Annotated in this window: 59 protein-coding genes and 3 pseudogenes (1 of these 62 running past the window's edge); 34 read left to right on the top strand and 28 right to left on the bottom strand. The window is 61.3% G+C overall.

The features are described from left to right. The first annotated feature begins 126 nt into the window (after positions 1–126). Complete coding sequence (locus tag RWJ89_RS29020) at positions 127–747, top strand: glutathione S-transferase family protein (RefSeq protein WP_131666779.1); 621 nt, start codon at positions 127–129, stop codon at positions 745–747. Here RWJ89_RS29020 and RWJ89_RS29025 read toward each other — a convergent pair. The 3 genes from RWJ89_RS29025 to RWJ89_RS29035 form a co-directional block, all read right to left on the bottom strand. Next, a complete protein-coding gene (locus RWJ89_RS29025; protein ID WP_316031851.1) occupies positions 732–1,097 on the bottom strand; it encodes an MmcQ/YjbR family DNA-binding protein in 366 nt (121 codons plus the stop codon). The two genes, RWJ89_RS29020 and RWJ89_RS29025, sit on opposite strands and share 16 nt — an antisense overlap. 114 nt (positions 1,098–1,211) lie before the next feature. Further along, positions 1,212–1,439, bottom strand: a complete 228-nt coding sequence (locus tag RWJ89_RS29030; protein WP_231285188.1) for a hypothetical protein — start codon at positions 1,437–1,439, stop codon at positions 1,212–1,214. Between the two features lie 149 nt (positions 1,440–1,588). Further along, entirely contained in the window at positions 1,589–1,789 is a 201-nt protein-coding gene (locus RWJ89_RS29035; protein ID WP_077976276.1) for a hypothetical protein, read from the bottom strand. A gap of 172 nt (positions 1,790–1,961) precedes the next feature. Between RWJ89_RS29035 and RWJ89_RS29040 the strand changes: the two genes are divergently transcribed. Then, complete coding sequence (locus RWJ89_RS29040; protein WP_151519998.1) at positions 1,962–2,858, top strand: LysR substrate-binding domain-containing protein; 897 nt, start codon at positions 1,962–1,964, stop codon at positions 2,856–2,858. Between the two features lie 3 nt (positions 2,859–2,861). Here RWJ89_RS29040 and RWJ89_RS29045 read toward each other — a convergent pair. Continuing rightward, positions 2,862–3,528: pseudogene (locus tag RWJ89_RS29045) on the bottom strand (glutathione S-transferase family protein). A gap of 289 nt (positions 3,529–3,817) precedes the next feature. On the opposite strand from RWJ89_RS29045, the gene RWJ89_RS29050 reads away from it, so the two are divergent. Beyond that, positions 3,818–4,057, top strand: coding sequence for a hypothetical protein (locus RWJ89_RS29050; RefSeq protein ID WP_065279281.1), 240 nt, complete (start codon positions 3,818–3,820; stop codon positions 4,055–4,057). A 17-nt stretch (positions 4,058–4,074) separates the two neighbouring features. Beyond that, positions 4,075–4,539, top strand: a complete 465-nt coding sequence (locus RWJ89_RS29055; protein ID WP_168285197.1) for a YbhB/YbcL family Raf kinase inhibitor-like protein — start codon at positions 4,075–4,077, stop codon at positions 4,537–4,539. Positions 4,540–4,575: 36 nt separating this feature from the next. Here the strand turns inward: RWJ89_RS29055 and RWJ89_RS29060 are convergent, their stop codons facing one another. Then, entirely contained in the window at positions 4,576–5,943 is a 1,368-nt protein-coding gene (locus RWJ89_RS29060) for a TIGR03808 family TAT-translocated repetitive protein (RefSeq protein WP_316031882.1), read from the bottom strand. A gap of 255 nt (positions 5,944–6,198) precedes the next feature. Here RWJ89_RS29060 and RWJ89_RS29065 point away from each other — a divergent pair, with 255 nt between their 5' ends. Then, on the top strand, positions 6,199–8,496 hold the full coding sequence (locus RWJ89_RS29065) for a sensor domain-containing protein (protein WP_131666785.1): 2,298 nt from the start codon (positions 6,199–6,201) through the stop codon (positions 8,494–8,496). Positions 8,497–8,531: 35 nt separating this feature from the next. Here the strand turns inward: RWJ89_RS29065 and RWJ89_RS29070 are convergent, their stop codons facing one another. Continuing rightward, complete coding sequence (locus tag RWJ89_RS29070; RefSeq protein WP_131666786.1) at positions 8,532–9,254, bottom strand: helix-turn-helix transcriptional regulator; 723 nt, start codon at positions 9,252–9,254, stop codon at positions 8,532–8,534. Positions 9,255–9,718: 464 nt separating this feature from the next. On the opposite strand from RWJ89_RS29070, the gene RWJ89_RS29075 reads away from it, so the two are divergent. From RWJ89_RS29075 to RWJ89_RS29085, 3 genes are read left to right on the top strand one after another with little or no spacing between them, the layout of a single operon-like run. Beyond that, on the top strand, positions 9,719–11,512 hold the full coding sequence (locus tag RWJ89_RS29075; protein WP_168285196.1) for a methyl-accepting chemotaxis protein: 1,794 nt from the start codon (positions 9,719–9,721) through the stop codon (positions 11,510–11,512). A 50-nt stretch (positions 11,513–11,562) separates the two neighbouring features. Further along, positions 11,563–11,697 (top strand): hypothetical protein, encoded by a 135-nt coding sequence (locus RWJ89_RS29080; RefSeq protein WP_276508043.1) that lies wholly within the window; start codon positions 11,563–11,565, stop codon positions 11,695–11,697. A gap of 44 nt (positions 11,698–11,741) precedes the next feature. After that, on the top strand, positions 11,742–12,722 hold the full coding sequence (locus RWJ89_RS29085; RefSeq protein ID WP_316031852.1) for a GGDEF domain-containing protein: 981 nt from the start codon (positions 11,742–11,744) through the stop codon (positions 12,720–12,722). Positions 12,723–12,831: 109 nt separating this feature from the next. On the opposite strand, the gene RWJ89_RS29090 is transcribed toward RWJ89_RS29085, so the two are convergent. Beyond that, complete coding sequence (locus RWJ89_RS29090) at positions 12,832–13,803, bottom strand: glycerophosphodiester phosphodiesterase family protein (protein WP_131666789.1); 972 nt, start codon at positions 13,801–13,803, stop codon at positions 12,832–12,834. A gap of 111 nt (positions 13,804–13,914) precedes the next feature. On the opposite strand from RWJ89_RS29090, the gene RWJ89_RS29095 reads away from it, so the two are divergent. The 10 genes from RWJ89_RS29095 (at position 13,915) to RWJ89_RS29140 (ending at position 22,297) form a co-directional block, all read left to right on the top strand. Continuing rightward, the gene (locus RWJ89_RS29095) at positions 13,915–14,721 is read left to right on the top strand and encodes an alpha/beta fold hydrolase (RefSeq protein ID WP_131666803.1); all 807 of its coding nucleotides are present in this window, start codon (positions 13,915–13,917) and stop codon (positions 14,719–14,721) included. 87 nt (positions 14,722–14,808) lie between these two features. Next, positions 14,809–15,819 (top strand): ligase-associated DNA damage response exonuclease, encoded by a 1,011-nt coding sequence (locus RWJ89_RS29100; RefSeq protein WP_316031853.1) that lies wholly within the window; start codon positions 14,809–14,811, stop codon positions 15,817–15,819. A 226-nt stretch (positions 15,820–16,045) separates the two neighbouring features. Beyond that, entirely contained in the window at positions 16,046–17,671 is a 1,626-nt protein-coding gene (locus RWJ89_RS29105) for a cisplatin damage response ATP-dependent DNA ligase (protein WP_221947513.1), read from the top strand. Between the two features lie 113 nt (positions 17,672–17,784). Beyond that, entirely contained in the window at positions 17,785–18,705 is a 921-nt protein-coding gene (locus RWJ89_RS29110) for an alpha/beta hydrolase family protein (RefSeq protein ID WP_222010751.1), read from the top strand. A 105-nt stretch (positions 18,706–18,810) separates the two neighbouring features. Further along, positions 18,811–19,617 carry a L,D-transpeptidase gene (locus RWJ89_RS29115; RefSeq protein ID WP_131666794.1) on the top strand — a complete coding sequence of 269 codons (807 nt, stop codon included), beginning with the start codon at positions 18,811–18,813 and terminating at the stop codon, positions 19,615–19,617. 177 nt (positions 19,618–19,794) lie between these two features. Beyond that, a complete protein-coding gene (locus tag RWJ89_RS29120) occupies positions 19,795–20,529 on the top strand; it encodes a L,D-transpeptidase family protein (protein ID WP_020049095.1) in 735 nt (244 codons plus the stop codon). Positions 20,530–20,877: 348 nt separating this feature from the next. Continuing rightward, positions 20,878–21,087 (top strand): cold-shock protein, encoded by a 210-nt coding sequence (locus tag RWJ89_RS29125; RefSeq protein WP_003546468.1) that lies wholly within the window; start codon positions 20,878–20,880, stop codon positions 21,085–21,087. A 164-nt stretch (positions 21,088–21,251) separates the two neighbouring features. Further along, entirely contained in the window at positions 21,252–21,536 is a 285-nt protein-coding gene (locus RWJ89_RS29130; RefSeq protein WP_131666795.1) for a cold-shock protein, read from the top strand. Positions 21,537–21,612: 76 nt separating this feature from the next. Next, positions 21,613–21,852 (top strand): 30S ribosomal protein S21, encoded by a 240-nt coding sequence (gene rpsU, locus RWJ89_RS29135; RefSeq protein WP_003546477.1) that lies wholly within the window; start codon positions 21,613–21,615, stop codon positions 21,850–21,852. Between the two features lie 220 nt (positions 21,853–22,072). Next, on the top strand, positions 22,073–22,297 hold the full coding sequence (locus RWJ89_RS29140) for a hypothetical protein (protein ID WP_003546479.1): 225 nt from the start codon (positions 22,073–22,075) through the stop codon (positions 22,295–22,297). A 55-nt stretch (positions 22,298–22,352) separates the two neighbouring features. Here the strand turns inward: RWJ89_RS29140 and RWJ89_RS29145 are convergent, their stop codons facing one another. Further along, positions 22,353–22,841, bottom strand: a complete 489-nt coding sequence (locus RWJ89_RS29145) for a MarR family winged helix-turn-helix transcriptional regulator (RefSeq protein ID WP_168255382.1) — start codon at positions 22,839–22,841, stop codon at positions 22,353–22,355. A 124-nt stretch (positions 22,842–22,965) separates the two neighbouring features. Between RWJ89_RS29145 and RWJ89_RS29150 the strand changes: the two genes are divergently transcribed. Then, the gene (locus RWJ89_RS29150; protein WP_131666796.1) at positions 22,966–23,388 is read left to right on the top strand and encodes an organic hydroperoxide resistance protein; all 423 of its coding nucleotides are present in this window, start codon (positions 22,966–22,968) and stop codon (positions 23,386–23,388) included. A gap of 93 nt (positions 23,389–23,481) precedes the next feature. On the opposite strand, the gene RWJ89_RS29155 is transcribed toward RWJ89_RS29150, so the two are convergent. Beyond that, positions 23,482–23,928: a MarR family winged helix-turn-helix transcriptional regulator gene (locus tag RWJ89_RS29155; protein ID WP_131666797.1), complete on the bottom strand. Its 447-nt coding sequence runs from the start codon at positions 23,926–23,928 to the stop codon at positions 23,482–23,484. Positions 23,929–24,016: 88 nt separating this feature from the next. Here RWJ89_RS29155 and RWJ89_RS29160 point away from each other — a divergent pair, with 88 nt between their 5' ends. From RWJ89_RS29160 to RWJ89_RS29170, 3 genes are all read left to right on the top strand, one after another. Beyond that, complete coding sequence (locus RWJ89_RS29160; protein ID WP_131666798.1) at positions 24,017–24,745, top strand: DUF899 domain-containing protein; 729 nt, start codon at positions 24,017–24,019, stop codon at positions 24,743–24,745. A 108-nt stretch (positions 24,746–24,853) separates the two neighbouring features. Continuing rightward, the gene (locus tag RWJ89_RS29165) at positions 24,854–25,321 is read left to right on the top strand and encodes a DUF1579 domain-containing protein (RefSeq protein WP_131666799.1); all 468 of its coding nucleotides are present in this window, start codon (positions 24,854–24,856) and stop codon (positions 25,319–25,321) included. A 70-nt stretch (positions 25,322–25,391) separates the two neighbouring features. Next, a complete protein-coding gene (locus RWJ89_RS29170) occupies positions 25,392–26,171 on the top strand; it encodes a VOC family protein (protein WP_077975940.1) in 780 nt (259 codons plus the stop codon). A 238-nt stretch (positions 26,172–26,409) separates the two neighbouring features. Here the strand turns inward: RWJ89_RS29170 and RWJ89_RS29175 are convergent, their stop codons facing one another. The 5 genes from RWJ89_RS29175 to RWJ89_RS29195 form a co-directional block, all read right to left on the bottom strand. Next, positions 26,410–27,930: an ABC-F family ATP-binding cassette domain-containing protein gene (locus RWJ89_RS29175; protein WP_132610415.1), complete on the bottom strand. Its 1,521-nt coding sequence runs from the start codon at positions 27,928–27,930 to the stop codon at positions 26,410–26,412. Positions 27,931–28,627: 697 nt separating this feature from the next. Next, positions 28,628–30,223, bottom strand: a complete 1,596-nt coding sequence (locus RWJ89_RS29180; protein WP_316031854.1) for an ABC-F family ATP-binding cassette domain-containing protein — start codon at positions 30,221–30,223, stop codon at positions 28,628–28,630. Positions 30,224–30,482: 259 nt separating this feature from the next. Beyond that, positions 30,483–30,812 carry a helix-turn-helix domain-containing protein gene (locus RWJ89_RS29185; protein WP_020049108.1) on the bottom strand — a complete coding sequence of 110 codons (330 nt, stop codon included), beginning with the start codon at positions 30,810–30,812 and terminating at the stop codon, positions 30,483–30,485. Continuing rightward, the gene (locus RWJ89_RS29190) at positions 30,802–31,161 is read right to left on the bottom strand and encodes a type II toxin-antitoxin system RelE/ParE family toxin (RefSeq protein ID WP_316031855.1); all 360 of its coding nucleotides are present in this window, start codon (positions 31,159–31,161) and stop codon (positions 30,802–30,804) included. The genes RWJ89_RS29185 and RWJ89_RS29190 overlap by 11 nt, the downstream gene beginning before the upstream one ends. Before the next feature lie 218 nt (positions 31,162–31,379). Beyond that, positions 31,380–32,942 (bottom strand): helicase HerA-like C-terminal domain-containing protein, encoded by a 1,563-nt coding sequence (locus RWJ89_RS29195; protein WP_316031856.1) that lies wholly within the window; start codon positions 32,940–32,942, stop codon positions 31,380–31,382. Positions 32,943–33,166: 224 nt separating this feature from the next. Between RWJ89_RS29195 and RWJ89_RS29200 the strand changes: the two genes are divergently transcribed. Next, positions 33,167–33,556, top strand: a complete 390-nt coding sequence (locus tag RWJ89_RS29200; RefSeq protein WP_020049111.1) for a hypothetical protein — start codon at positions 33,167–33,169, stop codon at positions 33,554–33,556. Between the two features lie 152 nt (positions 33,557–33,708). On the opposite strand, the pseudogene RWJ89_RS29205 reads toward RWJ89_RS29200, so the two are convergent. Then, positions 33,709–34,015, bottom strand: a pseudogene (locus RWJ89_RS29205) (type II toxin-antitoxin system RelE/ParE family toxin). Between the two features lie 3 nt (positions 34,016–34,018). Beyond that, positions 34,019–34,282 carry a type II toxin-antitoxin system ParD family antitoxin gene (locus RWJ89_RS29210; protein ID WP_020049113.1) on the bottom strand — a complete coding sequence of 88 codons (264 nt, stop codon included), beginning with the start codon at positions 34,280–34,282 and terminating at the stop codon, positions 34,019–34,021. A 195-nt stretch (positions 34,283–34,477) separates the two neighbouring features. Between RWJ89_RS29210 and RWJ89_RS29215 the strand changes: the two are divergent. Beyond that, positions 34,478–34,932, top strand: a pseudogene (locus RWJ89_RS29215) (NUDIX hydrolase). Positions 34,933–35,008: 76 nt separating this feature from the next. After that, positions 35,009–35,350 (top strand): hypothetical protein, encoded by a 342-nt coding sequence (locus RWJ89_RS29220; RefSeq protein WP_221947521.1) that lies wholly within the window; start codon positions 35,009–35,011, stop codon positions 35,348–35,350. Between the two features lie 32 nt (positions 35,351–35,382). Here RWJ89_RS29220 and zwf read toward each other — a convergent pair whose 3' ends face one another. From zwf to RWJ89_RS29235, 3 genes are all read right to left on the bottom strand, one after another. After that, a complete protein-coding gene (gene zwf, locus RWJ89_RS29225; RefSeq protein ID WP_316031857.1) occupies positions 35,383–36,891 on the bottom strand; it encodes a glucose-6-phosphate dehydrogenase in 1,509 nt (502 codons plus the stop codon). Positions 36,892–37,026: 135 nt separating this feature from the next. Further along, a complete protein-coding gene (gene tam, locus RWJ89_RS29230; RefSeq protein ID WP_131665870.1) occupies positions 37,027–37,797 on the bottom strand; it encodes a trans-aconitate 2-methyltransferase in 771 nt (256 codons plus the stop codon). Between the two features lie 87 nt (positions 37,798–37,884). Continuing rightward, the gene (locus RWJ89_RS29235; protein WP_131641495.1) at positions 37,885–39,165 is read right to left on the bottom strand and encodes a hemolysin family protein; all 1,281 of its coding nucleotides are present in this window, start codon (positions 39,163–39,165) and stop codon (positions 37,885–37,887) included. Between the two features lie 802 nt (positions 39,166–39,967). Here RWJ89_RS29235 and RWJ89_RS29240 point away from each other — a divergent pair. Beyond that, complete coding sequence (locus RWJ89_RS29240) at positions 39,968–40,477, top strand: AAA family ATPase (protein ID WP_168287817.1); 510 nt, start codon at positions 39,968–39,970, stop codon at positions 40,475–40,477. Between the two features lie 58 nt (positions 40,478–40,535). On the opposite strand, the gene RWJ89_RS29245 is transcribed toward RWJ89_RS29240, so the two are convergent. Together RWJ89_RS29245 and RWJ89_RS29250 are read right to left on the bottom strand one after the other, a co-directional pair. Then, a complete protein-coding gene (locus RWJ89_RS29245; protein WP_316031858.1) occupies positions 40,536–41,003 on the bottom strand; it encodes a cupin domain-containing protein in 468 nt (155 codons plus the stop codon). Positions 41,004–41,128: 125 nt separating this feature from the next. Continuing rightward, positions 41,129–41,413 (bottom strand): hypothetical protein, encoded by a 285-nt coding sequence (locus RWJ89_RS29250; protein ID WP_165503808.1) that lies wholly within the window; start codon positions 41,411–41,413, stop codon positions 41,129–41,131. A 15-nt stretch (positions 41,414–41,428) separates the two neighbouring features. On the opposite strand from RWJ89_RS29250, the gene RWJ89_RS29255 reads away from it, so the two are divergent. Then, positions 41,429–42,247, top strand: coding sequence for a sugar phosphate isomerase/epimerase family protein (locus RWJ89_RS29255; protein ID WP_316031859.1), 819 nt, complete (start codon positions 41,429–41,431; stop codon positions 42,245–42,247). 63 nt (positions 42,248–42,310) lie between these two features. On the opposite strand, the gene RWJ89_RS29260 is transcribed toward RWJ89_RS29255, so the two are convergent. Further along, the gene (locus RWJ89_RS29260; RefSeq protein WP_130661225.1) at positions 42,311–43,354 is read right to left on the bottom strand and encodes a zinc-dependent alcohol dehydrogenase family protein; all 1,044 of its coding nucleotides are present in this window, start codon (positions 43,352–43,354) and stop codon (positions 42,311–42,313) included. A gap of 94 nt (positions 43,355–43,448) precedes the next feature. On the opposite strand from RWJ89_RS29260, the gene RWJ89_RS29265 reads away from it, so the two are divergent. From RWJ89_RS29265 to nadE, 3 genes are all read left to right on the top strand, one after another. Beyond that, positions 43,449–43,781 (top strand): hypothetical protein, encoded by a 333-nt coding sequence (locus RWJ89_RS29265; RefSeq protein WP_316031860.1) that lies wholly within the window; start codon positions 43,449–43,451, stop codon positions 43,779–43,781. Then, entirely contained in the window at positions 43,703–44,590 is an 888-nt protein-coding gene (locus tag RWJ89_RS29270) for a branched-chain amino acid aminotransferase (protein ID WP_168285051.1), read from the top strand. Before RWJ89_RS29265 ends, RWJ89_RS29270 begins: the two co-directional genes overlap by 79 nt. Before the next feature lie 226 nt (positions 44,591–44,816). Beyond that, positions 44,817–45,650, top strand: coding sequence for an ammonia-dependent NAD(+) synthetase (gene nadE / locus RWJ89_RS29275; protein ID WP_168287816.1), 834 nt, complete (start codon positions 44,817–44,819; stop codon positions 45,648–45,650). A 42-nt stretch (positions 45,651–45,692) separates the two neighbouring features. Here nadE and gstA read toward each other — a convergent pair whose 3' ends face one another. Continuing rightward, entirely contained in the window at positions 45,693–46,376 is a 684-nt protein-coding gene (gene gstA / locus RWJ89_RS29280; RefSeq protein ID WP_221959983.1) for a glutathione transferase GstA, read from the bottom strand. 115 nt (positions 46,377–46,491) lie between these two features. Between gstA and RWJ89_RS29285 the strand changes: the two genes are divergently transcribed. Next, positions 46,492–47,112 carry a TetR/AcrR family transcriptional regulator gene (locus RWJ89_RS29285; protein WP_077975976.1) on the top strand — a complete coding sequence of 207 codons (621 nt, stop codon included), beginning with the start codon at positions 46,492–46,494 and terminating at the stop codon, positions 47,110–47,112. Here RWJ89_RS29285 and RWJ89_RS29290 read toward each other — a convergent pair. Beyond that, the gene (locus RWJ89_RS29290; RefSeq protein WP_316031861.1) at positions 47,109–48,347 is read right to left on the bottom strand and encodes a multidrug efflux MFS transporter; all 1,239 of its coding nucleotides are present in this window, start codon (positions 48,345–48,347) and stop codon (positions 47,109–47,111) included. The two genes, RWJ89_RS29285 and RWJ89_RS29290, sit on opposite strands and share 4 nt — an antisense overlap. 399 nt (positions 48,348–48,746) lie before the next feature. Here RWJ89_RS29290 and RWJ89_RS29295 point away from each other — a divergent pair, with 399 nt between their 5' ends. After that, a complete protein-coding gene (locus RWJ89_RS29295; protein ID WP_077975978.1) occupies positions 48,747–49,091 on the top strand; it encodes a nuclear transport factor 2 family protein in 345 nt (114 codons plus the stop codon). 29 nt (positions 49,092–49,120) lie between these two features. Here RWJ89_RS29295 and RWJ89_RS29300 read toward each other — a convergent pair whose 3' ends face one another. The 3 genes from RWJ89_RS29300 to RWJ89_RS29310 form a co-directional block, all read right to left on the bottom strand. Further along, positions 49,121–49,852, bottom strand: a complete 732-nt coding sequence (locus tag RWJ89_RS29300; RefSeq protein ID WP_077975979.1) for a sulfite exporter TauE/SafE family protein — start codon at positions 49,850–49,852, stop codon at positions 49,121–49,123. Positions 49,853–49,913: 61 nt separating this feature from the next. Continuing rightward, complete coding sequence (locus RWJ89_RS29305; protein ID WP_168285056.1) at positions 49,914–50,567, bottom strand: class I SAM-dependent methyltransferase; 654 nt, start codon at positions 50,565–50,567, stop codon at positions 49,914–49,916. Between the two features lie 230 nt (positions 50,568–50,797). Beyond that, positions 50,798–51,124, bottom strand: a complete 327-nt coding sequence (locus tag RWJ89_RS29310) for a hypothetical protein (RefSeq protein WP_077975981.1) — start codon at positions 51,122–51,124, stop codon at positions 50,798–50,800. Between the two features lie 224 nt (positions 51,125–51,348). On the opposite strand from RWJ89_RS29310, the gene RWJ89_RS29315 reads away from it, so the two are divergent. Both RWJ89_RS29315 and RWJ89_RS29320 read left to right on the top strand, forming a co-directional pair. Further along, entirely contained in the window at positions 51,349–51,951 is a 603-nt protein-coding gene (locus RWJ89_RS29315; RefSeq protein WP_008528928.1) for a superoxide dismutase, read from the top strand. Between the two features lie 139 nt (positions 51,952–52,090). Continuing rightward, a complete protein-coding gene (locus RWJ89_RS29320; RefSeq protein WP_168285057.1) occupies positions 52,091–52,936 on the top strand; it encodes a metallophosphoesterase in 846 nt (281 codons plus the stop codon). Here RWJ89_RS29320 and RWJ89_RS29325 read toward each other — a convergent pair. Further along, positions 52,933–53,684, bottom strand: the 3' portion of a protein-coding gene (locus RWJ89_RS29325; protein WP_168285058.1) for an AraC family transcriptional regulator. It continues 157 nt past the right edge of the window; 752 of the gene's 909 nt are visible here — the last part of the coding sequence; its start codon lies off the right edge, out of view; its stop codon occupies positions 52,933–52,935. The two genes, RWJ89_RS29320 and RWJ89_RS29325, sit on opposite strands and share 4 nt — an antisense overlap.

Raw genomic sequence — 53,684 nt, forward strand, 5'->3', positions numbered from 1 at the left:
ACCATTCATTGCCCTTCGCTCGCGCTCAACGCACCTCACTTGTCCTGGGAGAAGCAAAACCCAATCTCCCCAGTTCCGACGCGTCCACCGCTACGCTATAACCCTTGCCGAAAGGGAGTCGAAACCATGCTGACATTGTACTACGCGCCGGGAACCTGCGCGCTCGCAAGCCTTATTGCCCTGGAAGAATCCGGCTTGGCCTTCGAAGTCAAGAAGATCAGCCTCCGCGATGGCGAGCAGCGCTCGCCGGACTATTTGAAGATCAACCCGAAGGGCCGGGTGCCGGCACTGGTCACCGATTATGGCGTGCTGACGGAAACGCCGGCGATCCTGGCCTTTATCGCCCAGAGCGCGCCGGCCGCCAAGCTGGCGCCGCTTGACGATGCCTTCGAATTTGCCAGGCTCCAGTCCTTCAACAGCTATATCTGCTCGACCGTGCATGTGAACCATGCCCATCGTCCGCGCGGCTCGCGCTGGGCCGACGAGCCGGCGGCAATCGAGGCGATGAAGGCGAAGGTGCCTGAGAATATGGCCGATTGTTTCACGCTGATCGAGCAGACGATGTTTGAAGGTCCGTGGGTGATGGGCGAAGCCTATTCGCTCGCCGATCCCTATCTCTTCGTCATGACCGACTGGCTGCCGTCCGACGGCGTCGATCCCGCCCGGTTCGAAAAGGCGAGCGACCATCACGCCCGCATGCTGCAGCGCCCCGCCGTGCAGCGGGCGCTGGCCTACGATCGGGCCTGATCCTTAAATCCGGCGGCAAGCTTCTTCGGCGCCCGGAACAGCCAGGCGCCGATCAGCCGCAGCCGCAATTCTTCGTCGCCGATCACGGCGGCGCGCACCGGCAGATGCGGCCAGCCGACATAATGATCGGTTTGAAAATAAACGTCGGGCGCCATCTCCAGCAGGTGATCCTTGTCGTCGAGCGAAATCGAGATCACGATCGTCTCCGCATTCTTCACCGCCACGAAGCTCCTGCCGCCGACCTTCAGCGCCGGATTGCCGTAGGAGGTGCTCTCCTCGACATCAGGCAGCCCGGCTTCTGCCGCCAGCCGCTTCAGGCGTTCGAAGATCGCATCGACATCGCCGGCCATGGTTCCGCCCTTTCTGCCAGGGCGAAAGCTTAGAGCATGATGCCGAAAAGTGCGAGCGAAAGGCACGGGCCTATCCGCGCGGGTGTGGGTAATAATTTGGCAAACCATCGTGCCTCAATGCGCATTGAGGTCACCATCCTTTGATGCAATTCCAGAGGAGATACTCCTCTTTATCGCCTGGCTGATTTCCGTCTTGCTTATCCCCAGCGATGCCTCCAGATTGCGCACAGAGTAGGGATCGCCGCCTTGCGATTCCAGCTGAAGCCACTCGTCTTCCCGATGTTCTTCCTGTTCTTGAAGGCTGACGAGCTTCAGTAAAATCACGATGTCTTGGCTTTTCATCCTAACTGTCCTTTGTCCTGGGACTGAGGACAAAGGACAGTTTAAGGGTCGGGTCAAAGTTGGATGACCCTCAAGCCGATAGAGCCCAATGCCGAAGAGGGTGATCGGTTTCGGACGACATGATGCTCTCTTTCTTTGACTTAGTGTTTTCACGCGCATTTCGCCAACGGCGACTTGTCCTCCGCCTGAAAGCCGGCCGGCATCCCGAGCGGCAGATCGGCGATTTCGCGCATCGACATGCGCTCGACCTCGGGATGCCGCAACGGATCGTCCTTCCAAGCGGTAGCATCGGCAATTTCCGCGCTGCCCACAGGAAGAGCGGGCCTCAAGAAAAACTTCAGCAACGACATGGCATGCCTCGCTTTCTTCAGTGGCGCGGACGTGATCGCGCAGCGGTTTTCGCCTCTGCCATCCCATCCGTCCACGCAATTACGTTCGAATGGGTTGCCTATGCTTGCAATGTCGGCCTCAGCAGGCAGATTTTCAATTGAGAATAACGCTGAGGCGCTATAGAAAAACTATATGAAGAACTTGAACATGGTCCATCTCAACGGCCTGCGGGCGCTGGAAGCCGTCGGCCGTCTCGGCTCATTGCAGGCCGCTGCCGATGAACTCGGCGTCTCGGTCGGCGCCGTCAGCCAGCAGGTGATCAAGGCCGAAGCCCAACTCGGTCAGGTGATCTTCGAGCGCACCGCCAGAGGCATGGTCGCCACCGAAGCCGGCCGGCCGGTGCTTCTGGCGCTGGACGAGGGTTTTGCCCGTCTTTCGGCGGCGGTGTCGATCGCCAGCCGCAAGGACGATACGATTCTGACGATCTCGGTGGCGCCGGTTTTCGCCGCCCGCTGGCTCGTCTGCCGGCTCGATCGCTTCGCCGAGCGTCATCCCGACATCAAGCTGCGGCTGGATGCGACGACCAATCTCGTCAATCCGGCGCTTTGCGACGTCGATATCGGCATCCGCGTCGGCAACGGCAAGTGGCCTGACGTGAAGGCCGAACTGTTATTGGCACAGGAGGTCTTTCCCGTCTGCTCCCCCGAGATGGCGGCGAATTTGAAGGAACCCGCCGATATCCTCGCACTGCCTGCCATCATCGATGGCCGCGCCATGTTTACCTGGGAGGTCTGGATGCGCGAGGCCGGACTATCCGGCGCCACCCTTTCGACCCGCCACGTCTTCAACGATGCCTCGCTCTGCCTCGATGCGGCGATCGCCGGTCAGGGCGTCATGCTGGCCTGGCAGACCCTTGCCGGCTTCGCGCTCGTCGAGGGCCGGCTCGTCGCCCCCTTCGGCATTCGCGCCCGCACCGGCTTCGGTCACTATTTCGTCACCGCCGAAGGCACGCGCGAGCCGAAGAAGGTCAAGGATTTCAAGGCCTGGATCCGTGAGGAAATGGCCGGCACGCTGGCGCTTTTCAAGTAGTTTTCAAACCTCGACCGGCTCCTTGGCCCGCGTCGCCTGCATCGCCTTGTAGGCCGGGCGGGACTGGCAACGCTCGATCCAGGCTTTGATATTCGGATGCGCTTGGAAAAGCGCCTCTTCGCTCTGGGCATAGCGCAGCACCTCGGCGAGGTTGAGATCGGCGACGGTGAAGCGGTCGCCGACGATCCATTGCCGGTAGGCAAGGTGGCTTTCGAGAACCGCCAGCGGCCTGCGCAGCGACCGGCAGGCAACCGCGATCGTCTGCTGGCCGCCTTCGCTGTTTTCGAGCCGGTCATCATAAGTGAGCACGATCTTCACCGTCTGCGGTTCGACCTGGGACGCCCCCCCAGACCGTCCACATCGTCAGCAATCCGTCTTCTTCGACGGTTTGGCCGGAAAGCGGTCCGCCATGTCTACGTGCCAGGTAAAGATTGATCGCCAGCGACTCGTGCATGACGAGATCGCCGTCCCTGATGCTGGGAATCTGCGCCATGGGATTGACGGCAGCAAAGTCAGGCGAGTGCGTGTTAAGCGCCGCCTCCGGCGCCAGCGGATCTGCGAGCCGCCTTGCCTGCAGCACTGGCACCGACCGGAATTCGAGCCCCAGCTCCTCCGCCATCCAGTAGACACGCGATGCGCGCGAGCGATAGACCCCGTAGACTGTCAGCATGATTGGATATCCCCTCGGTATTTGTCCAGGAGAGCGTAAATGCCGGATCGGGTTGCGAAAAGTCCCTGCCGCTAATGGGATGATGAAAGCTTTTGATGCGAGAGCTCGGACCGACCAGGGCTCAGTTCAAATGCACTTCCCCCGCCCGAAAAGATCGAAGCACAATTCCTGCCGTTTCGAAGGAACAATGGCAACGCCAGCGGGTTCGTCTCGAAGATTGGCACGGCCAAGGTGTCCACAGCGACCAACCGCACCCCAAAACATACACCTGCAAACGAAGGAGAATGTCATGACGGGGAAGAAGACGCATGAACAGCAGCTTCGCATAATCGAAAAACGCGAGAAAACCGCCAATGCCGACGAGGCCTTCGACGCGGCGGCGGATCTGCACCGCAATGAACAGGCGAAAGAAGCCTATCGAAAAGGAAGCGATCTGAAGACCGGCACCGATTCCGGGAACGAGGATCGGAGCATTGTGCGCGGCCGCAATCAGGAAAGCGGGCATAAAAAGGGAAGCGGTCGCCCCTGAGAGGGAAGGAGAATGTCATGGCTTTGACATTGATCAGCAAAGCTTTTGCGCAAAACGAGCCGATCCCTGCGAAATATGCGCGAACGGGCGAGAACCTCTTCCCGCCACTGACCTGGGGCGGCGCTCCTGATAAAACCAGGAGCTTCGCTCTGGTGGTCGAGGATCCGGACGCCCCTCATGGCACGTTCTGCCATTGCGGGATCGCCAACATTCCGGCTGAGTGGACTGCTCTTGGCGAAAGTGCCGATACGGCGCCGGAGCACGCGCCGCGATTCTATCGGAATGATTTCGGCCACGCCCGTTACGACGGCCCGCAACCGCCCCCTGGCGATCGCCCCCATCGCTATATCTTCCGCCTCGCTGCTCTCGACGTGCCTACACTTGCGATTCCCGATGCCGCCGGCATAGGCGTGATGTGGGCAGAGGCAAAGAAACACACATTGGAGGAAGCGACCGTCACCGGCACCTATCAGGCGCGATAACCGATGGAAATTGACCGTGGATGATCGACGTGCTCCTCAGGAGACGCGATTCCGCTCGACGGTGAGCTGCGCATAGGGCGAGCCGCCGCCCGCCATCTCGCCGGAGACCTTCTTCTCCCACTGGAAGCCGAGCACTGCCCCTTCGGCGGTCTCCTGGAACACGTTGTCGGTGATGACGGCGGTCCCCGCGCCATCGGCGACCGAGACGGCGCATCCCACCGGTGCCTTGCGCACCACATTGCCTGTCACAACGACGTTACGCAGATACGGCCCCCAGCCGATCTGCAGCCCCCAGCGCGGCGCGCCCTCGATCACATTGCCTGAGATCATCGTGTCGGCCTCCGCCGCGATGCCGATGCCGAAACCGACCTCGTGCCGATAGGGGCCGCGCAGCGTCAGGTTGCGCACGACATTGCCGGTGACGCTCGCCAGCCGGCCGCCCTCGTCGAAATTGGCGATCGAGATGCCGTTTGCCGCCCCGTCGATCATGTTGGCGGAAACGACGGCGCCCTCGAAGGCGAATTCGACATAGATCGCCGTCTCGCCGGAACGCCGGCACTGATTGCTGCTGATCTGGATGTCCGAGGCCGAATTGGCGCGGATCGCTGTAAAGGCGCAATCGGAGATCTGGTTGTTCACCACCATCACGCCGTCGGCGCGGAAGATGTTGATGCCGTTGCCATTTTGCCCCGTGCCGCCGTCATTGGCGCGGATATTGGAGATGCGGTTGCCGGAGACGACAGTGCCGTCCTCTGCCTTCTTCCAGCGATGCACCAGGATGCCGCCATTGCCGCAATCCGAGACCGTGTTGCCGGTGACCGAGAGGGTGGTGGAATCCACCGCGTAAAGCCCGGATTGGGCAGCCCCCGAAATACGGCTGCGCTCGATCCGCCCGCCGCAGCGCTCCAGTTGCAGGCCGTGCTTGCGGCTGCCGCCGATCTCGCAATTGTCGATCAGCACCTCGTCGACGCCGGTAAATTGCAAAAGCCCGCCGGCATCGTCGCCAAGCCAGCGGTTGCCGCCGTCGATGACGAGATTGGAAAGCTCGATCCGCCGCACGTTCTCGGCCGCAAACAGGTGGCCTTCGCCGGTATAGACGATCCGCGAGGCGCCGGGCACGCCAGTGATACGCGTATTGTCCGGCAAAGTGAGATTGGAGACCCGGTAGGTGCCGGGCGGCAGGAAGACCGGCACGTTCTCGCGCGCCGCCTGTTCGATCATCTGCTGCAGGTTGCGGGTCTTGCGGTTGCCGTTTTCGGGAATGGCGCGATATTCCACCGCGTCGATCGCCCCGCGCAGATCGGGCTGAGCGGCCGCCGTCAGCGGCGAGGCAAGCGTGCGCGATGCCCCTCCCGCAACGGCCGAGGCGGCAAGAAAGAAAAGCATGTCGCGGCGTGAGGGCATCCTGGGATCACTTGTCATAACGCGCCCGTAGCAGGAAACGTGCCAGGCGGGCATGTATTCTTTTGGCACAGGCTGGGCAAAGGCGGATGAAATTGCCGTTATGGCCGAGGCCAACGGCAGGATCTCGCTGCTTATATTGTCGTCTTGTTCACCCTTTCATTTAAGCAAGCCGAAGGAAATGAGGACTACTTTGAAGGGAATTTCAATGATGACGAGTGCGGGATACGGCCTTCGGCCGGCGGGGAGAATGGCATCATGCACGAATTGGGTGCCAGGCGATGGGAATCAATCGATGACCTGACGGCCGAAACGCGACGCATCGTCGCCGCGACGGAGGCAATGATGGCATCGACCGCCCACCACCTCTCCGAGGGCATCGAGAACCTGCGCCTTAAGGCGATCGTCCACGAACTTCCGGATTTCCTCTACGTCAAGGACCGTGACAGCCGCTTCGTCTTCGCCAACGCCGTCACCGCCAGCAGCCTCGGCCTGCAGCGCGCCGATCTGATCACCGGCAAGCGCGACTTCGACCTGTTCGATTTCGAGACGGCGCGCCGCCATTTCGACATCGAGCAGCAGATCATGGCGACGGGCGAAGCCCGCATCGACATGGAGGAATCCTACGTCCTTCCCGGCAGCAGAAGGCCGATATGCCGGCTGACCTCGAAGATACCGCTGCGCAACGATCGCGGCGAGATCGTCGGCCTGATCGGTGTTTCCCGTGATATCACCGAACGCAAGCGCCAGGAGGATCTGCATCGCGGCCAGGCGGGCCTGCTCGAAATGATCGCCCGCAACGAGCCGTTGCCGATGATCCTCGAGGCGCTCGTGCTGATGATCGAGGCGCAACTGGATGGGATTGACGGATCGGTGCTGCTGCTCGACGGCGAGGGCACCAGGCTCTATCACGGCGCCTCTCCCAATCTGCCCGGCGGCTACAGCCGCCTGATCGATGGCGTCACGATCGGCCCCAAGGTCGGCTCCTGCGGCACCGCGGTGTGGCGCGGCCAGACGGTGATCGTAGAGGACGTGACGATCGATCCGCTCTGGGAGGATTTCCGCGCGATGATCGCGCCGTTCGGCTTCCGCTCCTGCTGGTCGACGCCGATCGCCACCTCTGAGAACAACGTGCTCGGCACGTTTGCGCTCTATTCCCGGGAAGTCCGCCGTCCCACCGAGCACGAGATGACGCTGGTGGCGCTCGCCACCCATATCGCCGGCATCGCCATCGAGCGCAAGCGCGTCGATGACCGCATCCATTTCATGGCCCATCACGACGATCTCACCGGCCTGCCGAACCGCGCCTTTCTGAAGGAACGGCTGGCGAGCATCCTCGATCAGGCCCGGCGCAACAACCGCAAGGTCACCGTCGCTTATATCGATCTCGACAATTTCAAGGATATCAATGACGGCCGCGGCCACGCTGCGGGCGATGAGGTTCTGAAAGAGATCGCCACCCGCATGGCCAACAGCGTCAGGGCGTCCGATATGGTGGTGCGTCTCGGCGGCGACGAATTCCTCGTGGTGCTCGTCCACCAGTCGAGCCACGATGCCGGCATCACGCGCCGCCTTCGCGAGCTGCAGAAGGCAATCAACCGGCCGATCCGCGGCGCGAACGGCGAGATCACCGTCACCTCGAGCATCGGCGTTGCCGCCTTCCCCTTCGATGGCGCGACCTCGGAAGAGCTTCTCGCCAATGCCGACCGCGCCATGTACCGCGCCAAGGAGCTCGGCCGCAACACGTTACAATATCACGACTGCGGCGGCACGCCTGTCGGAATGCCGCTCGGCGAGCAGGAAGAGCTGCACCAGGCGATCACCGGCGGCCAGCTGTTCCTGCAATACCAGCCGCAGGTCGATGTCGCCACCGGCCGCATCACCGGGCTCGAGGCGTTGGTGCGCTGGGACCATCCGGCAAAAGGCAGGATGCCGCCGATCAATTTCATTCCACTCGCCGAAGAGACCGGCCTCATCGTTCCCCTCGGCCTCTGGGTGCTGAACGAGGCTTGCCGCCAGGCGCGGCTTTGGCAGGACATGGGCCTGGCGCCGCTGACGATCGCCGTCAACGTCTCGGCCAAACAGTTCGCCGATCCGGATTTCGCAACCCATGTCGCCGAGGCGCTGGAGCGCCACCGCCTGCAGTCCCGCTGGCTGGAGCTTGAAGTCACCGAAAGCGTGGTGATGCAGAATGCCGAACGCGCGCTCGCCGTGATGGAAACGCTGCGGGGGCTTGGCGTGCGCCTGTCGATCGACGATTTCGGCTCCGGCTATTCCAGCCTGGCGGCGCTGAAGACCTTCCCCTTTGACCGCCTGAAAATGGATCGCTCGCTGGTCGAGGCGCTGCCCGGCGACAAGACCGCCGTCGCCATCGCCTCGGCGGTCATTTCGCTGGCGCAGACGCTGAAGCTCTCGGTTCTCGCCGAAGGCGTCGAAACCGACGCCCAGATGGATTTCCTGCGCCAGGCGCACTGCGAGGAGGCGCAAGGCTTCCGCTTCTCCAAACCGGTCTCCCCGGAGGAGATCCCGGAATTGCTGCGGGCACGCAGTCTCTGAGCCTTATTTCATCAGCCTGCCGATCGCCTCGATCTCTAAACACGAATGATATTGAGCCGCAGAGCGCTCACGACGGCCTGCGTTCTTGTCGTACATCCGAGCTTCCTGATCGCGTTGCCGATGTGATTGTTGACCGCATTTTCTGTGAGATCGAGAAGCTTGGCAATTTCATTGCCCTTCCTGCCGCCGGCGGTCAGCCTCAGGCAGTCCAGTTCGCTCGGCGTAAACTCGATGGGCTTGTGTTTCTCGTTCAATGTTAGCTGCGAGAGCCGGTCATAAATCAGTGTGGCGATGAACAGCAGCTTTGCCATTTCGGTCATGTTGAAATTCCGAGATCCCGAAATCGACATGGCGCCGCGTCCACCGGCGGCATCGTGAACAGGAAAATAGGCCCCTTTTTCCATGCCGTATCGGTTGAACAGCTCGATGACCGTGGACTTCTTGCCTCCTCCACGATTGGTATTGATCGCTTCGACATCATAGTTGAAGGGGCTGGTCGATCTCAGCATCCGCCGGATGACCGGGCTGTCGATCATGAGGTTATGGGCATCATAGTAATCCACCATTTCCGCCGGCCAATTGGTGATGATCTTGGCTGCGCCGATTTCGACGATGTCGACCGTCGGCAGCGTCATGAACAGGAAAGCATTCATTCCAAGGTCCTGTGTGAGACCCTTCATGTATTTGAATACTTCGTAATGCGTGTTGAAGGCCGCGGCGACTTCCTCAATTCGATTGAACTCGGCCTCGAATTTCATTTCTTTCTCCGATCAGCAGTCGCGTCAGGGCGCTTGGCGGCTGATGTGCCTAGCGAATCCGCTCGCGTTGGGAGTGGTTTTTACACGTATGGACGAAAGTGCGACATGCCCTCGAGGGGATAATTGCAAAGCTCGTGAGGTGGCGTTAGTGCAGCTATAACTTCTTAAAAACTGGTAAACACAATTCCGATTTGATGATGCAAGAATGCCGAAAAAAGTCCATGCAAGGATTGAAAGCCGGCCATCGAGAAATCTTCATCACTCGGATGCGCTCAAAAGATCTTCGCATAACTTTTTGATTGAATTAATATATTTCATTCATCTGAAGCAGCTTCAAGCGATCAAAATTCGGAAGCCACGCGGTTAATGGATACTTAAAGATTTTAATGGATTTTATTCTCGGATTGCTCGTCCCCCGTCCGGGTGGCGGCAGTCGCTCTCTTGGTCCTGAGTGGGGAAACAGCATGAAGGCAATAGCATTCGGCTTTGGATCTGACGCCAAGGCGATACTCGCCGCGATGAACAGGTCACAGGCCATCATCGAATTCGATCTCGCCGGCAAGATCCTGACGGCCAATACCAATTTCTGTGCCGCACTCGGATACGAATTGGCCGAGATCGTCGGCCAGCATCACCGAATGTTCGTTGAGCCGGCAGAAGCCTTGTCCGCCGATTATCGCGAGTTCTGGGCGAGGCTGAATAGGGGTGAGTTCAACCAACGCCAGTACAAGCGCATTGGCAAGGGCGGCAAGGAAATCTGGATCGAAGCCTCCTACAATCCGGTCTTCAGCGGCGGAAAGCCGTATAAAGTCGTGAAGTTCGCCACCGATATCACGAAGCAGAAGCTGCAAAGCGCCGAGGATGCCGGCAAAATAAACGCGCTTTCGCGCGCCCAGGCGATAATCGAATTCACACCGAAAGGCGAGATTCTGACCGCGAACGAGAATTTCCTGTCGGCGCTCGGCTACCAGCTTGTCGAAATCCGGGGACGCCACCATTCGATGTTTTGCGAGAGCGCTTACGCAAACAGTGACGATTATCGGCGGTTCTGGGAGCGTCTGTCAGCTGGCGATTTCGTGGCCGATGAGTTTATGCGCATCGGCAAGGGCGGGAAAAAGATCTATATCCAGGCCTCCTACAATCCGATCCTCGACATGAACGGCAAGGTCTTCAAGGTCGTCAAATTCGCGACCGACGTCACCGCGCGCGTGAACAATGTCGACGAACTTGCAAGCTCTTTGCAGGCCATGTCCGGTGGGGATCTGACCCAGGAAGTTAGAACCCTATTCACGCCCGCGCTGGAAAAACTCCGGACCGATTTCAACGCGACAGTTAGCAAGCTGCGTGGTGCGATGCAGACCGTGGCGGAAAATGCAACGGGTATCGCTGCCGGAGCCCAGCAAATTCGTTCCGCTTCGGACGACTTGTCAAAGCGAACGGAACAGCAGGCAGCCTCCGTCGAGGAAACCGCAGCCGCCCTTGAAGAGATCACCACGACTGTCGCCGATTCCAGCAACCGTGCCCAGGAAGCCGGCCAACTGGTGCGAAGGACACGGGAAAATGCGGAGCACTCCGGCGCGGTGGTCCGAAGCGCAATCGATGCGATGGGCAAGATCGAAAAATCATCCGCTGAAATCGGCAACATTATCGGTGTGATCGATGAGATCGCATTTCAGACTAATCTCTTGGCGCTCAACGCTGGTGTCGAGGCAGCACGCGCCGGCGACGCCGGCAAAGGTTTCGCCGTCGTCGCGCAGGAGGTGCGTGAGCTTGCTCAGAGATCCGCGAAAGCAGCAAAGGAAATCAAGGAATTGATCGCCGCGTCCAACGAGCATGTGAAGAGTGGCGTCGCTCTCGTGGGCGAGACCGGAAAGGCCTTGGATGAGATCGTCGCCCAGGTCCAGCAGGTCAATGGCAACGTTCTCGCAATCGTCGAAAGCTCGAAGGAGCAGGCGACCGGATTGAAGGAGATCAATACGGCTGTGAACACCATGGACCAGGGCACGCAGCAAAATGCAGCCATGGTCGAGGAATCGACGGCCGCTGCCCACAGCCTTGCCAGAGAGGCCGATGCACTTTTCCAGTTGCTGGGGCAGTTCAACATCGGAAGCGGCCTGGCATCACGTCAAATCCGCCCCGCTATAGCAACTGCCGCTTCCAAGCCTGTCGCGTCGGCGGCGCGGACGAGGGCAGCCAACGTGACTGCCGTTTTTCACGGCAATGCCGCAGTTGTCGCCAGCGAGTGGAAGGAATTCTGATGTCTGCGTGAGCGCCACTGGCTGTTCTTGTGACGGGAGCCTTCACGTCCGTGCAGCGGATCTCCATGGGCGGCGCCGGTGTCGAGCCGGCGGCAGAACTGGTCGGTGCTGCGGACGAGGCGCTTTACGCGGCAAAGAAGAATGGTTGTGACCGCGTTGAGGCCGCCGCGGCTAGGGCGGCTTGAGCTCGAAAATACCTCGGACACCCCTCGAAGGCGGAGAACAACCCATGTTTTTGGATGAAGATCACGAAGCGCTTCTTGCGGCTCAGCTTACAAAGGAAACACTGGTCGATACGCAGGCGCGAATGGGGATGATGCTTGATCTCATGCCCATGGGGCTCCTCATCCATACCAGACAGGGAATTATCTTCGGAAATCAAGAAGCGTCACGACTCCTCCAAGTGCCGCAAGACCAAGTCGTCGGCAGGCATTTTCTCGATTTCCTTCAAACTCAAATCGATGAAGCGGCACAACAGATGGACGAAGCATTTAAAGGGCGGATCTGCGAAAACTCGACGGAGGCCGACATACGGTCGGCTGAGGGAACGGTGCGCACGATCAAGTTGATAGCAGGTGCATTGCCTTGGGACGGCAACCCCGTCGTCCAGCTTCTCCTTCAGGATATCACAGATCTCAAGACCATTCAGAATGCATTGCATCGTCTCACAATCACCGACGAGCTTACTGGTGCCTTCAATCGTCGCCATGCCTTCGCGATTGCGAATAGGTTTTTCGACAGCACGCGTCCTGGGTCCCATGCCTTCGCGGTCGCTGTCCTTGATATTGACCATTTCAAGCGCGTGAATGATACCTACGGACACGCAGCTGGCGACGCTGCGCTGAGAACATTGTCGCAAACGGTACGAGAACTGATTTCGACGCTGCAGTTCGATGGGTCGACGTTCGCTCGGGTTGGTGGCGAAGAGTTCCTCCTCTTGCTTCCAGAAATGGAGAGTGATGCAGTGATCGCTGCCTGCGAACATGTTCGATGCGCCATTGAGCGGCAGCCGATCGTCACCGCATCCGGCGTCTTCTACGCGACAGTGTCAATCGGAGTTGCGATACGCCGTCCGACAGACGGTTCCTTCGACACAGTGTTTTCGAACGCTGATCGTGCCCTTTACCGAGCAAAGGAAAGCGGCCGAAATCGCGTGTGCATCGATGAAGAAACTCTGCAGTCGCGGCAAAGATTGACTGCGACAAAATGAACCGTTTCCTGTGCCAGGGGCGCTGCGAAAGGCACAGGGCTCCCGCTTTTTAAAGCCGGTCTCGCCGGAGGAGATTCCCCCTATTGCTGCGGGCGGGAGGCCTCTGAACTTATTTCTTCAGCTGGCCGATCGCCTCGATCTCGTTCGTCCATATGCCCGCCGCATAGTTCTCAGGCAGCCGCGCCAGTTGCGAGGGGTCGTCGATGCCGGTGGAAAAATCGCTGCCGCGATAGGGGCCGAGCACGAAAACCTCGGTCCCGGCATCTGCCATCCGGTTGAGAAAACGATCCGGCCAGCCCCAGAGCCACGGCGCGATATTGATCGGCACCAGCATCATCGCATGTTTGCATTCGTCCGGCAGCAGGCCGGTCCAGCCATAGCCGATATAGCCGGTGAGGCAGCCCTTCAGGCTCTTGCGCGAGGCGGTCTTGATATCGGGTGCCATCAGGCGGAGCAAGTCGATTGGCTCGTCGCCACCATAGACGATGATCTCCGCCCGCCGCTCAGTGGAAAGCCCGTTGAGCACGGCGGCGAGCTTTTCGCCCTCGGACGGATCGCGGCTCTTGACGTTGATCAGGAAGCGCCGATCCGGAAAGGTCGACAGCACCTCGGCAAGCGTCGGCATCATGCCGATGCCCCGGCCGCGAAAGGGAAAGGTCTTGCCGCCATCGGCAGTATAGCCATAGCCGATGTCGAGCTTCTTCATGTCAGCCATCGAATGCTCGCGGGTGACGCCATGCCCGTCGGTGCGGCAGTCGAGCGTCCAGTCGTGAAAGACGGCGAATTCGCCGTCGGTCGTCGGATGCACGTCGATCTCGACGATATCGGCGCCGGCCGCAAAACCTGCCTGCATCGACGGAAGTGTGTTTTCCAGATAGTCGTGTTTCGGCGCCAGCATGCGGCTTGCCGTGCAGGTGTCGTTCTTGAGATCGGTTTCGTCGAAGCGCTGGGCGATGCCGCGATGGGCGAGCAGCACCGGCTTTCCCGGCCGATGTTCGGCGAGCAGGCTGGTATTGTTGAGGTAGATGCCGGCGACTGCAACCACGATCGCCGCGGCGCAATAGAGAAGCTTCCTGCCCAAAGTTGATCCCCCTCTGGTTGTATCGACGAGCAAGTGCTAGAAAGCGATTCCGGTTGTTCTTGGGCTGTTTTCTGGCTTTTCTATGCAGCGACAACAATGAGCCTGATCGCTATGGAATTTGACGACGACGAGCTTATCCAGTTCGAAGCGCACGGCGCTGCCCCGTTGCCGCCGGCAGCAGTCGACGGTCATGTCGCGCATGACGGAGCCCGTATCTGGTATGCGAGCTATGGCTCTGGCCCACCCGTCATTCTGCTGCATGGCGGCCTCGGCCACAGCGGCAACTGGGGCTATCAGGTCCCGGCGCTCGTGCGCCGCGGCCGCCGCGTCGTGCTGATCGACAGCCGCGGCCATGGACGAAGCACCCGCGATTCCCGTCCTTATAGCTATGAGCTGATGGCTTCAGATGTGCTCGCCGTCATGGACGAACTGCATCTCGACAAGGCGGCCATCATCGGCTGGAGCGACGGCGCCTGCATCGCTCTGATCCTCGCCATGGCGGCGCCGTCGCGGCTCGAGGGCGTCTTTTTCTTCGGCTGCAACATGGATCCGAGCGGCACGCGGGAATTCGTCGCGACTCCGGTCATCAACCGATGCTTCAGCCGGCACGCCAAGGACTATGCCGCATTGTCCACCACGCCGGATGATTTCAATCCATTGGTCGAGGCGGTCAGCCTGATGATGCGGACGGAGCCCAACTACCAGGCCGCCGACTTAGGCCTGATCCGCGTGCCGGTTGCGATCGTGCTTGCAGAGCACGACGAATTCATCAAGCCAGACCATGCCGAATATCTTGCCCGCAGCATTCCGAACGCTGAGATGATCTATCTCAACGGTGTCAGCCATTTCGCGCCGCTGCAGCGGCCGTCGCAATTTAATGCCGCCGTGGAATCCTTCCTCGATGGAATAGGGCCGTGACGATCGCCGGGGTTGACCGCGGCGCATTCGCCAGTCCCTTCTTCCCGCCCTCTGGCCTCGCGCCCATTTGCCGCTATCTCTCGTTTCATGAGACCTGATGCGCTGCTTTATCCCGCCCCGGAGGGGCTCTATTGCCCGGAAGGCGGCTTTTATGTCGATCCGGTGCGGCCCGTCGAGCAGGCGCTCGTCACCCACGGCCATTCGGACCATGCCCGCCCCGGCCATGTGAACGTGCTTGCCACCCGCCAGACGCTCGACATCATGCGCTTGCGTTACGGCGACGGTTTCTGCGCCAGCGAGCAGGCGGCAGCCTTCGGCGAGGAGCTGCTGGTCAACGGCGTCAAGGTAAGTTTTCACCCGGCCGGCCATGTGCTCGGCTCCGCCCAGATCGCCATCGAGAAGAACGGCACCCGCATCGTCGTCTCCGGCGACTACAAGCGCCGCCCCGACCCGACCTGCGCCGCCTATGTGCCGGTTGCCTGCGATGTCTTCATCACCGAGGCGACCTTCGGCCTGCCGGTCTTCCATCATCCCGATCCGATGGACGAGATTGGCAAGCTTTTGGCATCGCTGCGGCAATTTCCCGAGCGGACCCATCTCGTCGGCGCCTATGCGCTCGGCAAGGCCCAGCGCGTCATCCGGCTGCTTCGCGATGCCGGTTATGCCGAACCGATCTATATCCACGGCGCCATGGAAACTCTCTGCGACTATTACATCGAGCAGGGCATCGATCTCGGCGAGCTGCTGCCGGCGACGATCGAAAGCCGCGACAAATCCGCCTTCAGGGGGGCGGTCGTCATCGGCCCGTCATCGGCCTTCGCCGACCGCTGGGCCCGGCGCTTCAACGAGCCGCTGCCGGCCTTCGCCTCCGGCTGGATGATGGTGCGCCAGCGCGCCAAACAACACGGCGTCGAACTGCCCCTCGTCATCTCCGATCATTGCGACTGGCCGGAACTGACCGAAACAATCCGAGAGCTGCACCCGGCCGAGGTCTGGGTAACGCATGGCCGCGAAGAGGCCCTAGTGCGCTGGTGCCAATTGCAGGGCATCAAGGCGAAGCCGCTGCATCTGGTGGGTTACGAGGATGAGGGGGATTGAGCGTGGAGTTTTTCGCTGAAAACCCCTCCCCAACCCCTCCCCACAAGGGGGAGGGGCTAATCCGTGGCGCCGCCTCGCAAACCAGGCCTGCTGCATGCCCTGCGCTGGAAGATGAATGCGGCAAGGGCCGCGCATTAAGTCCCTCCCCCTTGTGGGGAGGGGTTGGGGAGGGGTTTTTTCCACATGCCATTGGGGAGGGGCCTTCCTCAGAAGTCGGGAGGCACCCATGAAAGCCTTCGCCGACCTCCTCGACCGCCTGGTGCTGACCCCCAGCCGCAACGGCAAGCTGAAGCTTCTCACCGACTATTTCCGCGACACGCCGGACCCTGACCGCGGTTACGGCCTTGCCGCCATCGCCGGCACGCTGGAGGTGCGCAACGTCAAGCCCGCCATGCTGCGCGAGCTGGTGCTGGAGCGTATGGACGAGGTGCTGTTTCGCTATTCCTACGACTATGTCGGCGATCTTGCCGAAACCATTTCGCTCGTCTGGGACAATGAGAGGGATATCGACCGCTCGGCCTTTGCCCAGCCGCGTCTCGGCGAGGTCGTCACCGGCATGAATGCGCTCGGCCGCACCGAAGTGCGCAGCTACGTCCGCGATCTTCTCGACCGGCTGGATTCCTCCGGCCGTTTCGCCTTCATCAAGCTTGCCACCGGCGCCATGCGCATCGGCGTTTCCGCCCGCCTTGCCAAGCAGGCACTCGCCGATCTCGGCGACAAGGACGTCACCGAGATCGAAACCCTCTGGCATGGCCTGCAGCCGCCCTATGAGACGCTGTTCGAATGGCTGGCGGGTGGTGGCGAAAAGCCGGTGCTGGCCACACCGGCGATCTTCCATTCCGTCATGCTCGCCAATGCGGTGGAGGAGGGGGATCTGACCGGTCTCGATCCAGTAAATTATGCCGCCGAATGGAAATGGGACGGCATCCGCGTCCAGCTCTCCCGCTCCGGCGACAGGCGCAAGATCTATTCCCGCTCCGGCGACGACATATCAGGCGCCTTTCCCGATATTCTCGACGCGATCGATTTTTCCGGCGTCGTCGACGGCGAGCTGCTGGTCGGCGGCACCGCCCGCTCCAACAGCCCGACCCGCACCTTCTCCGACCTGCAACAGCGCCTGAACCGCAAGACGGTGACGGCAAAGATGCTTGGCGATTACCCCGCCTTCATCCGCGCCTATGATCTGCTCTTCGACGATGAGGAAGATGTTCGCGGTCTTGCCTATGTCGATCGCCGCGATCGGCTGACCGAGATCATCGACCGCGCCCCGCACGACCGTTTCGATCTCTCGCCGCTCGTGCCGTTCTCGTCGTGGGAAGAGCTCGATACTCTGCGCGCCGCGCCGCCCGATCCGGTCATCGAAGGCGTGATGATCAAGCGCCGCGACAGCATCTACCAGGCCGGCCGCATGAAGGGTCCCTGGTTCAAGTGGAAGCGCAATCCCTACAATGTCGATGCAGTGCTGATGTATGCCCAGCGCGGCCACGGCAAGCGCTCCAGCTACTATTCCGATTTCACTTTTGGCGTTTGGGCCGATGACGAGGACGGCGAACAGCTGGTGCCCGTCGGCAAGGCCTATTTCGGCTTCACCGATGCCGAGCTCGAGGTGCTCGACAAATTCGTGCGTGACAATACCACCGAGCGTTTCGGCCCGGTGCGGGCGGTGCGTGCCGACAAGGATTTCGGCTTCGTCGTCGAAGTGGCCTTCGAAGGCATCAATCGTTCGACCCGGCACAAATCGGGGGTCGCCATGCGCTTCCCCCGCATCGCCCGCCTTCGCCCCGACAAACCCTCCTACGAGGCCGACCGGCTGCGCACGCTGATCGCCATGATCGAGGCCAAGCCGGCGTAAAGTTGCAAGCCCTGCGCAACAATGACGCAGGGCAATATTTTCAACAGCATGTGTATTGGCGGCAACGATCTTCCGGTGCAGATTCTGCATGCCGGGAAAATGATGGGTGCGTTATGAGCTCGCGTGAACGAAATTCCCTTTTCCTCCAGCGCCGTGCAGTTCTGGCGGGTCTTGCCGGTGCACTTATCCTGCCGCGCGTGGCGGCCGCTTTCGATGTCCCGGACGAGCCGCGCCTTGCCAAGCGCGACTATGCCAAGGTCCGCCACCATTTCCGCACCAAGCTGTTGCAGAAGGGCCCGGCGCCCGACAAATACGAACCGCTGAATGCGCCAGCCGATGCCGACAAGATCTTCTACCGCTCAGGCTACGGCGAGCTGGAACTGGCGGCCTGGGTTTCGAAATACAAGCGCGAGCGGGCCGCCAGGCCGGCCGTGCTCTTCCTGCACGGCGGCAATGCCATGGGCATCGGCCATTGGCAGCTGATGAAGCCCTATATGGATGCCGGTTACGTGGTGATGATGCCGTCGTTGCGTGGCGAGAACGGCCAGATGGGCAATTTCTCCGGCTTCTACGACGAGGTCGACGACGTGCTCGCCGCCACCGAGCGCCTGGCGCATCTGCCGGGTGTCGATCCCGAGCGCCTCTTCATCGCCGGCCACAGCATCGGCGGCACGCTGACCATGCTGACGGCGATGAGCACTCACAAATTCCGCGCCGCTGCACCGATTTCAGGCAACCCCGATGCCTTCCGCTTCTTCAACCGCTATCCCCAGGACATCCGTTTCGACGATAGCAACGCGCACGAATTCGAGGTGCGTTCGGCGCTGTGTTACGCCCACAGCTTCAAATGCCCGGTCCGTGTCGTCCACGGCACCGAGGAGCCGCACTTCAACGACCGCGCCGATCTGCTGGCCCGCCGAGCCCGCGGCGCCGGCGTTCACATCGAGACCGAAACCGTCGCCGGCAATCACACCTCGGCACTGCCGGCCGAGATCGAACAGAGCATCCGCTTCTTCCGCGGGGTGGCAACCTGACTTTCGCCGCCGCCTTTCCCACGCCAACGCCAGCCTCGCTCCAGCCGCGGATGCCATCGTTCCGGCAGATATCGCTGTCTGCCGATCGTTGAGAAGGGTGGTTCCATGAATTTTCTGCGCCGGGTCTTCCCGATTGCCGGGCTTGTGATTGCGGTTGCGTCGCTGAGCGGCTGCAACATCCTCATTCCCGATGTCGCCGCCGATTCGCCCGCCCGCTTCGTCCAGGAAACCTCGCCGGTCTTCTATCAGCCGCCCGGCGTCGATCCGCGCCGGGTGCGGCCGATCCCCGATCAGCCGGTGCCGCAGACGCGCGAGCTCTACAAGACCCAGTTTCACCAGACCTATGGCCTGCCGGTCACCAATCCCGTGCATATGGCGATGTATGGCCAGCTGCGGGATGAGGATTTCACCCTGCCGGCGATCCCGGTCAGCCGCGTGCAGCCGCAGTTCCTGCGCCAGGAGGTCGATTATCAGACGACCGAGCGCCCCGGCACGGTGGTCATCGATACCAAGGCGCATTTCCTCTATTTCGTCGCGGGCAACGGCAAGGCGATGCGCTACGGCGTCGGTCTCGGTCGCGATGGTTATGCCTGGTCGGGCCGCGGCGTCATCCAGTGGAAGCAGAAATGGCCGCGCTGGACGCCGTCGGTCGAAATGGTCTCGCGCCAGCCTGAAGTTCGCCCGTTTGGGGTGGAGAATGGCGGCATGAATCCGGGGCTGATGAACCCGCTCGGCGCCCGCGCCATGTATATCTTCAAGGATGGGCAGGATACGCTCTACCGTGTCCACGGCACACCCGACTGGCAGTCGATCGGCAAGGCCACCTCGTCGGGCTGTGTGCGCATGCTGAACCAGGACGTCGTCGATCTCTACGACCGCCTTCCTGCTAAGGCCGAGATCGTTGTGATGTAGTGCTGCAACAGCGCTTCCCATATCGTCTGCTTCTGGCGGGACACGTCTGCGTGAAGCTATGGTTTATTTGGCGCAAGCCGATAGATATTCCTAATATCGTTATCGGCATGGGACGAATCACCGGTTTAACCGGCGTCTTGTCCGGCTTCCCGTATCAAAGGAAATCAGTCTCGCGTCATGAGCTTCGATAGACATCTTTCCCGCCGCAGCTTTCTTTCCTTTTCGGCGTTGACCGCAGCCTCCGCGCTCACCGGCTGCGCCTCCTCAGCCAACACCGTGACATCAGGCGATACGACGATCATTTACCGTTCGCCCATGCGCCTGTTCCAATCGATGGGAACATCGAGCGTGCCGAGCGGGGCCGAACTTGCCGTCATGTATGGCCCCATCGAAGACGGCGGCTTTCTCATTCCAGCCGTCCCCTACGAGCAGATCGATCCGCGCTATTATCGCCAGCGCGTCGTCGATCCCACCGGTCAGCCCCCCGGCACCATTGTCGTCGATACGCCGTCGCGCTTCCTCTATCTCGTCCAGGGCGATGGCATGGCGATGCGTTACGGCGTCGGCATCGGCCGCGAGGGTTTCGCCTGGCAGGGGTCGGGCGTCATCCAGTGGCGTCAGAGATGGCCGCGCTGGAAGCCGCCGAACGAGATGGTCGCCCGCCAGCCCGAACTCGTCAAATATTCGATCGAGAACGGCGGCATGGAGCCGGGTCTGAAGAACCCGCTTGGCGCCCGCGCGCTCTATATCTTCTCGAACGGAGAGGATACGCTCTACCGCCTGCACGGCAATCCCGACTGGCGCTCGATCGGCAAGGCCGTCTCGTCGGGCTGCGTGCGGCTGATGAACCAGGATATCATCGATCTCTACGACCGCGTGCCGACAAAGGCGCCCATCGTCGTCTGGCAATGATCGTCACCGAGGCGGCCGCAATCCGGCCGCCTCGGATCGATCGCTTTTCCCGGGCAAGCTGGTGCTTTCCCCCAGGCAAGTGGTTGCTTTGTCCCAGGCAAGGTGGCGCTTTGCCCCGGAAAAACAGGTGCTTCCCCCTGGGGCAAGTGCTTCATTTTGCCCCCTCGAGAGAATTATTTTCCGAAATACCATTGCTTAATTCGGTAAATATCCTACATGGTGCGTATCGAATTGCTTGCGACCTTTGTCCACGCGCTTGAGCGCTCCGTCAGATATCCTCTCAACATCGATACGGCTTGTCGGACATCTTTCCGCAGGCGAACACAAACGGTTGAAAAGGAGATCGTTATGAATTCAGGCGTCGTCAAGTGGTTCAATGGCACCAAGGGTTTTGGCTTCATTCAGCCCGATGATGGTTCTACGGACGTTTTTGTCCATATCTCAGCGGTTGAACGCGCCGGCATGCGCGAACTCGTTGAAGGTCAGAAGATCCGCTACGATCTCGTCCGCGACAAGAAGTCCGGCAAGAATTCGGCCGACAATCTTCAGGCCGCATGATTTGTCATTCGCCTACGCTGACCACGGATGTACTGGCAGCGGGCTGACCAAACTGGCAGCGGGCTGAGTGACTGGAAGAGGTCGGGTTCGAGCCCGGCCTTTTTGCTTTGCGCAGGCCTTGTGATTGACCGATTGAGCAGCCGAAGAGTTGAAGGGACGCTGAAATGGGCAGACAGAACTATAAAGTCGGCGACATGATCGTGCTGAAATCCGGCCTCACTCGAACGGCGAAAGCCAACAAGCGGTGCCGGATCTCCAGCATCCTGCCCAACGACCACGGGCATGTGCAATATCGCGTCCAGTTCGACGCGGAGAATTTCGAGCGCCGCATCACTGAGGCCGACATCGACACCGGTGAATCTCCGTCGAGGGCTTCCCCCGAGGCGGCGGCCAAGTCCGACGGCGCCGAGCCCTGGCTGAAGTTTTCGAGCATCAAAATCGGGAAGTAGTTCCGGGTTTTTTATTTGGCCCGGGTTTTTATTTTGGACAGTGCGGCCTCGCCGCCGCGACAGGAAGGATATCGTTTTGCAGGTACTCGTCAGAGATAACAATGTCGATCAGGCGCTCCGCGTGCTCAAGAAAAAGATGCAGCGGGAAGGCCTGTTCCGGGAAATGAAGGCGCGCAGCGCATTTGAGAAGCCGTCCGAGAAGCGCGCCCGCGAAAAGGCCGAGGCCATTCGCCGCCAGCGCAAGCTCGCCCGCAAGAAGCTGCAGCGCGAAGGTCTGCTGCCGGCACCGAAGAAGGTTCTCCGCCCCACCCGCTAATCCCGGGCGTGGCCCAACCGTGGCATCACGGCCCAACCGTTGCAATCACGGTTCAGCCGTGAATCATGGTTTCTGCCGTGGAGCCATGGCTTACAGCGCCGCGCGTCTTTTTGAGACGCGCAAGGAGGCTGTAACACTTTGAATTTCAGCATAATTCCTTGAACCGATTCCGATTTGAGGAACGATGCAGTAACGCCGCCATCACCTGGGAAAGGGGCCTATGACCGCCACCAAGGGAGAATTCTTCAATCCCGCCAAGCTTTCGTCTCGCGACAAGGCGGAAGCGACCGATCACACGGCGCGCGCCATTATCGCCGCCGAGGCATCGGCCCGTGACAAGAAGACGGAGAAGCTGAAGGCGCTGCGTTTGCAGCAGGAGGCCGAGGCCGAACCTAAGGCTGCGCCTGCAAAGAAGCGCCGGTCGCCGGCCAAGCCGCGGCCCTGATTCCTCGGCGCGCACGCCGGCTCTACCGGGTGCCCGTTCTACCGGGGGAATGCGTTCAGCCGCCGTCCGTGCCGGCCCGCCCGAGATTGCCCCGCAGCCGATGCAGCATGTCGCGCATCTCGGCCATTTCCTGAAGCGTGCAGCCTGCGGCTTGCCCGATCGCCGTCATGATCGTATCGATCTCTCCTTTCATTGCCTCACCTCTAGGGGTCAGCGACACGATCACCTGCCGTTCGTCGCGCAGGTCGCGGATGCGCTTGATCAGCCCGCTCTGTTCCAGCCGTTTCAACAGCGGCGACAGCGTGCCGGAATCGAGATCCAGCTGCTCACCGATCGTCTTGACCGGCAGTTCGCCGCGTTCCCACAGCACCAGCATCACCAGATATTGCGGATAGGTCAGGCCGACCCTGTCGAGGATCGGCTTGTAGGCGCGGGTGAAAGCATGCGCCGTCGCGTAGACCGCGAAGCACAACTGCTTTTCCAGCCGCTTCTCCTCTTGCGGTATCTCCATCGTCTTCGTCGTTTGCGCTCTCATATCTATTATCCCTGAAGCCTGATTGTCCTCTTTTCGAATCCGAAATGCAATTTGCAAAATTCACTTGCGTACAATTTAATTGTGCGATAATAAAAGTCCAACCCGATCGAAGGGCCAACCAAAGGAGATTGTCATGCCTATTCTCTATACGACCAAAGCCTCTGCCACCGGCGGCCGCGCGGGCCGCGCCGTTTCCGAAAACGGCGTTCTGGACGTGACGCTGACCGTTCCCAAGGAACTCGGTGGTGACGGCGCGACCGGCACCAATCCCGAACAGCTCTTCGCCGCCGGCTACTCCGCCTGCTTCCTCGGTGCATTGAAATTTGTCGCGGGCCAGCAGAAGGTCAAGATTCCCGAGGACACGACGGTCTCCGCCAACGTCGGCATAGGCCCGCGTGAAGATGGCGGCGGCTTCGGCATCGAAGTGGCGCTGACGGTCAACATCCCGGGTCTCGACCATGAAACCGCTGAAAAGCTCGCAGCCGCAGCCCACATCGTCTGCCCCTACAGCCACGCCATGCGCACCTCGACCGAGGTCCCGGTCACCGTCGCCTGATCGATTTTAAAAAACTTGGTAGCCGTATCGGCTGCCACCACCTGCCGGCCGGGCAGCGTACTTTCCGGCCGGCTTCGGCGTTTCTATCGTCATTCATGACAGCGCCTGCAGATCCTGCCGCAGCCGTTCGGCGCTGCCATCCGGCAGCTTGCCGTCTATCATCGCATGTGTGCTTTTCCAGATCGGCAGGGCCTTTGCCAGCACCGCCTTGCCCTCAGGGGTGAGGCTCAGCAGCCGGCCGCGCCTATCCCGCGGATTCTCCGTCACCGTCACCCAGCCCTTGCGCTGCAGCGGCTTCAGCGCCGCCGTCAGCGTCGTCTGATCCATGGCGAGCAGCGCAGCGACCGGCCCCATCGGCGGTGGCTCGGGCCGGTTCAGCGACATCATCAGCGAAAACTGCCCATTGGTCAGCCCGGCCGGCCTCAGCGCATCGTCGAACAGCCGGGCAAGCGCGCGTGCTGCCCGCTGCACATGCAGGCAAAGGCAGGTGTCGCGCACCATCAGCGTCGTGGAAAAAGGAATCTCGATCAAATTTGACATGCTCCATTTCTATTGATATCAATCTATTTAGTCAAGGAGAAGGAGATGAGCCGGCTTCACCGGCAAGCGCCGGAGGAGGGCGCATTCCATGCAGAATGAAGTTGTATCCCGCGAAGAGTGGCTCGAAGCCCGCCGTGCCCTGCTGGCAAAGGAGAAAGAGGCGACGCGGCTGCGCGACAGCGTCAACGCCGCCCGTCTGGCGCTGCCCTGGGTGAAGGTCGACAGGGATTATGTCTTCGAAACGCCGGAGGGCAGGAAGTCGCTCGCCGATCTCTTCGACGGCCGCAGCCAATTGCTGATCTACCATTTCATGCTTGGCCCGGATTGGGATGCCGGCTGCACCGGCTGCTCCTTCCTGTCGGATCATGTCGATGGCGCCCTGCCGCATCTGAACCATCACGACGTCACCTGGGTCGCCGTTTCGCGCGCACCGCTCGATAAGATCGCCGCCTACAAGCAGCGCATGGGCTGGCAATTTCCCTGGGTTTCTTCCTTCGGCAACGATTTCAATTTCGATTATCACGTTTCTTTCAGCCCGGAGGATCTTGCCAAAGACAAGGTCTTTTATAATTTCACGCCTATGCCGCCGGCTGATGCCAATGACGAACTGCCGGGCCTCAGCGCTTTCTACTGCAACGACAAGGGCGAGGTCTTCCATACCTATTCGAGTTATGCCCGCGGGCCGGAAGAACTGATCGGCACCCTGATGATGCTCGACCGCGCGCCGAAGGGCCGCAACGAGGACAGCACGATGAATTTCGTGCGCCGCCACGACGAATATGAGGAAGCCGCCAAGGCGCCATCCTGCTGTCACTGAGCCGGAGCATGATGCCGAAAAGTGTAAGCGGCTTTGCCGGGAAAGCCGCGAAGTGACTTTCACAGGATGCGTAAAAACTAACACCACCATCATTCAAGGGAGAAGAGGATGATGAAGACCGCTGAAGTGCTGAAGGAACATTCCTTCCTGGGAAGACTGGTCGGCGACTGGACCGTCACCACACCCGACATGAGTGGCGGCGAGCCCTGGATCGAGACCGTGCGCTCACTGCACGGCATCTGGTTCGTCGCCGAAGGGACCGGCCGTATGCCGGATGGCAAACAAGCCACCAGCATCCTGACGCTCGGCTACAATGCTTCGAAAGCTAAGTACATCGGCAGCTGGATCGGCAGCATGATGGACTATATGTGGGTCTATGAGGGCGAGGTCGACGCGTCGGGCAATGTGCTCGACCTCTATACGACAGGTCCCGACTTCAACACCGAAGGCCTTACCGATTATCGCGAGCAGATCATCTTCGTGGACGCCGATCATCGCACTTTCGTCTCTAGCACCAAACAGCCGGATGGCTCGTGGAAGCAGTTCATGGAAGCGCATTACGCCCGCAAGATCTGACAATCACGGCGCGCCCCAAACCCCAAAAACGGGGCCCAGGAAAAAGCGGCGTCGAAAAAGGGAGAGTACGATGTCCAAGACGCATGGAAAGTTCATCTGGTGCGAGTTGATGACCCCCGACACATCGGCCGCGGCGAAATTCTACAGCTCTGTCGTCGGCTGGACCACCTCGGAAATGAAGGTGGAGGGCATGCCCACCTACACGATCTTCGAGGCGAACGGCATCGGCGTCGCCGGGCTGATGGAATTTCCGGCCGAACTCGAAGGTAAGGGCATTCCACCGAACTGGACGGGTTATGTCGATGTCGACGACGTCGACCAGTCGGCCAAGGATTTTGCCGCCAATGGCGGTTCGGTCCGCCGTCCGCCGGAAGACATTCCGACCATCGGCCGCTTCGCCGTCGTCGCCGATCCGCATGGCGCGGTGCTCTGCATCATGACGCCGGCGCCGATGGAGAAACCCATGCCGGAACTGGCCTTCGATGCCCCCGGCAATATCGGCTGGCGCGAACTCTATGCCGGCAATGGCAAAGAGGCGCTGGCCTTCTATTCCAAGCTGTTCGGCTGGACGAAGGACAGCGAGATGGATATGGGACCGATGGGCGTCTACTACATCTTCGCCCATAACGGCAGGCAGACCGGCGGCATGATGACCAAGCCGGAAAACATGCCGATGACCTTCTGGTGCTATTATTTCATCGTGCCCACCCTCGACGCCGCGATCGAACGTGTCACCTCAGGCGGCGGCACGGTCGTCAACGGCCCGATGGAAGTCCCCGGCGGCAGCTGGATCATCCAGGCCACCGACCCGCAAGGCGCCTTCTTCTGCCTGGTCGCACCGAAGCGGTAGGGTTTGGGAGCGACGTTGGCGGTGGGTGGTTGGCCCCTCATCCGCCTGCCGGCACCTTCTCCCCGCTTGCGGGGCGAAGGGGATATGCCGCAACCTCTCCGTTCCCCACCCACCTCTCACAGGGCACGTCCCTCTCCCCGCGAGCGGGGTTCCGCAGCACGGGTCGAGACGAGTGGCTCTACCCGGGTAAGTTAGGGTGAGGGGGGGCAGCGGCCCCACGCCACATCCTCGCCATCCATCACCCCGCAACCGAAGCAAAAAACCCTTCCGGACTTTCCACCTCCACCAGCCGCTTCCTCTCGATCAGCCAGAACCGGTTTCCCACCGCCCGCACGAAACTGCGGTCGTGCGAGACCAGCAGGCAGCTCGCCTCATGCGCCATCAACTCGCTCTCCAGCGCCTCCTGCCCGTCGATGTCGAGATGGTTGGTCGGTTCGTCGAGCAGATAGAAGTTCGGCTCCGTCAGCCGCAGCACCAGCATGCCGAGCCTGGCCTTCTGGCCGCCGGAGAGCTGGCCGATCGGTTTTGCCTGCATATCGATCGTCATGCCGGCGCCGGCCAGCAAGCCCCGTGCCCGCTGATCGCCGACATCGAAGCGGCGGATAATCGTGCCGATCGGCGTGTCGGTATCGGCAAGATCGGCAAGCGCCTGGTCGCCATAGCCGAGAACGAGCGAAGGCGTCGCCTTGACGCTGTCCCGCGCCGTCTCCGGTCTTTCGATCGCCTCTTTCAGCATCGACACCAGCCGCGACTTGCCGGCGCCGTTGAGGCCGAGCAGCACGATGCGGTCGCCCTGGCAGATGAATTGCCGGCCGGTCTTGAACAGCAGCGTTCCATCCGGCGTCGTCACCGCCGCATCCTCCAGCGTCACCAGCACCTTGGCATGTGTGCCGCGGTTGGAAAGCCGGATGGCGCCGGCCGAGCGCTCCAGATGCGCCGGTTTTGCCGCATCCTCCAGCTTCTCCGCCCGCTGCTTGAGCTGCTTCGTCTTGACGACGAGCAGATCGCTGCCGGAATTGATACCGATATTGTTGAGCTTCGCCGCCTGCTTGCGCAGTTGCTCCGCCACCTTCATGTCGCGCTCGTAGCGCCGCGCCTCCGAGGCGTCGGCCTCGTCGAGGGCAGCGCGCGCCCGGCTATAGGGCAGGGCGAAGACCGGCGATTGCTCCGGCCGCAGGAACAGCGTCCGGTTGGTCGTCGCATCGAGGAAGGCGCGGTCGTGGCTGGACAGGATAACCGGCACGTCGCGCGGCAGCGCATTCAGCCAGCTCTCCAGCTGCGAGATCTTTTCGAGGTCGAGATGGTTGGTCGGCTCGTCGAGCAGAAGCACGTCGGGCTCGCCAACCCAGGTGCGGGCAAGCATGGCAAGCCGCTGCCATCCGCCGCTCAACTGCTTCAATGGCCGGCCGCGCATGACCTCCAGCACTTCGAGCGATTCCAGCACCACGTCGACACGCCAGCTTTCGCTTTCGGCCTGATCGGCCGGCAACGCCTGCAGCACCGCATCGTAGAATGGCGTGTCGAAAAGGGCAGGTGGCACATTCTGCGCGACATGGCCGACGGTCAGCCCGCGCGCTTTGGTGATCTCGCCCTCGCTCGGCTCCAGCGCGCCGGTGATGCAGGCAAGCAGCGTCGATTTCCCCCGCCCGTTGGCGGCGACGAGGCCGATGCGGTCGCCGGCATTGACGACGAGATTGAGCTTGGAAAACAAAGGATTGCCCAGCGTCACGCCGAGATTGCGGATATTGATGAGTGTCATGATCGTTCTCTGGTCTTGACCGGGTATCAAGCGCGGTCCGGGGCGTTCAGCCATCACGGAATTTCGCGGTTCGGGCCCGGGAAATGAGAGGAATGCGCGCTGTCATCTACGGCGCCGCATTGGCCACGAAGGGCAGACCAGGAAGAGATGTCGAGAAACGGTCTCTGGTCAGCCCTGCAAACGCATTTGCAGGGCGTTGACGGGACCACGCTGGCGATGATGTCGAAAATAATATTGCATTGCGTGATCCTCCTTTCTCAAAAGGTTGCGGGATTCCAATAACATTGCCCGCGAAAAGAGGCAAGAGAGGCGCAGGCACGCCGATTTCCGGTCACCGCGTCGGCGGCGAGCTTGGCCGGAACGCGTCCTCTAAACTCCGCTATCGCCTATATGCCGTTGTTGGTGGCTGAGTGAGGATGGTGCTCTGGTGCTCGGCGCTCACGAGAGCCTCGCCCTGAGGTGCCCTGTAAGGGAGCCTCGAAGGGCGGGGCGGGTGCGCTGGCGGTTAATGGATGCAAGGAGCAGCGCCGAGCGCGTCCTTCGAGGCTTCGGCCTTCGGCCTGCGCGCCTCAGGATGAGGGACGTTGGAGGATGCCGCGCTCTCGAAAACAACGGGGCGAGGGGACTTGCCATGCGAGAGGCGGGTGGGGGACGGAGAGGTGGGGCAGACGGATGGGCACGTTGCCCAATCCCAAAATCACCCGGCCGGATCGGCTGGCGACAGCTCCAGCCGCCGCGTGATCCCGATACTCCTGAGGAATGTCTCGTCGTGGCTGACCACCAGCAGCGCGCCGTCATAGGCGCGCAGTCCTGCCTCGACCGCGGCGATCGAGTCGATGTCGAGATGATTGGTCGGCTCGTCGAGGATCAACAGCGGCGGCGGTGCCGAGCCGAGGACGCAGGCAAGGCCCGCCCGCAGCAATTGCCCGCCGCTCAGCGTCGATACCGTCTGTAGCGCCGCATCGGCCCTGAACATGAAGCGGGCAAGGGCGGCCCGGCAGGTATTTTCATCGGCCTGCGGATTGATCCGGCGAAAATTGTCGCGGATCGAGGCTGACGGATCGAGCAGGCTCACCTTCTGATCGAGCATCGAGAAAGCGGTCATGACGCTGACCGTGCCGGCCCAGGGTTTCAGCGCGCCGGTAACGAGCGCTAGCAAGGTCGTCTTGCCCGAGCCGTTGCGGCCGGTGACGGCGATACGCTCGGGTCCCGTCACATCGAAGGAGAGATCTCGGATAACGGGATCATCAGGCCGGTAGCCCGATGTCACGCCATCCATCTTCAGCACGATCTTGCTGGCAGGCAGCCCGGTCGGGGGCAGGGCGACCGACAAGGGCTGGAGGATCTCGATCTTCTCGCGCGCTGCTGTTGCTTCTTCCAGCGCCCGGGCGCGCCGGCGGTCGGCGAGCCGGGCATTGTCGCCACCCGTCGTTTCGCTCCGTTCCTTCATGCCGCCGAGCATGATGCGCGGGATGCCGCCCTTGGCGGCGATCTTCCGCCCAGTGCTGTCCCTGTGCGCCTGACGCTCCACCGTCGCCTGCGCCTTCCTCGCCACCTCGGCCATGCGTTTTTCTGCTTCCGTGAGATCATGCTGTGCCGTCGCGAGCTCGAGCGCCTTGCGCTCACGGAAATGGCTCCAGTTGCCGCCGTAGCGCGTGGCACCGAGCGACGTCAGCTCGACGATCGCATCGACGCTTTCGAGCAGTTCCCGGTCATGGCTGACGATGATGGCGCCGGCCCGCCAGCCTGAGATCAACGCGATCACCGCCTCGCGGCTTTCGCGATCGAGATTGTTTGTGGGTTCGTCGAGCAACAGGAAACCCGGTTCGGTGAAAACAAGCGCGGCAAGCCCGGCACGGGTGCGCTGCCCGCCGGAGAGCACGGCAAGCGGCGTCTCTGGCGGTGCGGCGAGCCCGGTGCGATTGAGCGCTGCGGCGACGCGCGCCTCCAGCATCCAGTCCGCCGATGCGAGCTCGTCGGCCGTTGCTTCGCCGGCTTCGGCGCGGCGAAGAATAGCGAGCGCATCGGTCACGCCGAAGAGATCGGCGACCGTTTCCTCGGGCGCCACCTGAATGCTCTGCCGCAGCGCACCGAGGCTGCCGGTGACGGAAACGGTGCCCGAATGCGGCTGGATCTCACCGGAGACGAGTTTGAGCAGCGTCGTCTTGCCGACGCCATTGCGCCCGACAAGACCGGTACGCTCGGCCCCGATACTCAGGTCGAGATTGGAAAAAAGCGGCCGCCCGTCAGGAGCGGACCATGAAATTTGGGAGAGAGTGATGGATGCAGGCATGAATATGGATTTCCCCGTTGGCAAGGCGAACTGGCGTTGCGATCGGATTGAAATCCATTGCGGCACACATCCTGTTGAAATGGTCGATGGCTGGTAATTTAGGGAATAAAGGCATCAGGTTCAAGGCGAGGCAGCCAATCGCGCGGCAGACAGCGATCTTGCCGCCCTTCTTCTGCTTGCAGTCGGCGGATTTGTCGCTTCAGGCTGCCGAATGTTCCGCGCACGGAGCGCGGGGCTGCCGTATTCGAGTGCTCTGCAGTTACACGGTCTGCTTCACGTAGATCTCAGGATCAAAATCAACGCGCCTCGCTTTTCCGTCAGGCGTTTTCAAGACAAGCTCGACTCCGCCTCCAAGAGAATGCATGTACCGCACGATGGACGATAGGAGGACATCGTCGGCGCTTTCGATTTTGGAAACAGTGTTCTGCGTCATGGCCGCACGCGTAGCGACCTCTTGCTGTGTTGCATGCATCGCTTTGCGCACTTCCGCCAAGGCTTTGCCCAGACGACGCTCCTGACGTTTCATGTCGAGCCGAGCACGAACATCTTCTGGAAGTTCGTCGCGTAACGTCTTCCATTCAGTGCTCATTTTTCTTCTCCTTCAGCCACGCACCGAACCGCGCGTCAGCTTTGTTGATCAGTTGTTTGTAAAAGAGCGCTTTATTCATGCCTTGCTTGTCTCCTCCGCAAAGGATGATGGCACTTTGAGCGGGATCGAAGGCGAAAGCAAAACGCCAGACCTGTTTGCCAAATTTGACTCTGATTTCCTTCATATTCGCATAATCGGAACCTGAAAGCGTATCGACCTGAGGGCGCCCTAAGAACGGGCCATCATCTTCAAGGTGGTCGAACACTTCGCCAACCAGTTCTTTCAACCCCATCTCCAGTTCTTTCCATTCAGGGACGAAGTCGGGATGGAATTGAACCTTATATGTCATCGGCCGCCTAAGAAATATATATTTAAAGATATAAAATCAAGATCGAGATCAAACAAGCTGGATTGAGAGACGTGGCTCAACCCAAGCAGCTCGAATGAGGGACAGAACACCGCGTTGCTGCCTTTCACTGGTCGCTCAAGGCGTTCTCGATGATGCTTCTTACCCTTCATCTGCCTGCGGGCATCGTCCTTCGGACCCAGGGAAGAAGAGACCCAGGCTCACCGCTTCAAGCTCCCCAAGATCCCACGCACCAGCGCCCGGCCGACTTGCGTTGCCACCGTGCGCGCCACGCTCTTCATCGCCGCTTCCACCACCGTTTCGCGCTGGTAGCCGGAAGTCCTGCCGCGCGACTGGCTGCGACCCTGATTGTCGTCATTGCTGCCGCCGAAGCCAGGCAGGGTCCAGCCGGAGGTGGTGCCCGGCTGCTGCTCTGCCGCTTCTTCCTGCGCTCGCTTGGCGGCCTCGGCATCGGCCGCCTTCTTTGCCCGCGCCACCAGCATCTCGAAGGCGGATTCGCGGTCGACATCCTCGTCATAGATGCCGAGGACCGGGCTTCTGTCCATGATCTGCCGGCGCTCGGCATCCGTCACCGGGCCGACGCGGCCGGAGGGTGGGCGGATCAGTGTGCGCTCGACGATCGAAGGCGCGCCCTTGGCCTCGAGCGTTGAGACCAGTGCCTCGCCGGTGCCGAGATTGGTGATGATGGTGGCGCAATCGAAGGCCGGATTGGCGCGGAATGTATCGGCCGCCGTCCTCACCGCTTTCTGCTCGCGCGGCGAATAGGCGCGAAGCGCATGCTGCGCCCGGTTGCCGAGCTGGGCAAGTACCGTTTCCGGCACGTCGAGCGGGTTCTGCGTCACGAAATAGACGCCGACGCCCTTGGAACGGATCAGCCGTACCACCTGCTCGACACGTTCGGTCAGCACCCTCGGCGCGTCGTTGAAGAGCAGATGCGCCTCGTCGAAGAAGAAGACGAGCTTCGGCTTTTCGGGATCGCCCACTTCGGGCAATTCCTCGAAGAGCTCGGAAAGCAGCCAGAGCAGGAAAGTGGCGTAAAGCCGGGGGTTCATCATCAGCTTGTCGGCGGCCAGCACCGAGATCTGGCCGTAGCCACTATTGCTGGTGCGCATGATGTCGGTGATCTTCAGCGCCGGTTCGCCGAAGAAATGCTCCGCACCCTGCTGTTCGAGAACGAGCAGCGCCCGCTGGATCGAGCCGACCGAAGCCTTGGAGATCAGCCCGTACTGGTTGGAAAGTTGGCTGGCGTTCTCGCCCATATAGTTGAGCAGCGAGCTGAAATCCTTGAGGTCGAGCAGCGGCAACCCGCCCTGGTCGGCGATCTTGAAGGCAATGTTGATGACGCCTTCCTGCGGCTCGGAGGCATCCATCAGGCGGGCGAGCAGCAGCGGTCCCATCTCGGCGATGGTGGTGCGCACCCGGTGGCCCTTCTCACCGAACAGATCCCAGAAGATCACCGGAAACTGGTCGAATTCATAGTCGGCAAAGCCGATCTGCTCGGCGCGCTTGGTCAGGAAGTCCTTGGGCTCGCCCTTGGCGGCGATGCCGGAAAGATCGCCCTTGATATCGGCCGCAAACACCGGAACGCCGGCCCGCGAGAAACCTTCGGCCAGCACCTGCAGCGTCACCGTCTTGCCGGTGCCGGTAGCGCCGGTGACGAGGCCGTGGCGATTGCCAAATTTCAGGTCGAGATATTCCGGCTTGTTGATGCTGTCATCGGGATTGCGGCTCGCGCCGATGAAAATCTTGCCTTCCTCGATCATTCGGAATGCTCCCTTGGGGCTCTGCCGCCATTTGTATGAGAAGGCGTGCTTCTGCCGCCTTCATTGAACTATCGTTTCCCTGTTATAAGCAGGCATGCGCATGCGGACAACTGTTTGCATTAAAAGCAAAACCGGACAAAGTGCGGCCCGGGGAGGGGCCGGCTTGAGTTGTGGTCGAATCTCGATTAACGTTGACGTTAACGTCAAAAAACAGGAGGCTGACGATGAATGAAATTGTGACCCAGATCGCCGATCGCGTGGGTATTGCGCCTGATTTGGCCGAAAAGGCGCTCGGCATGATGCTCGGCTTCCTGCAGCGCGAGGCCGCCGATGGCCCGGTTGCCAAGATGATCGAAGCGATCCCCGGCGGTGCCGATCTTGTCGCCCAGTTCAACGGCGAAGGTGCCGGCGGCGGTCTGCTCGGCGGGCTGATGAGCTCGCTCGGCGGCGGCGGCATCATGGGGCTCGGCCAGCAGCTGATGGGCGAAGGTCTCGGCATGGGCGAAATCACCTCGCTTGCCAAGGAAACCATCGCGATCGCCAAGCAATATGCCGGCGAGGAAGTCGTCGACGAGGTCGTCGCTTCCGTCCCGGGCCTCAGCCAGTTCGTCTGAGCGACGACGAGAAAGAGCCTTCGCGGCGTCGCCGCGAGACTCATCATATTTTGCCCTGGTCCCACTTGAAGAGGTGGCCAGTCGGCAGCACGGCAAGCTGAACCTGAAGGAGCCGTACCTGCCGTTCATTCGGAAGGCGCTCGCCGGTCGGCTCACCGTTGTCGCTCCTCGAGGAGTTCGTCGGTGATATCACGCCCACGCGCAAACACGCCCAATATGCTGACGTTATTGCCGCTCACCGTGAACGCCACGCAGACGCTGCGCCGATAGCCGATGATCCGGAGGCCGGGAATTCGGCCTTCCCGCAGCGTGCCCCGTTCCGGAAACGTCTCCAGGGCCTCGATGAACTGCGTGAACGAAGTCGCCGGCGATGCCGGTTCCCGCCTCAACGGCGATATCGGCATAGAGCTTGTCGAGTTCGGCTTCTGCCTTCGGATGGTAGATAATGCGGTAGGCCATGCCCTACTTGGCTTTCGCCGCGTCATTCCGGCGCTTTTCAAAGCGGGCGCGCACTGTCTCGGCCGGGATGCCGAGGCCCGGCTTGTTCACTAGGTCGTCGTAGCGCGCCGGAATTTCTTCATTGAGCCAGCGCTCGCGGGCCGCCTCATGATCCTCCAGTAGCCGCAGGCCTGCACGGACAACCTCGCTGGCATTATTGTAGCGGCCGGACTCCAGCTGCTTCCGGACAAATTCTTCGTAGTGGTTCCCGAGCGCAACGTTGGGCATGGTTTTCCTTTCGTTGTCGTCAATATGAAGCTGTCACACCGTGATGGCAATAGATGTCAATCCTCGACGTTAAACGGTCGTTATCTCCTCCGGTCGTCTGGTGATCGGCGGTATCCGGCCGCGGTGGCCCTGATCGCCTTGCCTTTCAGCCTCCGCCCGCTAATTAACGGCTGCCATTGGATGGAAGGAGAGCTCGTGACCGTCTGGCGCCCATCGCAGCAGATCAGGTTGAAGGTGATCGGCCTCGCCTGGCGGAAAGACCAGTTGCTTGCCGCCGAGGTGGAGGACGACAGCGGCCGCATCAAGGGCGTTCGCCCGCTCGGCGGCGCGATCGAATTCGGCGAGAGCCGTGAAGAAGCCTTGCACCGCGAATTCAGAGAGGAACTCGAGACCGATATCCGTATCCTCGGCCCTGGCATCTGCTTGAAAACATCTTCGAACATCATGGCGCGATCGGTCACGAATATATCTTCGCCGCCGACATCGAACTGGCCGATGCATCGCTCTACGGGCGCGACGAAATTCACTATTCCGAACTCGACGAGACGGCGGCGACGGCGCGCTGGTTCGGCCGCGACAGGCTGCGGGACGCCGGCATCGATCTCTATCCGACAGGTCTCGACAGGCTGCTGTCGCGCTGGCGCGATTGAGCCGGAGATCACCCGCTGTGAGGCGCCATATTCCGATCGCCAAACTTTGATCGTCCGCCCCGCTTCCGGGGGAACAATGATGTCGTTCTGCTGTTTCTGCCGCATCGCCGAAACCAGAAGGAATAGCATCATGCGTATGTTTCTTGCAGCAGCCTCGATCATTCTCCTCGGATTCGCCACGCCGGCCTTCTCCCAGGCGCTTGCTGATATGGACTATAGCGGCCGCTTCGGCGGTATGCCGCCCGGCACGGTGCCGGGGGCGGAATCCAGCGGCGGACTCGTGATTCCGCTCGATCCAGTCGAAACCGGTGATATCAACGTCGTCTTTCCGCCGGATCGACCCACCTGCCCGCGGCCCGGGACGCGTCAGTACCGCGCGGCCGAGCGCGACGGTACGCTAAGCGACGCCTGCCGCTGACGGGGTAGTCCGGGATTGGAAGGCAGAACCGGCTATTTGCCGTCCTTGTGTAGTATCACGCCGAGTTCATGCCACTGCCGCCTGTCGCGCTGGATCAGTTCGTCGGCTGAGGCCGGTCCCATGCTGCCCGGCGCGTAAGCGTCTGGCACGCTTTGATCCCTAGCCCAGATATCGAGGAAGGGTTGCACCGCCGCCCATCCGGCCTCGATGCCGTCGGCGCGCTGGAACAGCGTCTGGTCGCCGATGAAGAGATCATAGAGCAGTGATTCATAGCCGGTCGTCTTGGCAATATCGAATTTGTCGGCATAGCGGAAATCGAGCGAGACCGGCACGGTGTCGACGGAAAGCCCCGGCGATTTGATCGAGATTTCCATGCTCATGCCCTCGTCGGGCTGCACCTGGATCACCAGCCGGTTCGGCGGCAGGCGACTATTGACCTCCGTCTCGCGAAACTGCGCGAAGGGAACCGGCTGGAAGGTAATGACGATCTCGGTGTCGCGCGCCGTCAGCGCCTTGCCGGTCCTGAGATAGAAGGGCACGCCGGCCCAGCGCCAGGTATCGGCATAGAGCTTCAGCGCCACGAAGGTCTCGGTCCTGCTGTCGGGCGAGACGTCCTTGGTATGGCGATAGGCCGGAAGCGCAGCACCATTGAGTGGGCCTGCGCCATAGGCGCCGCGCACGCCATGCGTCTTGGCCTCATCAGGCGTATAGATGCGTAGCGCCTTCAGCACCTTGCTCTTCTCGTTGCGGATCGCCTCGGCATCGAAGCTGTTCGGCGGTTCCATGGCGATCATCGCCAGCAGCTGGAAGAGATGGTTCGGCACCATGTCGCGCAACGCGCCGGTTGCATCGTAGAATTTGCCGCGGCTGCCGACATCGACGATTTCGGCGGCGGTGATCTGCACATGGTCGATGTAGCGGCTGTTCCACAAGGACTCGATCATCATGTTGGCGAAACGCGCCGTCATCAAGTTCTGCACGGTTTCCTTGCCGAGGAAATGGTCGAGCCGGTAAACTTGGCTTTCCCCGACCTGCGCGAGGATCTGTGCATTGAGCGCCCGCGCCGAGGCGAGATCGGTGCCGAACGGCTTTTCGATGGCGACACGGCGGAAGACGCCGTCGCTTTCATCGGTCAGCCCATGGGCGGCGAGCTTCTCGACGATCGTGCCGAAAAAGGATGGCGGCACCGCAAGATAGAAGGCGGCATTGGCATTCGGGCCTAGGCGCTTGCCGATCTCGACGAAAATATCGTCCTTGGTGAAATCCCCGGACGTATAGGAAATGCGCCGGCGCAGGCTCTCCCAGGCTTCGTCCTTCACTGTCGGCGTTTCGCCGCTCAGATGGTTGAGGAATTGGTCGAGCCGCCCGCGCAGGAATTCGTCGTCACCAGGTTCGATGCCGATGCCGAGAATGTGGAGATCCTCGCCCACCAGGCGGCTGCGCGTCAGATTGATGATCGCCGGCACCAGCAGGCGGCGCGTCAGGTCTCCCGTGGCGCCGAAGATGACGAGGGTGACCGGCGGGGTAGGGGCAGCGTCCATGTGCCATCTCCTTGGAATTTGCGGCCGACTATACTGCGCGCCGGCTTTGCCGCAACATATGCAGGCGAGGGATAACAAGCATTTGACACCATCCGGACTGGCTGAGCCCACGTCACCTTGGTGGTAGGCGGCCGATTACCCTTTCACAGCCACCATGAAGATCCTCGGAAACCTGAGCAGCACCCGCCCGTCCGACATCTTGGGATAGGCCTTTTCCAACCGCTCCCGATAATCCGCCAGGAATGCCTCGCGATGCTCTTCGCCGGCATGGGCGAGATAGGGCATCAGTCCGGTTCCCTTCACCCATTCGACGATCGCCGCCGCATCCGCCATCGGGTGATTGTAGACCGTGTGCCAGATATCGACGCGCGAAGCTTTGGCGATCAGCCTGGAGTAATAGGTGGACGGCGGCGGCAGCGGCTTGCGGCGCACGCTCTTCACCTCGAAGGCGGATTTCCATGGGCCGGCATGGGCAGTCTCCTCCATCGCCAGATGCGAGGGTTCGCCGAGATTGTCGGGCATCTGCACGGCCAGCACGCCGCCTTCGGAAAGCCCGTCCATCAGCCGGTCGAAGATATCGAGATGATCGGGCAGCCATTGGAAGACCGCATTGGCAAAGAGCAGGTCGGCGGGCTCAGTCGGCTGCCAGATGCCGAGATCGGCCTCGACGAAGGCAGTGCCGGGAAGCCGCTTGCGGGCCGCCTCCAGCATGTTCATGTCGCTGTCGACGCCGGAGACGCCGTCCGCCCCATAGCGCTCGATGATCAGCTCGGTCGAATTGCCCGGGCCGCAGCCGAGATCGATGGCATGACGAATGTTTTGCAGCGGCACCTGTGCCAGAAGGTCACGCGACGGTCGCGTGCGCTCGTCCTCGAATTTCACATATTGGCTGGCGGACCATGCCATGGCGGTACCTCCTGGTGTCGGGCCACGTCTTCCATGCGCATCGTGTCGATGTTGCTGCCGTCGAGCTTGACGACACGGGCCAAGCCGTCACCCTCGATCTTCAGACACAAGTATTTTGTCGACGCGCCTCCCGTCGAGATCGATGACCTCGAAGCGCCATCCACCTCTCGTGAAGCTCTCCCCCAATTCGGGCAGATGTTTCAGCTCCTCCAACACCAGACCGGCCACAGTCTGATATTCCAAGTCGTCATCGAGCCTGAGGTTTAAGAATTCAGCGAACTCGTCAATCGGCGTCCAGCCCGACACGAGGTAAGAACCGTCATCTCGACGAGCGATGGCCTGTTCATCGACAGGTCCCTCCTGGAGAGCCCCCATGATTGCTTCCAAAATGTCACCCGACGAGACAATCCCCTCGAAGTGGCCGTACTCGTCGAAAACCAGCACCATGTGAATGGGCGATTTCCTGATGGCTTCAATAACATTGATGGCAGTTGCAAGGTCTGAAACCACCGGGACATCTTGCGTCAGCGCCTTGATGTCGACAGTGCCGTGTTCGGACATCGAGTCGTAGAAGTCCTTGACCGGAAGGATCCCGATCACCTCGTCCGAACTGCCTTTTCGAACCGGCAACCGCGACCGCTTCGTCCTGTGCAACTGGGTCCGAATTTCATCAAGGCTGTCGTCAATATCGATAATTTCGACGTCGCGTCGGGGCGTCATAAGTGCTCGGGCGGTGCGGTCAGCCAGCCGCATGACACCCGATATCATCGCGGACTCTTCGCTTTCGATCACTCCAGCCGACTGGGCCTCGGCCAGAACGGTCTTGATCTCTGCGTCAGAGACATTGTCGCCACCTTTTCCTGCCTGGCCCAGGAGCTTGAGCACAAGGTTTCCGGAGGCGTTTAGAAGCCACACGAGTGGCAGCGCAATTTTTGAAAGGACCGCCATAGCGGGTGCGACCTTGGCCGCAACCGCTTCGGGTTCCCGTAACGCGATCTGCTTTGGAACAAGTTCGCCTATGATCAGCGAAAGATAGGTGATTGCCACCACGACTGAACCCACGCCAAGGGCATCAGCGGCTGTCGATGACATTCCTTGGACTTCCAGCCATCCGCTCAGGCGGCCGCCGAGCGTGGCCCCTGAGAAAGCGCCGGATAGAACGCCGACCAGCGTGATGCCGATCTGCACCGTAGAGAGAAAACGACCGGGGTTTTCGGCAAGTTTGATCGCTTGAGCTGCACCCTTGCTTCCATTGTCGGAGAGAACCTTCAGGCGGGCTGTTCGAGAAGACACGACGGCCAGCTCAGACATGGCGAGCACACCATTCAGGATGGTGAGAAACGCCACAATTCCAATTTCCAGAAACACAGGGACCCTATTCGTTGAGGTTGTAATGCCGCGTTCGTCAGGCGAAGCGGCGAGGCATTCGAAGGGACGCTCTTATACGCATATACGCATCGCCTGTCGTCTTTCCATTATCGTGTTGACATCAGTTCAGGTTCCATCAGGCCGCTCCTCTGAGGTGAAAGTCAGGGCCATCGGTAAAACCGGCAGGCTGCGGCCACCCGTCATTGACAATGGGAAGCGGCCCTCTCTGCGGGAGCCTTGATAGGCCTGAGGCGAGGCGGAGGTCGTCGCACCGTCTACAATGGTCGCCTGCTTCCTCGGCCGGGAGATCCCGGTGGGAAGGGGCGGAGCTTGTACTGGATGGGTCGCTGTCAGGCATGCCGCAATTTTGACGGTGAAACAGTGCCGACGCAAGAGGCGCCGGGCGAAAATCCTTATAGCGTCTTGATGTGACAGTTTTGAAAAGGAGAGCAGCACCTCGTTTTGGTTGAGGATTTCGGCTGGTTTTCCGCTTTTCTGCAAAAGCGCCTGGTAATGACCGAGCTGTCGGCAGAGGGAATTTGACGGGATGGAGCGTGGGGACTGCGGCGCGTCCCACGAGCTGGAATAGCGATCTGGTAAAGAGGTGGAGCCAAGGAAAAAGTTACCTACAAAGTCAAAGTTAGCGTTGTTTAAACGTCTGAAAGGACGCGCGGCGCTCGAGCCTATGACAAATCTGGTGCTGACGAAGGAATTGCGAACCGGGCCTTAATGGTGAATGATTGTTGTGACCGCGAGCTGCTCTGGTTTCTCGTGGAGCTTCTCCAAAAACGACGAGGTCACGATGCTCATTATCTTGGGCGGTCTGCCCGGCAGTGGAAAGACGACGATTGCCCGTGCTTTGGCTGAGCGGTTGAATGCAGTCCATGTGCGCGTCGATACCATTGAACAGGCAATCCGCGCTTCCGGAATAGCTGATGATGCAGGGCCTGCAGGCTATATCGCAGCTTACGGTGTCGCCGGAGACAATCTGACCCTCGGCAGGATTGTTATCGCCGACTCAGTCAACCCGCTCCGGATAACCAGGTCAGCGTGGCTTTCAGTCGCCCAAGCGGCCGGGGTGCCGGCGGCGGAGGTCGAGGTCGTTTGCTCGGATAAAGCCGAGCACCGCAAGCGTGCTGAAACGCGCCTCACCGACGTCGAAGGTCTGGTGAAGCCGACATGGCAAGAGACTTCCGAAAGAGCCTATGACGAATGGCACGATGCGATCGTCATCGACACCGCCTCGAAAACGGTCGACGAAGCTTTGGATGAACTGGTGAGCCGATTGAAATCGCTCCCGTTAAATGCGTAGCATGATCGACGAAGGAATGCATGATGTCGTCTGAAAAAGGCATCATGCACTCACGCCATCACGCCGCGAGGATGGTGATCCCATAGGCATTGGCCGCCGCCGTCATGCGGGCGATGGTCTCCGTCGAAGGGCTGGCCTTTGGGGGCTCCGTCGTGCCTTCCGCTTCGATGAACTCGGCCATGCCCCGATCGACGACCGCGGAAAAGACCACGGGAACGGTTCCGCGGTTGGAATAGCCGTGCACCATGAAGGGCGGGATGGTGACGATGTCGCCGGCGCTGGCCTCGATCTCTTCGGGGCCGTTATCGCTCAGGCGCCAGATCGTCAGGTTTCCCTCGATGATGCGGAACACTTCGGGGCTCGCATGCGCATGTTTCGGCGTCCGACTGCCTGATGGCACGGTGACGTCGAAGATATTGAGCCAGGCTCCACTGATTCTAAGCCGCCGCTCGACCCGGTCGCCGAGGACGAAAAACCGCTTGGGCTCGTTGCTCGCAGGCATTTTCACAAATGAGTTGGACATCATGTCTCTTTCTTTTTCTTACAGGGCTTCTTCTTATGGGCTTTTTCTTGCGGGCGCAGCCGTTAGACCTTTGCGCCGCCTTTGACAACCCACCCCCTGTTGTTGGGGGTAACATCGCCGAAGGCGCTTCAAAGAAGCACGCTGCGCCAGCCGAAGCGATGAACAAACGGCTCCGTTGCCAGGGGTTCAGCGCCGCTCGCGCGCCACTGCGTCACGAGACTGTCGAGGCCGATATCGGTACTTCGGGGCGTTTCCGCAAGATCCGCCAATGCCGCATCAGCTATGCGGAAATGACTGAGGCCGGACGGGTTCGAAAGGCTCGGCGCCTGTAATACCGCCGACACAGAAGGGGCGCATAGAACGCGGCGGCCGTCCTTCCACGCCGTCCCGGCATTCACATTGATCATCCACATTGATGGAGCGCAACCATGTCCTCTCTTCCCGTCGTCGGCGCCGCCATGACGCTCGATGAAGTCGAACTTCACCGTGATTGGCTCTTCGAAAAGTCCCGCGATCTCGAATTGCAGAGCTTCATCGATGCCGAGATTCTCAACGGCGACTGGGCGCCGCTTGCCGCCCGCGCCAGAAGGCTTCTCGACGGTCATCGCGGCCGCCTCGGCATTCACGGCCCGTTCTGGGGCTTCACCGTCGCCTCGGAAGATCCCGATATCCGCGCCATCGTCACCCGGCGCCTGCTGCAGGGTCTTGATGTCTGCGCCGCCATCGGCGCGACCCATATGGTCATCCACAGCCCTTATACGTCCTGGTCCTACAACAATCTCGACGACAATGCCGGCGCCCGCGAAGCCTTGGCCGAGCGCACGCACATGACCCTGCGCGACGCCGTCAGGCGCGCCGAGGATATCGGCTGCACCATGGTCATCGAGAACATCGAGGACAAGGATCCGCATATTCGCGTGGCGCTTGCCGAAAGCTTCAACTCGCCCGCCGTCGCCGTCTCGATTGATGCCGGCCACGCCCATTATGCCCACGGCTATACTGGTGCGCCGCCGGTCGATTATTATGTCAAGGCCGCCGGCAATCGCCTCCAGCATGTCCACCTGCAGGATGCCGACGGATATGCCGACCGCCACTGGAGCCTCGGCGAAGGCACGATCCGCTGGCATGCCGTCTTCGCAGCCCTTGCCAAGCTTGAAAGCAATCCGCGCCTCATCATCGAGATCAAGGACAAGTCGAAGATACCGGCCTCTGCTGCCTATCTCACCTCGATCGGCGTGGCTGAATAACGTCGGTTGCTCGTCCCGCTCTCCCTCACCTGTGCTCGGCACAGGAGGGGAGGGTGAGTTCCCTCATGAAAACCGCGTAATGACGCTGATCCCCGTCGCCTCAGCCTTATCCAGCGCCATCAGCGCCGGCACGGCTTCCTCGAGGCTGACCCGCCGTCCGATCAGCTTCTGCGGCGCGATCTTGCCGGCCGAAAGCATCGACAGCATGGCGTCGTAGCGCCAGGCCTGCATGCCGTGGCTGCCGTAGATTTCCAGCTCGTGGCCGATCACCTGCGCCATCGGGATTTGCGGCGTCGCGTGCTCGCCGAGCATCAGTCCCACCTGCACATGCCGGCCGCGCCGGCGCAGGTTCTTGATCGAGTTGAAGCAGGTGACGGGATGGCCGAGCGCGTCGATCGAGACATGCGCGCCGCCCTTGGTGATCTCGCGCACCGCCTCCGCCACGTCGGCGACGCCGGAGGCATTGACCGTCGCCACCGCCCCGCACTCCCGCGCAAAGGCGAGTTTCTCTTCCGAAATATCGATGCCGATCGCATTCGCTCCGAGCGCGGTGGCAATCATGATCGCCGACAGGCCGACACCGCCGCAGCCATGCACGGCGATCCATTCGCCGGGCCCGGTGCGCGCCTGGTCGGCGACGGCGCGAAACGAGGTGGCGAAGCGGCAACCGAGGCTTGCCGCCGTCGCATCGTCGATCGTATCGGGCAGGTGCACCAGATTGGTATCGGCATAATCGATCGCCACATATTCGGCAAACGAGCCCCAATGGGTGAAACCCGGCTGGAACTGGTTCGGGCAGACCTGCTGGTTGCCGGAATGGCACTCTCCGCAATGGCCGCAGCCGGAAACGAAAGGCACGGTCACCCGATCGCCCACCTTGAAGCGCATCACGCCGCGGCCGGTGGCGACGATCCGCCCGGCAAGCTCGTGTCCCGGCACATGTGGCAGGCGAATGTCGGGATCGTGCCCCATCCAGCCGTGCCAGTCGCTGCGGCAGAGCCCGCTGGCGCCGACGGATATGACGACCCCGTCCTCGGCAGGCGTCGGATCGGCAACGGTACGGATCTCCGGCGCCTGTTCGAAGGCTTCGTAAAACATGGCTTTCATCGGCGTCTTCCCTTGCTGCCGAATGCATGTCGCCCGGAAATGTGCAGCGGTTCCGGGATAACGACATGCATAAAAAAGAGCTTAAGAGCCTAGCATGGATCAAGTCGATGCGCCGCTCTTAAGCGGCGGTTCCACCCATCATCGCATGCGGCAGGCAGCTATTCCAACATTCCATTCCATCATTTTTGCTGATGCACCCATCGATGAAGCTGCCATCGCTGCGCACGAATATTGCGGCCTGGCGCCATTCCTCGGCATTTTCTTGCTTCCGTGTTTCCGCTTGGGATTTGTTCTTGACCCGGCTTGCCGCGGCGGTTTTTCCTTCTCCGGCTTCAGGAGGAAACCATCATGGCCGTCGATACATCACCCCGTTCAACCACTTGGACTCATGTCGACGGGGAGTGGCTCCCGGGCAATCCGCCGCTGATCGGACCGACCTCGCATGCCATGTGGCTCGGCTCCACGGTCTTCGACGGCGCCCGCTGGTTCGACGGCATCGCGCCGGATCTCGACCTGCACTGCCAGCGCATCAACCGCTCGGCGCTCGCCATGGGCTTGAAGCCGGTGAAATCAGCCGAGGAGATTGTGGCACTTGCCTGGGAAGGCGTCGCGAAATTCGATGGCGCCACACCGATCTACATCAAGCCGATGTATTGGGGCGAGCACGGTTCGCCGGGCAGCGTCGTCTCGGTCGATGGGGACTCAACCCGCTTCGCGCTCTGCCTGTTCGAGGCGCCGATGGGTGGCCATGGCGGCACCAGCCTCACCGTCTCGCCCTACCGCCGCCCGTCGCCGGAAACGGCGATGACCGAGGCGAAGACCGGCTCGCTCTATCCAAACAGCGGCCGCATGATCGCCGAAGCGCGCAGCCGCGGCTTCGACAATGCGCTGGTGCGCGACTTGAACGGCAACGTCGTCGAAACCGCTTCTTCGAACGTCTTTATGGTCAAGGACGGCGTAGTGATGACGCCGGCCGCCAACCGAACCTTCCTCGCCGGCATCACCCGCGCCCGCGTCATTGGCCTGCTGCGCAAGGCCGGTTTCGACGTGCACGAAGCAACACTCTCCGTCGAGGATTTCATGCAAGCCGACGAGATCTTCACCACCGGCAACTATTCCAAAGTCGTCGGCGTCATCCGTCTCGACGACCGCGATCTCCAGGAAGGCCCGGTCACCCGCAAGGCGCTGGATCTCTACATGGACTGGGCCCACGGCCGCAGCGAAAGCGAAGAGTGAGCAGCGGTTCGGCGAAGCCGAAGCAATCGATCCAGTGAATCGATTGCCGCGACGAACGCCCGGAGCGCAAGCGCAGGGCAGAGGGGGGTGCCGCACACCCTACCGAGAGATACCAAGCCGCCCACTTGCATAAAATGCATGGCAGGTTTGCCCAAAACGGCTTCGTCCTCCCCCATCTTTTCGCCATAGTGGCGCCGAAATTCCGTAAGCGGGGAGGAAGAGGCTTATGACTATGCTGTTCGACGAACAAGGCGAGATCATCCGCGAACTGGGTGTTGCCGCCGATATCGACCCTGAGCAGGAGATCGAACGGCGAACTGCTTTCCTCAAGGATTATCTCGTCGCCTCGGGCATGCGCGGCTACGTCCTCGGCATCAGCGGCGGCGTCGATTCGCTGACGGCGGCGCTGCTGGCTCAAAAGGCGGTGCGCGAGCTGCGGGAAAGCGGCCATGCGGCCGAATTCATCGCCGTGCGCCTTCCCTATGGTGTCCAGGCGGACGAGGCCGATGCGGTGAAGGCGCTGGAAACGATCGGCGCCGACCGCTCGATGGTGGTCAACATCAAAGCGTCGGCGGATGCGATGCTTGCCGCCGCGCAGGACGGCGGTCTCGCCTTTGCCGATGCCGGCCGTCAGGATTTCATCCTCGGCAATATCAAGGCGCGCCAGCGCATGATCGCCCAGTTCGCCCTTGCCGGGGCGCTTGGCAGCCTCGTCATCGGCACCGATCATGCGGCCGAGGCGGTCATGGGCTTCTTTACCAAGTTCGGCGATGGCGCCGCCGATATCCTGCCGCTCGCCGGCCTCAACAAGCGCCGCGTCCGCCTGCTGGCAAAGCGGCTCGGCGCCCCGGACGAACTGGTGTTCAAAGTGCCCACAGCCGATCTCGAGGACCAGCGGCCGCTGCGCCCCGACGAGGAGGCCTATGGCGTCAGCTATGACGAGATCGACGATTTCCTCGAAGGCAAGCCGGTCGGCGAGATCGCCCGCCGCCGCATCTTCGCCGCCTATCGGGCGACCGCCCACAAGCGCGCCTTGCCGGTGGCCGTCAACGCCCTCTGAAGGTCGTCCAGGCGCGGGATGCGTGCGGGCGCGACCCGGGGTTTACGGCCTGACCGGCTCGCCCGTCCGTCCTGACGAAGCGAGATAGGCATGCGGCGCGAAATAGACGCCGTCGGCATCGAAGGCTTCGAGGTCTTCGGCCTGCAGCGCCTCGCGCACATTCGGCCGTGCCGCCACCCGCGCCATGAAGCCGTGCAGCGCCGGCCATTGCTTGAGATCGATATCGGTCCAGGGCGACCAGTTCAGGCAGACGAAGAGATAGGCATCCGCCACCGTGAAGGCATCGCCGGTGAGATAGGGTCCGGCAAGACGGCCGTTCAGCCATGTCAGCCGCTTCGATATCAGCGCGCGGACCTCCCCATGAACACCGGAATAAGTCGGGTCGAAGAGCAGCACCATCGGCTTGTGCAGCTCGGCGGTGATGAAGTTGAGATAGGACTGCACTTCGTTGCGGCGGAGATCGCCGATCGGCGGCAATAGGGCTGCCCCTTCGGGCACGCTGTCGGCGAGGAACTGCACGATCGCCGGCCCCTCGGTCAGCACCTTGCCATCGTCGAGCATCAGCGCCGGCACATAGCCGTTGCCGTTGATCGCGAGATAATCCTCGCCGTTGCTCGTCCTGTGGGTCTGCCGGTCGACCTGGACGAGCTCGATATCGAACCCGAGCTCTCGGCAGATGATGTGCGGCGAAAGCGAGCAGGCCGCGGCGTGCATGTAAAGTTTCATTGCGGTTTCCTCTCCTTGCGGAGGCGGTCGATGCCGCCGGCCGACAGTGTTGAACATCTGTACTGTTTCGCATAAAATGACTCTCGTCAAGAATTTAATGCGAAACGGTACAAATATGAAGGACGAGAAGAGGCGCGGCCGCCCGAGGGCCTTCGACGCCAAGGCGGCGCTCGGCAAGGCGCGCGATGTCTTCTGGGACAGGGGGTTTGCCGCCGCCTCGCTCGACAATCTGAGCGCTGCGACCAACCTCAACCGCCCGAGCCTCTACGGCGCCTTCGGCGACAAGGAGGATCTCTATCTCGATACGCTGGAGGGGTATCGGCAGGACGGCATGAATACGCTCGCCGAGGCGCTCGACCCGTCACTGCCGCTGCGCGACAACATCGCCCGCGTTTATGCCGGTGCGCTGGCGATCTATCTGCATGGTGAAACCGCCGCCCGCGGCTGTTTGCTGATCGGCACGGCGTCGGCCGAGGCGGTCCAGCATGAGCGGGTCCGCGAGGTGCTCGGCCGCAGCCTCAACGATTTCGACGACAAGATTGAGAAGCGCATGCGGCTTGGCGTGGAAAGAGGCGAGCTTCCGGAAAGCGCCGATCCGCAGATGCTTGCCAGGCTCGCCTCCGCCGTCATGCATTCGCTCGCCGTCCGCGCCCGCGCCGGCGACAGCCGCGAGGTATTGGAAGCGATTGCCCGGTCAGGCGTCGAGCTGATCTGCGGAAGCGCCAATAATCCTTAGGTCGAGTCCCGGGTCTCCGTATCCCTCGGCCGGACTACCCAGGCATAGGCCGCACCGGCGAGAAGCAGCACGGAGGTGCCGAGGAACACCGCCCGCATGCCGATATGGCCGCCGACAAAACCGCCAAGGATGGGGCCGGCCACCTGGCCGACATATTGCGAGGAAATCGAAAGCCCGAGAATGCTGCCGGCCGCACTATCCGGCACGCGGTGGCGGATGACCGCGGCGATGCAGGGCAGCAGCCCGCCGAGTGCCACACCCATCAGGAAACGCAGGAAGATCAGCTGCCAGGCGCTGGTGACGAAGGTCTGCGGGATCAGCAGCAGCCCGGCGATGGCGAGCGCGCCTGCAATCACCGACCAATGGCCGATCCTGTCGGCGAGCTTGCCGAGCCATGAGGCTGACAGGATGCTGCCGAGGGCGGCGGCCGACATGACAACGCCTGATACCATCGTCACTTGGGATTCGACGGGCACCAGCTGCGCGACATAGACGGTGATGATCGGCTCGATCGACATATTGGCAAACATCAAGAGCATGCCGGTCGCCAGCATGGCGATGACGGGCCGCTTGTCGGCAATGGATTTCCAGCCGCCGCTGGCCTTGGCCGCCTTTTTGCGGGCCGGCGATTTTTCCTCCTTGATCAGGAAGGCCGTGGCGAGGAAGGCGAGGAAGATCATGCCGCCGGCGGCGAGGAACGTGCCGCGGATGCCGATGATCGGCGGCAGTGCGCCGCCGATGAGCGGCCCGACGAGATTGCCGGCCATGATGCCGGAAGACAGAACGCCGAGCGCCCAGGCCGAACGATCCTTCGGCGTCTGCGTCGCCACCAGCACCATCGAGCCGGAGGCATAGCCACCGGCAAGCCCGACGAAGAGGCGCAGCGCCACCAGCTGCCAGACATTGCCGGCCATGCCCATCAGCGAGATCGCCAGCGTCATGCCGAGGCTGGCGCGCACCAGCATCAGCTTGCGGCCGTAGATGTCGCCGAGCCGGCCCCAGAGCGGCGCGACCAGAGCCGCGGCGAAGAAGGTGGCGCCATAGGCGATGCCCGACCATTGCACGATGTCAGCATGGTCGCTGACGCCGAGTTCCTCGACATAAAGCGGCAGGAAGGGAAGCAGCAGCGTCATCGCCACGATCGTGGTGAAGGAGCCGATCAGCGAGATGGTGAGATTGCGCTTCCAGTATATCGAGCCCGGCCTGGCGCTGGCGTCCCACTGCGTATCGGTCATTTTCTCGGCCTCGGCATTGATCTACAGCGCCGCTGTAGCACTTTGAAATCTGCATATTTCCTTAAATCGGTTCCGATTTGAGGAAATATGCGGCGGCGAAGTTCGCACGCCTGATGGAACGATGTGCCCTTTGCCGCGGCGAGGGGATCGGCGCGGGTGAAACTGTCCTGAAGATCGAGCTTTTCGAGGTCGAGCGCATAGGCCGTAGCGGTGCATGCGCTCGCCGTTCCAGGGCGGGCACGCGCTGATATAACCGCGCTATGGCCCATCCTCAAGACAACGCTTTCCAGATCGCTGACCTGTCTTTGGAAATGAGAGCTGCAATCTGGACCCTCTCCGGCAAAAGTGCTAGAACAGGACCGATTGCATGATGCAATCGGTTAATCCAAGGACATTGCCATGAACGACATGCGCACATCCCGAGAACAGACCGTCCGTCATCTCTACGCCGCCTATCTCGACGACCGCAAGGATATCGTCGGCGCCATGTTGACGGAGGATTTCACCTTCTCCAGTCCGCGCGACGACCACATCGACCGGGCGACTTATTTCGAGCGCTGCTGGCCGAAGGAGCCGGTCTTCCGCGGCTTTGACATCGAATTCCTGGCGATCGACGGCGACGAGGCGGTCGTCCGCTACCGTGCCGAAAAACGGGATGGCGGCAGCTTCCGCAACATAGAGAGCTTTCGCTTCCGCGGCGACAAGATCGCCTCCGTGGATGTCTATTTCGGCCGAAATCTGTAGCTCCGGCCGAGGCTGTGATCGCCCTGGCTTTACAGGAGGCGTATCGCCGAAGTGCCGATGATGATCATCGACACCGCCACCATCAGCGGCCGCACCGGCAGCCGTTTGACGAGGATCGCGCCGAAGGGGGCGGCGATGACGCCGCCGATGATCAGGCCGATCGCCGAATCGAGTTCCGACCAGCCGAGCGTCAGGATGAAGGTCAGGGAAATCGTAAGCGTCACCGCGAATTCGGTGAAATTGGTCGAGCCGATCACCCGCTTCAGGTCGTGACCGCGGCTGACGAGCGAACTGGTGACGATCGGCCCCCAGCCGCCGCCGCCGATCGCATCGAGCACGCCGCCGAAAAGCCCGACCGGCGGCACCATCCAGTCGCGAACATCCCGCTTCGGCGGCGGCCGAAAGGCCTTGTAGAGAATCACCAGCCCGATCGCGATCAGATAGGCCGACACGAAGGGCTCGATCGCCTTGCCGTCAATATTGGCAAGCAGATAGGCCCCGATCGCGCCGCCGATCATACCGGCCGGTGCAAGGCGCGCCACCAGGCGCCAGTCGACGTTGCGGTGATAGGCATGCGAGATGCCCGAGGCGGCGGTGGTGAACATTTCCGCCACATGCGTCATGGCGCTGGCATTGGCCGCCGGCACCCCGAAGGCGAGAAGGCTCGTCGTCGATAGCACGCCGAAGGCCATGCCGAGTGCGCCGTCGACGATCTGCGCGCAGAAACCCACGACGATGAAAAAGAAGAAATCCGATGTCATGCAGTCCCCTCAGACGAACGGTAGCATCAGAATAAGCGACGCGGGGAAAAAATTTCCGGTCTCAGCCGGCAAGTCCGCGCTGCTTCAGCCGGATGATCTTGAAGAAGCCGTTCGGAAAGACCGGCAGGATATCGGCAGCGGCAAAGTCACCGCGGCGCTCGGCCCAGGCGACGATGCGGTGAATGCGGAAGGCGGAGGACCAGCCGATGTGACGCACCAGCGGCGCCACTGCCGTCTCGATCGCACCCTGCAGACCGGCGCCGTCGCCAAGCTTGCTGGCAAGGATGATTTCGCCGCCTGGCCTCAGCACTCTCGCGCATTCGTCCAGCGCCCGTTCGGGTTCGGGGATGAGCGTGATGACGAAGGGCAGGCAGACGGCATCGAAAGACCGGTCGGCAAAGGTGAGCGCATGCGCATCCATTACCTCCAGCGCCTGCACATGCTCAAGGGTTTCGCGTTTCGCCTTTTCACGCGCCCGCGCGATCATGTGTTCGGAAATGTCGATGCCGGTCACCCGGCAGTGGCGCGGGTAATGCCCGAGTGTCAGGCCGGTGCCGACGCCGATCTCCAGGATGTCGGTGCCGGCCGCAGCGGCCAGGGCTGCAAGCTTGCGGTGGCCATCGCGCAGGATGCCGCGATAGACCCGGTCATAGACCGGTGCCCAGCGCTGATAGATTTTTTGCTGATCTTCCGCCCTGCTGCGAAGCTCTGACATGCCGGCACCTCCCCAGAAAATTCCAGGAAAAGTGAAAAGCGGTTTTCCAGGAATTGCATAAAACAAAAGATTTCAGCGGTTCTGCGCTTCCATGAAATAGCGCGATCCGCCGTAAAGCCCAGCCTTTCAACTCGTAAGGGTAGGCTCCGGTTCCCCACGAAATGTCACGCAAGGCACAGATTCTCACCTGCGACCACTTTAGGGGCGCCTGGGTGGCAGTCCGCTGCCGCCTATTTTGCCGGCATCAGCCCAAGCTGTTTGGCGTCCAGTTCGCTGCCGATCTCGACGGTCTTCTTTTGCTTGTCGTAGACGCAGATCTGGGCGATCAGCCCCTTGGCGCCCTTCGGCTTGCCGGTCACCAGGGCAAGCCCGTAATGCGAGCTGCCGAAGGGATCGACGGTGGCGCTGGGCTTCTCGATCGTGACCGCTGCCTTCTTGCATTTGGCCTCGACGTCGGCGGCGAGCTGCTTCCAGGCCTCATCGGAGGAGGCATGCGCCGCACCTGCCAGCGAAAGCAGCGCGGCTGTGGCGAGAAGCTGGATTATATTCCTGTTCATATCGGTCTCCGTTGATCTTTATCCCCAGCGAAGCGGTTTTCGGGGCGGGCATCCCCAGGGATTTGTCCAGGCAATTTGCATGCGCGATTCCAGCCTTGCAACTGAGGCAAATTTTCCTCCGGTCGGTCGTTTTTTGATAATTCGCCGGTTGCCTCTCCCCCTTTCCCCTCCTATGTTCCGCCTCACCTGCCGAGACGCAATCTATTGCCAAGAGGAGATCTGACATGGCTTTCGAATTGCCTGAACTTCCCTATGACTACGAAGCGCTTGCTCCCTTCATGTCGAAGGAAACGCTGGAGTTCCATCACGACAAGCACCACAAGGCCTATGTCGACAACGGCAACAAGCTCGCCGCCGAAGCCGGCCTTTCGGACCTCTCGCTCGAAGACGTCGTCAAGAAGTCCTTCGGCACCAATGCCGGCCTCTTCAACAACGCGGCCCAGCACTACAACCACATCCATTTCTGGAAGTGGATGAAGAAGGGCGGCGGCGGCAACAAGCTGCCTGGCAAGCTCGAAGCGGCCTTTACGTCCGATCTCGGCGGCTACGACAAGTTCAAGGCCGATTTCGCCAATGCCGGCGCCACCCAGTTCGGCTCCGGCTGGGCCTGGGTTTCCGTCAAGAACGGCAAGCTCGAAATCTCCAAGACCCCGAACGGCGAAAACCCGCTGGTTCACGGCGCCACCCCGATCCTCGGCGTCGACGTCTGGGAGCATTCCTACTACATCGACTATCGCAACGCCCGCCCGAAATATCTCGAGGCCTTCGTCGATAGCCTGATCAACTGGGACTACGTCCTGGAACGCTACGAAGAAGCCACGAAGTAAGCGGTACCAGACTCGCCGCCATGGCGGCGATGTCGTCCGCCTTTTTGAATTTGACACCCGGCGCGTCCAAAGCGCCGGGTGTTCTGTTTTCACGCGAAGCCGTCACATGCCTGTCATCGGCCGCTCCTAATCACGCCCCATGTCTTCCTCTGCTTCTCCCCTGTTCCGCTTCGGCATTATCGCCGACCCGCAATATGCGGCGATCGCGCCGCACGTCGCGATGGATCGTTATTACGCCAACAGCCTTGCCAAGGTCGCCGAGGCGATCGAGATCTTCAACGGCGAGGAGCTGAGCTTCGTCATGACGCTCGGCGATGTCATCGACCGCAGCTTTTCAAGCTTCGACGATATCCAGCCGGTCTATGAGAAGCTGAGGCACGAGGCGCTCTTCCTGCTCGGTAACCACGATTTCTCGGTCTCTGCAGGACACTTGTCCGAAGTCGCCGCGCGCCTCGGCATGCCGTCGCCCTATTACAGCTTCTTGCGCCACGGCTGGCGCTTTATCGTGCTCGACGGCAACGAGGTCAGCATCTTCGCGCCGCCAGAAGGCCATCATCATCGCGCCCTTGCCGCCGAGATGCTGGCCGAGCTGCAGGCCAAGGGTGCGAGGAATGCCCATCGCTGGAATGCCGCGCTGAGCGACGAGCAGTTCGCCTGGCTTGCCGATGAAATCGCAAAAGCGGCCGAGGTCGGCGAGAAGGTGATTGTCATGAATCACTATCCGGTGCATCCGCCCAGTGAGCACGGCATGTGGGACAGCGAGCGCATCGTCGCGCTGCTCGCCTCGCAGGCCAATGTCGTCGCCTATCTCAACGGTCACGACCACGTCGGCAATTACGGTATGGCCGGCGCCTGCCACTTCGTCAATTTCAAGGGCGTGGTCGATACCGAGACGCAAAACGCCTTCGCGATCGTCGAGGTCCATGCCTCCAGCATCGAAATCCGGGGCTTCGGCCGCGAGGTGAGCCGCACGCTGTCCATCTAGCTGATTGCCGGCTCAGCCGGCATCGCCTTCATTTCACTGATGTCGCGCTTCGGTGGTGTCCCGAACATGCGGGCATATTCGCGGCTGAACTGGGAGGCGCTCTCGTAACCCACCTGATAGGCCGCGTTTGCGGCGTTGAACCCATCGGTCACCATCAGCCGCCGGGCCTCGAGTAGCCGCAACTGCTTCTGATACTGCAGCGGCGTCATCGAGGTCAACATTTTGAAATGCTGGTGGAAGGAGGAAGGGCTCATCTTGGCTGCCGCCGCGAGCTTTTCCACCCGCACGGCGTCCGCATAATTACCGCGCAACAAGTAGATGGCCTCGGCCACGCGGCGCGTATGGCTGTCGGGTAATGCAAGCTTGCAGATCTCATTGCCATTTTTTCCGGAAAGCAACCAGAAACTGATCTCTCGCATGATTGCCGGATGAAGGATTGGGATCGCTTTGGGCGTCGCGAGCGTCCGGATCAGTCTCAGTATGCAGTCCTGCAGCTCGGGGCCGAATTCTTGTACGAAAACACCCGGCCCGCCGTCGCCTGCCGGCTTCGGCGGTGCACCCATCTCCTCCAGCACCTCGCGCAGGATAGTGACGTCGAGTTCCAGGTTGATGGCGATCATCGGCCGTTCGGCACTGGCTTTCGTCACCTGTCCGAAGGCCGGCATCTCGACGCTGATGATCAGCGCCTGCATCGCTTCGTAATCGAAGAGCCGATCTCCGAACATGAGCTGCTTCGCGCCATCGACGA

Origin of the sequence: Rhizobium sp. 10PS4 (genome assembly GCF_032464805.1) — a bacterium.
Taxonomy (GTDB): Bacteria; Pseudomonadota; Alphaproteobacteria; order Rhizobiales; family Rhizobiaceae; genus Rhizobium; species Rhizobium laguerreae.

Bases quoted from the DNA above. Each gene is read 5' to 3' on its own strand.
- RWJ89_RS29020 (WP_131666779.1), top strand. From the start codon at position 127: ATGCTGACATTGTACTACGCGCCGGGAACCTGCGCGCTCGCAAGCCTT.
- RWJ89_RS29025 (WP_316031851.1), bottom strand. From the start codon at position 1,097: ATGGCCGGCGATGTCGATGCGATCTTCGAACGCCTGAAGCGGCTGGCG.
- RWJ89_RS29030 (WP_231285188.1), bottom strand. From the start codon at position 1,439: ATGAAAAGCCAAGACATCGTGATTTTACTGAAGCTCGTCAGCCTTCAA.
- RWJ89_RS29035 (WP_077976276.1), bottom strand. From the start codon at position 1,789: ATGTCGTTGCTGAAGTTTTTCTTGAGGCCCGCTCTTCCTGTGGGCAGC.
- RWJ89_RS29040 (WP_151519998.1), top strand. From the start codon at position 1,962: ATGAAGAACTTGAACATGGTCCATCTCAACGGCCTGCGGGCGCTGGAA.
- RWJ89_RS29050 (WP_065279281.1), top strand. From the start codon at position 3,818: ATGACGGGGAAGAAGACGCATGAACAGCAGCTTCGCATAATCGAAAAA.
- RWJ89_RS29055 (WP_168285197.1), top strand. From the start codon at position 4,075: ATGGCTTTGACATTGATCAGCAAAGCTTTTGCGCAAAACGAGCCGATC.
- RWJ89_RS29060 (WP_316031882.1), bottom strand. From the start codon at position 5,943: ATGCCCTCACGCCGCGACATGCTTTTCTTTCTTGCCGCCTCGGCCGTT.
- RWJ89_RS29065 (WP_131666785.1), top strand. From the start codon at position 6,199: ATGCACGAATTGGGTGCCAGGCGATGGGAATCAATCGATGACCTGACG.
- RWJ89_RS29070 (WP_131666786.1), bottom strand. From the start codon at position 9,254: ATGAAATTCGAGGCCGAGTTCAATCGAATTGAGGAAGTCGCCGCGGCC.
- RWJ89_RS29075 (WP_168285196.1), top strand. From the start codon at position 9,719: ATGAAGGCAATAGCATTCGGCTTTGGATCTGACGCCAAGGCGATACTC.
- RWJ89_RS29085 (WP_316031852.1), top strand. From the start codon at position 11,742: ATGTTTTTGGATGAAGATCACGAAGCGCTTCTTGCGGCTCAGCTTACA.
- RWJ89_RS29095 (WP_131666803.1), top strand. From the start codon at position 13,915: ATGGAATTTGACGACGACGAGCTTATCCAGTTCGAAGCGCACGGCGCT.
- RWJ89_RS29100 (WP_316031853.1), top strand. From the start codon at position 14,809: ATGAGACCTGATGCGCTGCTTTATCCCGCCCCGGAGGGGCTCTATTGC.
- RWJ89_RS29105 (WP_221947513.1), top strand. From the start codon at position 16,046: ATGAAAGCCTTCGCCGACCTCCTCGACCGCCTGGTGCTGACCCCCAGC.
- RWJ89_RS29110 (WP_222010751.1), top strand. From the start codon at position 17,785: ATGAGCTCGCGTGAACGAAATTCCCTTTTCCTCCAGCGCCGTGCAGTT.
- RWJ89_RS29115 (WP_131666794.1), top strand. From the start codon at position 18,811: ATGAATTTTCTGCGCCGGGTCTTCCCGATTGCCGGGCTTGTGATTGCG.
- RWJ89_RS29120 (WP_020049095.1), top strand. From the start codon at position 19,795: ATGAGCTTCGATAGACATCTTTCCCGCCGCAGCTTTCTTTCCTTTTCG.
- RWJ89_RS29125 (WP_003546468.1), top strand. From the start codon at position 20,878: ATGAATTCAGGCGTCGTCAAGTGGTTCAATGGCACCAAGGGTTTTGGC.
- RWJ89_RS29130 (WP_131666795.1), top strand. From the start codon at position 21,252: ATGGGCAGACAGAACTATAAAGTCGGCGACATGATCGTGCTGAAATCC.
- RWJ89_RS29140 (WP_003546479.1), top strand. From the start codon at position 22,073: ATGACCGCCACCAAGGGAGAATTCTTCAATCCCGCCAAGCTTTCGTCT.
- RWJ89_RS29150 (WP_131666796.1), top strand. From the start codon at position 22,966: ATGCCTATTCTCTATACGACCAAAGCCTCTGCCACCGGCGGCCGCGCG.
- RWJ89_RS29155 (WP_131666797.1), bottom strand. From the start codon at position 23,928: ATGTCAAATTTGATCGAGATTCCTTTTTCCACGACGCTGATGGTGCGC.
- RWJ89_RS29160 (WP_131666798.1), top strand. From the start codon at position 24,017: ATGCAGAATGAAGTTGTATCCCGCGAAGAGTGGCTCGAAGCCCGCCGT.
- RWJ89_RS29165 (WP_131666799.1), top strand. From the start codon at position 24,854: ATGATGAAGACCGCTGAAGTGCTGAAGGAACATTCCTTCCTGGGAAGA.
- RWJ89_RS29170 (WP_077975940.1), top strand. From the start codon at position 25,392: ATGTCCAAGACGCATGGAAAGTTCATCTGGTGCGAGTTGATGACCCCC.
- RWJ89_RS29175 (WP_132610415.1), bottom strand. From the start codon at position 27,930: ATGACACTCATCAATATCCGCAATCTCGGCGTGACGCTGGGCAATCCT.
- RWJ89_RS29180 (WP_316031854.1), bottom strand. From the start codon at position 30,223: ATGCCTGCATCCATCACTCTCTCCCAAATTTCATGGTCCGCTCCTGAC.
- RWJ89_RS29185 (WP_020049108.1), bottom strand. From the start codon at position 30,812: ATGAGCACTGAATGGAAGACGTTACGCGACGAACTTCCAGAAGATGTT.
- RWJ89_RS29190 (WP_316031855.1), bottom strand. From the start codon at position 31,161: ATGACATATAAGGTTCAATTCCATCCCGACTTCGTCCCTGAATGGAAA.
- RWJ89_RS29195 (WP_316031856.1), bottom strand. From the start codon at position 32,942: ATGATCGAGGAAGGCAAGATTTTCATCGGCGCGAGCCGCAATCCCGAT.
- RWJ89_RS29200 (WP_020049111.1), top strand. From the start codon at position 33,167: ATGAATGAAATTGTGACCCAGATCGCCGATCGCGTGGGTATTGCGCCT.
- RWJ89_RS29210 (WP_020049113.1), bottom strand. From the start codon at position 34,282: ATGCCCAACGTTGCGCTCGGGAACCACTACGAAGAATTTGTCCGGAAG.
- RWJ89_RS29220 (WP_221947521.1), top strand. From the start codon at position 35,009: ATGATGTCGTTCTGCTGTTTCTGCCGCATCGCCGAAACCAGAAGGAAT.
- zwf (WP_316031857.1), bottom strand. From the start codon at position 36,891: ATGGACGCTGCCCCTACCCCGCCGGTCACCCTCGTCATCTTCGGCGCC.
- tam (WP_131665870.1), bottom strand. From the start codon at position 37,797: ATGGCATGGTCCGCCAGCCAATATGTGAAATTCGAGGACGAGCGCACG.
- RWJ89_RS29240 (WP_168287817.1), top strand. From the start codon at position 39,968: ATGCTCATTATCTTGGGCGGTCTGCCCGGCAGTGGAAAGACGACGATT.
- RWJ89_RS29245 (WP_316031858.1), bottom strand. From the start codon at position 41,003: ATGATGTCCAACTCATTTGTGAAAATGCCTGCGAGCAACGAGCCCAAG.
- RWJ89_RS29250 (WP_165503808.1), bottom strand. From the start codon at position 41,413: ATGTGGATGATCAATGTGAATGCCGGGACGGCGTGGAAGGACGGCCGC.
- RWJ89_RS29255 (WP_316031859.1), top strand. From the start codon at position 41,429: ATGTCCTCTCTTCCCGTCGTCGGCGCCGCCATGACGCTCGATGAAGTC.
- RWJ89_RS29260 (WP_130661225.1), bottom strand. From the start codon at position 43,354: ATGAAAGCCATGTTTTACGAAGCCTTCGAACAGGCGCCGGAGATCCGT.
- RWJ89_RS29265 (WP_316031860.1), top strand. From the start codon at position 43,449: ATGGATCAAGTCGATGCGCCGCTCTTAAGCGGCGGTTCCACCCATCAT.
- RWJ89_RS29270 (WP_168285051.1), top strand. From the start codon at position 43,703: ATGGCCGTCGATACATCACCCCGTTCAACCACTTGGACTCATGTCGAC.
- nadE (WP_168287816.1), top strand. From the start codon at position 44,817: ATGACTATGCTGTTCGACGAACAAGGCGAGATCATCCGCGAACTGGGT.
- gstA (WP_221959983.1), bottom strand. From the start codon at position 46,376: ATGAAACTTTACATGCACGCCGCGGCCTGCTCGCTTTCGCCGCACATC.
- RWJ89_RS29285 (WP_077975976.1), top strand. From the start codon at position 46,492: ATGAAGGACGAGAAGAGGCGCGGCCGCCCGAGGGCCTTCGACGCCAAG.
- RWJ89_RS29290 (WP_316031861.1), bottom strand. From the start codon at position 48,347: ATGACCGATACGCAGTGGGACGCCAGCGCCAGGCCGGGCTCGATATAC.
- RWJ89_RS29295 (WP_077975978.1), top strand. From the start codon at position 48,747: ATGAACGACATGCGCACATCCCGAGAACAGACCGTCCGTCATCTCTAC.
- RWJ89_RS29300 (WP_077975979.1), bottom strand. From the start codon at position 49,852: ATGACATCGGATTTCTTCTTTTTCATCGTCGTGGGTTTCTGCGCGCAG.
- RWJ89_RS29305 (WP_168285056.1), bottom strand. From the start codon at position 50,567: ATGTCAGAGCTTCGCAGCAGGGCGGAAGATCAGCAAAAAATCTATCAG.
- RWJ89_RS29310 (WP_077975981.1), bottom strand. From the start codon at position 51,124: ATGAACAGGAATATAATCCAGCTTCTCGCCACAGCCGCGCTGCTTTCG.
- RWJ89_RS29315 (WP_008528928.1), top strand. From the start codon at position 51,349: ATGGCTTTCGAATTGCCTGAACTTCCCTATGACTACGAAGCGCTTGCT.
- RWJ89_RS29320 (WP_168285057.1), top strand. From the start codon at position 52,091: ATGTCTTCCTCTGCTTCTCCCCTGTTCCGCTTCGGCATTATCGCCGAC.